General features: G+C 62.5%; 35 protein-coding genes and 2 pseudogenes. 20 read left to right on the top strand and 17 right to left on the bottom strand.

The features are described 5' to 3' along the window. The first annotated feature begins 798 nt into the window (after positions 1-798). Positions 799-1875 (top strand): methyltransferase, encoded by a 1077-nt coding sequence (locus C8D78_RS18505; protein WP_120955376.1) that lies wholly within the window; start codon positions 799-801, stop codon positions 1873-1875. Here C8D78_RS18505 and C8D78_RS20160 read toward each other — a convergent pair. After that, a complete protein-coding gene (locus C8D78_RS20160) occupies positions 1872-2663 on the bottom strand; it encodes a thiamine pyrophosphate-dependent enzyme (protein ID WP_244208491.1) in 792 nt (263 codons plus the stop codon). The genes C8D78_RS18505 and C8D78_RS20160 overlap by 4 nt on opposite strands. Before the next feature lie 425 nt (positions 2664-3088). Here C8D78_RS20160 and C8D78_RS18495 point away from each other — a divergent pair, with 425 nt between their 5' ends. Continuing rightward, entirely contained in the window at positions 3089-6112 is a 3024-nt protein-coding gene (locus tag C8D78_RS18495; protein ID WP_120955328.1) for a DUF4268 domain-containing protein, read from the top strand. A 305-nt stretch (positions 6113-6417) separates the two neighbouring features. Here C8D78_RS18495 and C8D78_RS18490 read toward each other — a convergent pair whose 3' ends face one another. The 3 genes and pseudogenes from C8D78_RS18490 to C8D78_RS18480 form a co-directional block, all read right to left on the bottom strand. Then, positions 6418-8088 (bottom strand): alpha-amylase family glycosyl hydrolase, encoded by a 1671-nt coding sequence (locus C8D78_RS18490; RefSeq protein ID WP_120955327.1) that lies wholly within the window; start codon positions 8086-8088, stop codon positions 6418-6420. Then, a pseudogene (locus tag C8D78_RS18485) lies at positions 8085-8225 on the bottom strand (carbohydrate ABC transporter permease); the annotation flags it as partial. The gene C8D78_RS18490 and the pseudogene C8D78_RS18485, both read right to left, overlap by 4 nt. 148 nt (positions 8226-8373) lie before the next feature. Beyond that, positions 8374-8956 (bottom strand): annotated as a pseudogene (locus tag C8D78_RS18480) (histidine phosphatase family protein). Positions 8957-9322: 366 nt separating this feature from the next. Between C8D78_RS18480 and C8D78_RS19600 the strand changes: the two are divergent. The 3 genes from C8D78_RS19600 to C8D78_RS18470 all read left to right on the top strand — a co-directional run bounded on the left by C8D78_RS19600 (position 9323) and on the right by C8D78_RS18470 (position 14789). Beyond that, on the top strand, positions 9323-10141 hold the full coding sequence (locus tag C8D78_RS19600; RefSeq protein WP_147429659.1) for a hypothetical protein: 819 nt from the start codon (positions 9323-9325) through the stop codon (positions 10139-10141). A 267-nt stretch (positions 10142-10408) separates the two neighbouring features. Then, positions 10409-11320 (top strand): reverse transcriptase family protein, encoded by a 912-nt coding sequence (locus tag C8D78_RS18475; protein ID WP_120955326.1) that lies wholly within the window; start codon positions 10409-10411, stop codon positions 11318-11320. Positions 11321-11669: 349 nt separating this feature from the next. Continuing rightward, positions 11670-14789: a DEAD/DEAH box helicase gene (locus C8D78_RS18470; RefSeq protein ID WP_425266720.1), complete on the top strand. Its 3120-nt coding sequence runs from the start codon at positions 11670-11672 to the stop codon at positions 14787-14789. Positions 14790-14900: 111 nt separating this feature from the next. Here the strand turns inward: C8D78_RS18470 and C8D78_RS18465 are convergent, their stop codons facing one another. Continuing rightward, positions 14901-15905 (bottom strand): restriction endonuclease, encoded by a 1005-nt coding sequence (locus tag C8D78_RS18465; protein WP_167467964.1) that lies wholly within the window; start codon positions 15903-15905, stop codon positions 14901-14903. Between the two features lie 69 nt (positions 15906-15974). After that, positions 15975-16616, bottom strand: a complete 642-nt coding sequence (locus tag C8D78_RS18460; protein WP_147429655.1) for a DUF6308 family protein — start codon at positions 16614-16616, stop codon at positions 15975-15977. Positions 16617-16766: 150 nt separating this feature from the next. On the opposite strand from C8D78_RS18460, the gene C8D78_RS18455 reads away from it, so the two are divergent. The 7 genes from C8D78_RS18455 (at position 16767) to C8D78_RS18425 (ending at position 41249) form a co-directional block, all read left to right on the top strand. Then, the gene (locus C8D78_RS18455; RefSeq protein ID WP_120955323.1) at positions 16767-21947 is read left to right on the top strand and encodes a DEAD/DEAH box helicase; all 5181 of its coding nucleotides are present in this window, start codon (positions 16767-16769) and stop codon (positions 21945-21947) included. Then, the gene (locus C8D78_RS18450; RefSeq protein WP_120955322.1) at positions 21944-24805 is read left to right on the top strand and encodes a helicase-related protein; all 2862 of its coding nucleotides are present in this window, start codon (positions 21944-21946) and stop codon (positions 24803-24805) included. Before C8D78_RS18455 ends, C8D78_RS18450 begins: the two co-directional genes overlap by 4 nt. Then, positions 24802-28848, top strand: a complete 4047-nt coding sequence (locus C8D78_RS18445; RefSeq protein WP_120955321.1) for an Eco57I restriction-modification methylase domain-containing protein — start codon at positions 24802-24804, stop codon at positions 28846-28848. Before C8D78_RS18450 ends, C8D78_RS18445 begins: the two co-directional genes overlap by 4 nt. Then, complete coding sequence (locus C8D78_RS18440; protein ID WP_120955320.1) at positions 28845-31859, top strand: McrB family protein; 3015 nt, start codon at positions 28845-28847, stop codon at positions 31857-31859. Before C8D78_RS18445 ends, C8D78_RS18440 begins: the two co-directional genes overlap by 4 nt. Beyond that, positions 31859-33097 (top strand): McrC family protein, encoded by a 1239-nt coding sequence (locus tag C8D78_RS18435; RefSeq protein ID WP_120955319.1) that lies wholly within the window; start codon positions 31859-31861, stop codon positions 33095-33097. Before C8D78_RS18440 ends, C8D78_RS18435 begins: the two co-directional genes overlap by 1 nt. A 99-nt stretch (positions 33098-33196) precedes the next feature. Further along, a complete protein-coding gene (locus tag C8D78_RS18430; protein ID WP_120955318.1) occupies positions 33197-35605 on the top strand; it encodes a HelD family protein in 2409 nt (802 codons plus the stop codon). Positions 35606-35792: 187 nt separating this feature from the next. Continuing rightward, the gene (locus tag C8D78_RS18425; RefSeq protein ID WP_147429654.1) at positions 35793-41249 is read left to right on the top strand and encodes a DUF3320 domain-containing protein; all 5457 of its coding nucleotides are present in this window, start codon (positions 35793-35795) and stop codon (positions 41247-41249) included. 60 nt (positions 41250-41309) lie between these two features. Here the strand turns inward: C8D78_RS18425 and C8D78_RS20155 are convergent, their stop codons facing one another. Both C8D78_RS20155 and C8D78_RS18415 read right to left on the bottom strand, forming a co-directional pair. Then, positions 41310-42962 carry a zinc-ribbon domain-containing protein gene (locus C8D78_RS20155; RefSeq protein ID WP_167467963.1) on the bottom strand — a complete coding sequence of 551 codons (1653 nt, stop codon included), beginning with the start codon at positions 42960-42962 and terminating at the stop codon, positions 41310-41312. After that, entirely contained in the window at positions 42959-43534 is a 576-nt protein-coding gene (locus tag C8D78_RS18415) for an HNH endonuclease signature motif containing protein (RefSeq protein ID WP_120955315.1), read from the bottom strand. The genes C8D78_RS20155 and C8D78_RS18415 overlap by 4 nt, the downstream gene beginning before the upstream one ends. Positions 43535-43550: 16 nt before the next feature. Here C8D78_RS18415 and C8D78_RS18410 point away from each other — a divergent pair, with 16 nt between their 5' ends. Together C8D78_RS18410 and C8D78_RS18405 are read left to right on the top strand one after the other, a co-directional pair. Then, a complete protein-coding gene (locus tag C8D78_RS18410; RefSeq protein ID WP_167467962.1) occupies positions 43551-44129 on the top strand; it encodes a DUF4230 domain-containing protein in 579 nt (192 codons plus the stop codon). Positions 44130-44917: 788 nt separating this feature from the next. Then, the gene (locus C8D78_RS18405) at positions 44918-45169 is read left to right on the top strand and encodes a hypothetical protein (RefSeq protein ID WP_120955313.1); all 252 of its coding nucleotides are present in this window, start codon (positions 44918-44920) and stop codon (positions 45167-45169) included. A gap of 22 nt (positions 45170-45191) precedes the next feature. Here C8D78_RS18405 and C8D78_RS18400 read toward each other — a convergent pair whose 3' ends face one another. Further along, positions 45192-46517, bottom strand: coding sequence for a flavin-containing monooxygenase (locus C8D78_RS18400; protein ID WP_244208489.1), 1326 nt, complete (start codon positions 46515-46517; stop codon positions 45192-45194). A gap of 222 nt (positions 46518-46739) precedes the next feature. Between C8D78_RS18400 and C8D78_RS18395 the strand changes: the two genes are divergently transcribed. Next, entirely contained in the window at positions 46740-47477 is a 738-nt protein-coding gene (locus C8D78_RS18395) for a hypothetical protein (protein ID WP_120955373.1), read from the top strand. Here the strand turns inward: C8D78_RS18395 and C8D78_RS18390 are convergent. Together C8D78_RS18390 and C8D78_RS20080 are read right to left on the bottom strand one after the other, a co-directional pair. After that, on the bottom strand, positions 47474-48157 hold the full coding sequence (locus C8D78_RS18390) for a tellurite resistance/C4-dicarboxylate transporter family protein (protein WP_279629536.1): 684 nt from the start codon (positions 48155-48157) through the stop codon (positions 47474-47476). The two genes, C8D78_RS18395 and C8D78_RS18390, sit on opposite strands and share 4 nt — an antisense overlap. Further along, complete coding sequence (locus C8D78_RS20080) at positions 48112-48495, bottom strand: SLAC1 family transporter (protein ID WP_279629535.1); 384 nt, start codon at positions 48493-48495, stop codon at positions 48112-48114. Before C8D78_RS20080 ends, C8D78_RS18390 begins: the two co-directional genes overlap by 46 nt. Positions 48496-48675: 180 nt before the next feature. Here C8D78_RS20080 and C8D78_RS18385 point away from each other — a divergent pair, with 180 nt between their 5' ends. Further along, a complete protein-coding gene (locus C8D78_RS18385; protein WP_244208488.1) occupies positions 48676-49362 on the top strand; it encodes a haloacid dehalogenase type II in 687 nt (228 codons plus the stop codon). A gap of 124 nt (positions 49363-49486) precedes the next feature. On the opposite strand, the gene C8D78_RS18380 is transcribed toward C8D78_RS18385, so the two are convergent. Next, a complete protein-coding gene (locus C8D78_RS18380) occupies positions 49487-49939 on the bottom strand; it encodes a DUF4383 domain-containing protein (protein WP_120955311.1) in 453 nt (150 codons plus the stop codon). Positions 49940-50369: 430 nt separating this feature from the next. On the opposite strand from C8D78_RS18380, the gene C8D78_RS18375 reads away from it, so the two are divergent. Continuing rightward, positions 50370-50573, top strand: a complete 204-nt coding sequence (locus C8D78_RS18375) for a cold-shock protein (RefSeq protein ID WP_011690916.1) — start codon at positions 50370-50372, stop codon at positions 50571-50573. A gap of 197 nt (positions 50574-50770) precedes the next feature. On the opposite strand, the gene C8D78_RS18370 is transcribed toward C8D78_RS18375, so the two are convergent. Together C8D78_RS18370 and C8D78_RS18365 are read right to left on the bottom strand one after the other, a co-directional pair. Beyond that, entirely contained in the window at positions 50771-52573 is a 1803-nt protein-coding gene (locus C8D78_RS18370) for an AfsR/SARP family transcriptional regulator (protein WP_120955310.1), read from the bottom strand. Between the two features lie 103 nt (positions 52574-52676). Continuing rightward, positions 52677-53153 carry a winged helix-turn-helix transcriptional regulator gene (locus C8D78_RS18365; RefSeq protein WP_120955309.1) on the bottom strand — a complete coding sequence of 159 codons (477 nt, stop codon included), beginning with the start codon at positions 53151-53153 and terminating at the stop codon, positions 52677-52679. Positions 53154-53262: 109 nt separating this feature from the next. On the opposite strand from C8D78_RS18365, the gene C8D78_RS18360 reads away from it, so the two are divergent. Further along, positions 53263-53793 (top strand): SRPBCC family protein, encoded by a 531-nt coding sequence (locus tag C8D78_RS18360; protein ID WP_120955308.1) that lies wholly within the window; start codon positions 53263-53265, stop codon positions 53791-53793. A gap of 245 nt (positions 53794-54038) precedes the next feature. On the opposite strand, the gene C8D78_RS18355 is transcribed toward C8D78_RS18360, so the two are convergent. Further along, complete coding sequence (locus C8D78_RS18355; RefSeq protein WP_147429651.1) at positions 54039-54515, bottom strand: hypothetical protein; 477 nt, start codon at positions 54513-54515, stop codon at positions 54039-54041. Between the two features lie 197 nt (positions 54516-54712). After that, positions 54713-54895: a PspC domain-containing protein gene (locus tag C8D78_RS18350; RefSeq protein ID WP_120955306.1), complete on the bottom strand. Its 183-nt coding sequence runs from the start codon at positions 54893-54895 to the stop codon at positions 54713-54715. 448 nt (positions 54896-55343) lie between these two features. Here C8D78_RS18350 and C8D78_RS19775 point away from each other — a divergent pair, with 448 nt between their 5' ends. Together C8D78_RS19775 and C8D78_RS18345 are read left to right on the top strand one after the other, a co-directional pair. Then, a complete protein-coding gene (locus tag C8D78_RS19775; protein WP_167467961.1) occupies positions 55344-55517 on the top strand; it encodes a hypothetical protein in 174 nt (57 codons plus the stop codon). A 480-nt stretch (positions 55518-55997) separates the two neighbouring features. After that, positions 55998-56465 (top strand): hypothetical protein, encoded by a 468-nt coding sequence (locus tag C8D78_RS18345; RefSeq protein ID WP_120955372.1) that lies wholly within the window; start codon positions 55998-56000, stop codon positions 56463-56465. A gap of 61 nt (positions 56466-56526) precedes the next feature. Here C8D78_RS18345 and C8D78_RS18340 read toward each other — a convergent pair whose 3' ends face one another. After that, positions 56527-56874: a hypothetical protein gene (locus C8D78_RS18340; protein ID WP_120955305.1), complete on the bottom strand. Its 348-nt coding sequence runs from the start codon at positions 56872-56874 to the stop codon at positions 56527-56529. Positions 56875-57671: the final 797 nt, after the last annotated feature.

Here is a 57671-nt window from a genome sequence, read left to right as displayed (position 1 = left end):
TGTCGGTGACGTTTGCCGTTGCGGTAGTGGCGATGCTTGCCAGCGGCTTCGGACTGGACCTGGGTTCCTGGTTCAAGGAGGGGCTTGCTGCTCGCGTTGGCGGTTCTGACGCTGCCCGTTTCGTTCGCGTATTTCGTCCATCGTGGGGCACTACCTTGGCCCACTAGACTCCGCTCTGCAGGGAATGGCCGGTGGGGTGAACGATTTCCTGGCATTCAAACAGGCACTTCCCGTAGCCCTGGACTTCCTCGCCGTGTCCGGCTGGCCCTGCAGCTCTCCTTCCCGCTCGTAATTCTCGCCGCAGTCATCGGCTTTGCCATGGCGAGGCGCCGCTCGGCGGACTTCGAGAAATACTTTGCCACCGTTGACCTGCTCCAAGACGAGCTTGAACAGGTCAATAGGCAGATCTCTGCAGGTCATTCCGTCGGCACGGAAATCCCTGCACGGAATGCCCCTGAGTACGCACCTGAGCGGTTGAACACCTAAAGCGTGTGGTCCCGCAGGGCGGCCGCGGCACCCCTGTATCCTGAGAATGTAGTTCAAGGGCCCCAGCGGCCATCGACCAAGCCCGGTGCGCAGCCGGATGAGGGGTCTGGAAGCTGGGCCGCAGCCTTGGACGTCGTCGAATCGCCACCGCAATCGTCAGTCTGCGATCGGCCCCCGAATGCTCGGAATGGATCCTCTATCAGCATTGACACACCAGCCCCCGTGGGAATCCCGACGCCGGTCCCGAATCCCGTGCGCGCAGCTGCGGGGGATGAGCCGGCTGTCGTGACCTGGGCCGAGGCCGGGATCAGCATGACCGCGCGATGGCGTTCGGCGAACGGCAGACCGGCGCCGACGCGCGTCGAAGTAGTCTCCGACTCCCTCACGGCCGATGAAGCGAACCGGATGGCGTCACAGGGGATCGCGATGCTCTGGCACGGTGACTTCCACAACGCACGGCAGATCCTCAACGCCCTGGACCGGCGGATAGGCGCCGGAAAGAAAGAAATCGCAGCAACTCCGGCCGACAAGTTCTATCGGCACCGCCAGTCCCGGTCCCACCGTGCACGGGTTCTCGGCCTGCTGCTGATTCCTCTTGATCCGGGCCCGGTGGTGCCGCTGCGCCGCGCACCGGACATCCGACAGGCCGCCGCTGAAGCGTACGGTGAGATCGGCGAATCTTCCATTGTGTCCCTGCATGAGCTTGTCGGGGCCATTGGCGCCCACGAGTGGCGACGTAATGGCGTCTACGTCGATGCCCTGCAGGGCCGCATCCACCCGCACTACGGCACGTTCTTCCCCACCCGCAGTGAGTATGTGGATCTCGTCGCCGCCGCTACGCTGCCCTCTGACACGCTGGCGTTCGACGTCGGAACCGGCACGGGTGTACTCGCTGCCGTCCTCGCGCGCCGTGGCGTCCACCGGGTGGTGGCGACGGACAATGAACCGCGTGCCATCGCCTGCGCCGCTGAGAATTTCCGGAACCTCGGTGTGCAGGACCGTGCTGAGGCCGTCCTGACCGACATGTTCCCGCCCGGGCGGGCACCCCTCATCGTTTGCAACCCGCCCTGGATTCCGGCCACGCCGCACTCCACTCTGGACAACGCCGTCTACGACCCCGGGAGCAGGATGCTGTTCCGCTTCCTGAACGGACTCTCCGACCATCTGGAGCCGGGCGGCGAGGGCTGGCTGGTCCTTTCCGACCTGGCCGAGCACCTTGGCCTGCGGACACGTGAGGATCTGCTGACCGCCATCACTGCGGCCGGGCTGAAGGTGGTGGAACGGCTCGACACCAAGCCAACGCATCCGAAGGCATCGGACCGCGACGATCCTCTGTTCGAGGCGCGCGCCGCCGAGGTCACGTCGCTGTGGCGGCTTGTTCGGCGTTAGCCCGCCACCGCAGCCTTCGCCGCCTGCGAGGCCGCCATCCATTCGCTCATCCACGGTGCCCGGACGCTCGACGTGATCCGGCAGTCGGCCACGAAGGTTCCCCTGGCGCCGGCGTCGATCCAGTCCCTGAGCGCCTCAAGGTCTGCGAGGGAGCGGATGATCGCCGACTCGGCACCGAGCGCGCGGGCGACGCCGCTGAAGTCTACTTCGGGAATCAGCATGGGCTTTTCAGTCAGGCCTTGGGAACCGTACTGGTGGATTTCGGCTCCGTAAGCGGCATCGTTGTAGATCACGACGACGGCGCTGTCCGCCGCCCCTATCAGCGATTCGAGGTCGGACAGGCCCATCAGGAAACCGCCGTCGCCGGAGGCCAGTACCAGGGTGCGGCCGTCCTCCACTGCGCGGGCGGCCCCGACGGCGCTGGCGAGCCCGAGCCCGATGGTCTGGTAGGCGGTCCCCACCATGACCAGGTCCTGGGGCCTGGGGATGTTCCAGTACATCCCGGCGCCGTATACAAAACCGTCCGTCAGACGGGGCAGGTATAGCAGAGCCCAGCCGATGGCCGCCAAGCCTGCCCAGGCACCAATGACAGCGGCCATCGCCAAGGGAGCTGCGATGAAGGAGCCCCGGCCCCGCAATTTTCTCGATACAAGCCAGAACCCGCGCATGATCGCCCGGCCCAGAGGACCGGAACCGTGCGGATAAAGGAGTGTACGAAAGACGTCAACGAGAATCAGCAGAACCAGTCCGGTCCCCAAAATCGTCCAGATCGTGTCCTCGAAGTGCACTCCTGGATCCTTCGCTGGCTGGATGCCGGTTGCTCGGGACCGGGTTTCTGTTCCCGATCCCGGACGTTCTCATTGAGCTCGTCAGACTTCTCCTGGAGGACAAGTTGCGCCTCCGCGAGGGTTTTCCGGAACTGCTCAGGGGATCAAGCTGAGGGTAGACGTTCTGGCCGACGGCGGCACCTCACCTAACTCGACCGGTGTCTCCAGCGCAATGACATCAACCACCGCCACAAGACCTCCCGCATCATCTCTTCACCCGGACACTCAGCAATACTTCCGAGGCCAAAGGTCGGCCATGACGCCACGACGGCAGTCGGGTGTGGGCAGATGGCCCCTGGGGTCCGCGGGGCCATGGCCGACGTCGGGGCTCACGAAGTCCTCTCCGTGTAGTCTCGTTCCATTAAGGTAATTCCAGGGAGGCACGTGTGGTTCGGGCGGAGAACGGGACACTCTCGGGTGTTCTTGAGGGAAAGAAGCAGTACCAGATTCCCCTCTACCAACGCGTGTACTCGTGGGGCAAGAAGCAACTCGACCAACTGTGGTCGGACGTTGTCGAGTTGGAGCGCACTCGTGGAGACGACCCGAAAGCTTCGCACTTCATCGGCTCCTTGGTACTGGCGAGCAGTCCTGATTTCGGCGCTATTGGCGTCAACAAATTCCTTGTCGTCGACGGCCAGCAGCGCCTGACCACGCTGACTCTCCTTTTAGCTGCGCTCCGCGATCACCTGCATGAGACCGGGGAGACTGAGCGGGCGAATGGCATCGACGCGCAGTACCTAATTAACCTTTTCGACCGCGGCAAGCCGCTTAAGGTCATGCCGACGCAGACAGATCGGCCCGCCTACATGGCGGTGCTCAATCGTGCTCCGCAGGCTGGCGGAGAGGATGCCGTCGGCAACGCGTACCGGTTCTTCCGCTCTAAGATCGCCGCAGCCGGCGATCCGGATAATCCGCACGACTTGGAGCTGCTCGAAGCCGCCGTGGTCCGCGGGCTCGCCCTCGTCGTCGTCACGGCGGAGCCGTCCGATAACGCACACCGCATTTTTGAGTCGCTGAATAACACTGGCCTCCGGCTGACGCAAAGTGACCTGCTCAAGAACTATTTGTTCATGCGGCTCGGCGACCGGGCAGAGATGGTCCATGAGAATATTTGGCTTCCGTTGGAGAGGAAGATCGACTCAGAGAATCTCGAGCTGTTGTTCTGGCTCGATCTCGCACAGCGCGACGAACGGGCGAAGCAGTCGGACACCTACGTCGGACAGCAACTTCGGCTCGAGAAACTAAAGAGCATCGATGACTTAGAAGCTGAGGTGATCCGTATCGCCAAGCTGGGTGACGTACTCGCGACGATCCTCAAGCCTGCGGAGGAGAATCACGCCGAGATTCGCCGTCGCCTCACCAGGATCAGAGCCTGGGGCTCGACGACCGCATATCCGGTGGTGATGCAGATCCTCGCCCGACGTGCTGCCGGCGCCGCGGCTGACGATGAAGTTGTGCGCGCGCTGACGTACCTGGAGTCGTACTTCGTGCGGCGCATCGTGATCGGCCGCGCCACCGCAAATCTGAACCGAACGCTGCTCCAGGCTGTAGGTGCGATCAGCGATGCGGCCCGCATCGACGTCGCGCTGCGTGAGTACCTGTCCCGCGGGCGCAAGCATTTTGCGACCGACCTCCAGGTTCGCGAAGCCGCCAACACGATCGCGTTCTACTGGCAGGGCCGCGGAGCGCAAAAAAAGCTCATCCTGCAGTGGCTCGAAGAGGCGTACCGCCCGAAGGAGATCATCGACCTGGACCCCAGGCATCTGACGATCGAACATGTCTTGCCCCAGACGATGACTGATTCTGTGCGCAAGAGGTTCGCAGCGGGCTTTGGCGCCGATGCGGACATCGATTACGAACACGAACGGGTCGTGCATACGCTCGGCAACCTCACTCTGAGTGGATACAACAGCGAGCTCAGCAACAAGCCGTTCGAAGAGAAGCGCCAGATGCTGGCCAAGAGCGGGGTATCGATGAACCAGGCCATCGCTGCGCACGCCACATGGGGCGTCGACGAGATCAACACCCGTAGCGCTGAATTAGCTGAGAAGATCATTGAGCTGTGGCCGGGCCCCGACGAGAGCATCATCGCAGTCGGCGACGAGCCGTCAGCGCTTCGCAGCCAAATTGCTGTGATCGTCGCCGAGGTCCCTGCCGGGCGCTGGACTTCGTACGGCGACGTCGCGATCGTGGCCGGCACCTGGGCGCAGCCGCTTGCTGGGATGATAGCGAACTACCCAATGGCCAACGCTTGGCGAGTCTTGCAGAGCGGTGGGACGATCTCAGCTGGGTTCCGTTGGACCGAGCCCGGCCGCAAAGATGATCCCCGCGTTGTGCTGGAGGCGGAGGGGCTCCGGTTCGACACGGACGGCCACGCGGATCCCGAGCAGTTCATTGGTGCTGAAGAACTCGCAGAAGCGGCTGGCCTCGATGTCGACGTGGACGCGGTTGCCGCACGCCGCAGGAAGATGAAGGCTCCAGCCCCGGCCGTGACCGGGGTATCGGTGAGGGACGCCCAGTTTGCATTCTTCGAGCGGGTACAGAGCCATGGCCTAGTGAACGCGACCAACATCGATACGTGGCGCAAGCCCTACCCGCAAAATTGGTACGAAGTCCGCATCGGGGATCCCCGTGGGCAGATCCTGTTGCTCGTCAACTCGCAGACAAAACTCGTTGCCACGCAATTCTGGATCGGCGACGACAAGGACCTCTACGCCAAGTTGCTGGCCCGGCGCGACGCCATCGAAACCGACCTCGGTTTCGTCCTCGAGTGGGACGACAGGCCCGACCGCAAGGCATCAAAGCTCACCATCAGCCGTCCCGGCGACTTCCAGGACGAAACTCAGTCACAAGAACTAGTCGAGTGGCTCGTGGCTACAGGGGACACGTTCGTGGGCGTCTTGTCGAATTACCTGGGGTCGGCCCCCAAGTCTGCGCCGGTAAGCCCGGGCCTAACTGTGTGGGATGAAGAAACTATCCGTTCCTGGATGCAAGAGCACGACCCGGATAATGTCGACCGGCTGGATTTTTTCTTGACGACCGCACGTTCGTCAGGATTGACGTTCTCTGGGTCCAGGACGATGGACCCCGCGGGGAGCCTGCCGATCTTTCACCGCGGAAACACGCGCCTGGGAACCGTGTCCCTCTTCTACTTCAGTGCCCAAGGAACATCGGTGGAGTTCAACTTCGGGAGAATGTCGAAGTTGCCTAAGGATCAATTGCCCGACGCCGCAGTGCTGGATTCGTTTCTCCGTCAACTGGCAGATACCCCCGGACTCCAGGATGTCGCGGCGAACCTCCTCTCCAGCCGGTTTGCTAGCCGAAAGCCGAATGTACCGCTGTCGGACCTCTCGATGGATTCCCTCGAGAAGGCCGTCGACGCCCTGGTCACACTTACCGACACACAGTAAGGGCCTTGATGCACTGAATCCCGTTGCGAGGCGGCTCCGGGGTCACCGCGTCCGACGACGGCGTCTCGGGACGCGGGGACTCGTGGTGGCCCTCTGCGCGAGGGTACTGGCTGGAGCTCAATGGATGCGTCCGTGGCAGGCGGTGCGTAACGCTTCTGCTTGCGAGTAAGCGCAGAGGTTATTCCGTGGCGGAACGTAGTCCCGTTGCGCTATTACTCGTGGTCGTTCTCACCCCTGAAAGCAGCTACAAGTGATAACGCAACGGGGGTGTGTCTGGAACGCGGGCGGTGCCGAACGGACTGGGCTCAGGCTCGCAACACCCACGCGGCGTTGTTCGGCTGCAGCCAGCCGTCTTCGGCCGGCGGCGCGGCGCTAAGAAGGACGGACCCGGCCGGCAATCGCACCGACTCGGAGCCCATTGCGACGGCGACGAAGAACTCTGGGCTGCGTTCGCAGATCAGCAGATTCCCGGCCTCGACCCGCCAGGTGCCGCCGTCGTTCCGGCCGAAGACCTCGTCGTTCCACAGGAGCCGCCGCATCTCCAGCGCCTTGGTCACCAACGCCAGCGAGGAGTCCGGGTCTTGCTGCTGACGCTCGATCGCGTTCGCACCCCAGCCAGCCGGCTGCGGGAGCCACGGATCGGCCGGCGGCCCGGTGAGCGAAAAGCCAAAATTCTGCGCGGCATCCTCGGTCCAGGGCAGCGGCACGCGGGCGCCGTCGCGGCAGACGCCGCCGCGGGCCCACATCGGATCCATCCGGGACTCCAGCGGGACGTCGACCTCGGGCAGGCCGAGTTCCTGGCCCTGATACAGATACGCCGGACCCGGCAGCCCCAGCATCGCCACGAGGGCCGCCCGGGCCCGGAGTGAACCCAGCTCGCCGCCGCCGAACCGGGTGACGGTCCGGACGATGTCGTGGTTTTCCAGCGCCCAGGTGGGGGAGGCTCCGTGCAGCTGCCGGGCGGCTTCGAGTTCGTTCCCGACGGCGGCCCACGCCTCCGGATCCCAGCCGAGCTTCACGAACGCGAACGCGAAGGCCTGCTGCATCTCATCGGCCCGGGTGTACCGGGCAGCGCGCGCCGGCTCGAGATTCACCTCGCCCACCAGGAGCCGGTGCGGCTCGTACTTCTCGGCCAGGGCGCGCCAGCGGCGGTAGACCTCGTGGACGTCCTCCTGGTCCGAGACCTGCGGATTGGACCGCAGCCCGTCCACCACCCCGCCCGTGGAGGGCGAGTCCGGCAGCCCGTCGGCCTTGAACAGCGCGTGCGCGACGTCGATGCGCAGCCCGTCCACGCCCTTGTCGAACCAGAACCGCAGCACGCCGTCGAAGTATTCGCCGACGGCGGGATTGCGCCAGTTCCAGTCCGGCTGCCCGGCCGAGAACAGGTGCAGGTACCAGTCCGTGTCCGTCGCCGAGCCGGGATTGGCGCGGCTCCACGCCCGGCCGCCGAAGACGCTCTGCCAGTTGTTCGGCGGAACGTCGCTGGCGCCAGACGCTGAACCGCCACCGCCGTCGTCGGACATGTCCAATGGACCAGGCACAAAGTGGAACATTTCCCGTTCCGGCGAGCCCGGGCCTGCCGCGAGGGCCGCCTGGAACAGCGGGTGCTCCGAGGAGCAGTGGTTGGGGACGACGTCGAGCAGGATCCGCAGGCCCAGCGCGTGCGCCAGTTCCAGCAAAGTATCGAACTGTTCCATGGTGCCGAACAGCGGGTCCATGCCGCAGTAGTCGGTGACGTCGTACCCCTGGTCCACCTGCGGGGAGGGCTGGAACGGGGTCATCCAGATGCCGTCGACGCCGAGCGCGGCGATGTACGGCAGCCGGGCGATCAGCCCGGCGAGGTCGCCCACGCCGTCGCCGTCGCCGTCGGCGAAGGAACGCGGGTAGACCTCATAGATGACGGCAGACTGCCACCACTCCGGCGCGGGCGCCAGCGCGGTTTCCTCCACAGGGCCCACCGGCGAGACAGGGCTCATTTGCTCGCGCCCGCGGTGAGGCCTTCGACGATCCGCCGCTGGAAGATCAGCACCATAATGACCAACGGTACGGTGACGATCACGCCGGCGGCCATCTGCTCGCCGAACGGCGCCTGGAATTCGGTGGCGCCGGTGAATCCCTCCCAAAATTGAAGCGGCATCAAACCTAGTACGGTTCACATTCCCTCGCGGCTGCATAACCAACCTGCCTGGGCAGTACATCTAGCCGGGAGGCGTTGAGGGTCGGCGTGCGCCGGGCGGCCCTGTTAATTTAGGCGGCGGCCCTTAGGCCACGGCGTCGGCGGTCAGCCGCTCGCCGTTGAGGTATTCGAGCTCCCAGCCGTCCACCGGATGGCGATGGACGAGGTTCAGCACGGCGTTGTCGATGCTCTGGATGGTGCGGCCAAGTGCGCGGCTCAGGCTCAGCCGGATGAGCGTGCCGTGCGCGATGACCAGGGCGCTGCGGTCGCTGAATTCCTCGGCCAGGGCTTCCAGCGCGCCCAGTCCGCGGTCCGCGGCGTCGTCTTCGCTTTCGGCGCCGCGGAACCGCCGGGGATGCGCAGGGCATCCAGCTCGGGACCGTCCTGCAAACCCTCGGCCGGGCCGAAGGAGCGCTCGGTGAGCTCCGGAACAAGCCGGGCCACGCTGAGCCCGAGCCCGGCCGCGATCAGCTCGGCGGTCTCCGCCGCAAGGCTCAGGGCGAGGAGACGACGAAGGCCCACTCGTAGCCGGCCAGGGCGGCGGCGGCGTCCTGCGCCTGGCCGCGGCCGACGTCGTTCAGCGGAATGTCGGTGGAACCCTGCAGCCGGCGCTGCGCGTTCCAGTTGGTCTGGCCATGGCGGATGAGCGCAAAAGTTGTCAGGGGCATTGTTCCATTGTGCCGTTGGTGGAGCCCGGGCCCGGAATCGTGTGCTTCACAGCGACGGCTGGTGGCCTATCGGTGCCCGCAATCCTCGCGATCAAGTCATCCTCAGCCGGCCGAGATCTTCAACGCTGAAGACGGTTGCCGCCGTAATGCCTATTGGTTACTTACAATGACCCGAATGTGTGCATCGCAACGTTGCCCCAGCAGCCGAAACCTGAAAGTCTCGACTTTTAGATTTGATCTCTGCAAGCCTTGCTGTCTTTTCGATCGATTTAAGAGCGAGGTGGTAGTAGATTATGAATCTGTTTAGAAGTGTCGGGACACGGCAAGTTGGCAGCGGGCAGCGCTTAGGTCTCTTGAGGAGTTGAAATGGCAGTCACGTTAAATTTGCCCCAAGTATATTCATTCGCAGATGAGTCAGAATACAAAATCCCCTGGAAAGAAGGGAAGGGCGACCGACGTATCAGGTACATCTATGCAGTGGGCGCGGTCGTGGTAGAGGGCGATGAATCACTCTCAGGTCTGCTCGAGAAGTTGAGTGATTTGCGGCAAGAGGCTATCCATGACCCTTCGATTAGAAACCATGAGGAGAGTGCCAGGTTGAAGTCGAGTGGATGGCATCTAACTGAAGATCAGATCTCGACGGCAGTTCCTCTATGGCAATTTATGGGGAGTTCAACCGGCTTTAAGTACCATTATCGTTTTGTCGAATCATTACAAAAGATAGATGGCGCCAAGCTTAGTCGAGTCTATGCTGTCTTGCATGCCACGATCGTGCGAGACCTAGTCCGGCGGTATCGATACAACCCGGCAATCGAATTTGCCTTCGAAGAATTTACAGACCTGAATTCCAAATTTAAGCGATTGGTAGAATTCTGTGCACAGCCCGTTGAGGAGTTGGAGGGGAAAATGCCCAGGACAAAAGTCGTTCGTAAGGGCGAATCGGATCTGTCGTCGGTGGCGGACTACATGATTCTTGGGATCTCTAGACTAATAGGTCAGAATGAGATCGAGTGTGAGAAATCAGTCGGCTGCGACGGACACTGTCGGACAAGTCTATTTGAGTGGTCCGGGCGTACTCTGGGCCATCTGGATTCCACCAACCTTCACTTCCGGAATTTTGAAAGTATACGCGACAGCATGTCTTCTTTATACAGAACAAGGCTCCACACTGGAGTACTGTCGTGAATGCGGTTCTTGAGACCCGTTGCAGCTGAGAAAGTTCATGTGTGTGGACACTGTCCGATTCTTAGGTTAGTATCGGGCTTTGCGGCTCCCCGCGACGTAGATAAGTTGTCGATTCGGCACATTGTTCACTTTATTGTGTAGTCGCTACCGACCGGGGGGCCGCGCTTGACGTAACGGCATGGATTGGCGCTGACTTTGGTTCACGAAAAACTTCGATGGAACGACCTGAAGTGGAAGCTTCAAGTTGGGGGACGTTCCGCCCGTGGCATGTTGCCGGCCTCGGCCTCGCTGTCGGAATGGGATAATTGGGCGGGTGAAAATTCTCGACCTGTACGCTTCCGTGGCCGTGATGGCTGGCGCTCCGTAGGCCCCTTAGATTCTCTTCTAAAGCGAATGGCGGGCACCCTTCAATCGGAATATTCGGCCCCGGACTCCGTTTTCGGTTTCGTGCCTGGTCGGTCAACTTTTTCTGCAGCGCAGGTTCACATCGGCGCTGAGTCGGCGTTGACTGTTGACTTGAAGGACTTCTTTGGGCAGATAACAGAGCAGCGCGTGAGGGCGGGGTTGGGCCATGTGCTCGACGCTGAGGCGATGGATGTTTTTTTGGGGTGCTGCCTTCGCTCGTCTACTTTGCCGCTCGGATTCCGAACTAGTCCAGTGATTTCTAATTTGGTTTTCGCAGAAACAGACTACAAAATTGAAGAGCTGTGCGCTCGTCTCTCAGTAAAATATACCCGTTGGGTCGATGACCTTGTCTTTTCTGGCCCTTCCGTAGATGACGCCTTTCTCGCTGAAGTTCTTGATATTTTAACATCGTTCGGCTGGGTATGTAATGAAAAAAAGACTAGATTCATGTCCACGCGACGCTTCGTTCTTGGACTTAATATTGCTAAGGGACTGGATCGGCCCCATGTTCCCCGAGGAATAAAACGAGAACTGCGCAAGCAGGTTTATTATTTACGAAAGTTTGGTGTAGCTCATTTTTCCAACGATCGCGCGTGGCCGCTCCCAAGGATCTTGGGCATGATCGCTTATGTCAAGTCAGTAGACCCAAATCTTGCACTGCGCTTGGAGCAGCAGTTAGTTCAACTGCCCAAAGATCCGTTGTTGGCGGCCTATTCCAGCGCCGTTGGTGGCGGAAAATGGCAATTGGCTATGCTCAGTGATATTGGGATGTGATCCAATGCCACCCGTGCTAGGTTCCGGGTGGGGGCGAAGTACATTTGCACGACTGTTCCGAACCGCTGGCGGCAGGGAATCGGTGGATGCGTCACTAAGTTCAAGACCGCCATTATCCGAACCGCGAGGTCGGGACCGTTGGGCGGGGCCGGTGCGCGCTTCGATGCCGACGGATGTGATTCCAAAGCACTGCGAAAATACTCGGGAGATCGAGTGAGCGGTGAAACGAGGACCGCCTTCGCCATCACTTCCAAAACGGTCGCGGCAAGCGATGGGTCGTTGCATTTCAAACTACAGCAAATACCCTGGCACAGTGACTAATTTAATTGGGGGAGGGGCCGCGGAGCAACTGCCTGAGGGCTTGTATGAACTTCTCAACACGGGTGCGCTGGGCAATTTCCTCAGCAGCGGGTCAGAACTGCATCCGGTCTTCGCGGACATTGAAGACGAAGACTCCCCGGACATTCTCTCCCGCCACGTCGCAGACGCCGTCCGGCGGGCCCTGGCCGCAGCCAAGCCAACGGAACGTGTGGCCCTCGCGAACAAGCTCCTCCAGGAACTGAACACCGGAGACCTCATCGCACCCGGCCCCACCCAACTCCAGTCGCTTCATCGCGCGGACACCCTCAAACGCCGCAGCCTTCGCCGCCCGACCACCAAACTGAGCGACTCCGCCCTCCTGACCAACAGCAAGGATGATCCCAACCTCGCCGCGGAACTCAGGGCGGAGATCGAATCCGCCAACAGCGTGGACCTGCTCTGCGCCTTTGTCCGCTGGACCGGGCTGAGGCTCCTCGAACCCGCGCTGCAACAACTCAAGGAGCGCGGCGCCAGGCTCCGGGTTATCACCACAACCTACATGGGCGCCACGGAGCGCCGCGCCATCGACGAACTCGTCCACCGCTACGGCGCCAAGGTAAAGATCAACTACGAAACCCAAGCCACCCGCCTGCACGCCAAAGCCTGGCTCTTCCGCCGCAACTCCGGCTTCGACACCGCCTACGTAGGCAGCTCCAACCTCAGCCAGGCGGCCCTCCTGGACGGCCTCGAATGGAACGTCCGGCTCAGCTCTGTCGGCACGCCGGCACTTCTGAACAAGTTCGAGGTCACCTTCGACAGCTACTGGGAACAACGCGCCTTCCAGAGCTACGATCCGGAACGTGACGGCGAAAAGCTCGACGCCGCCCTGGAACGCAACGGCGGCCGGCGTACGGCTGTCCCTGGGGCAGCCACTGGTCTCGAGCTTCAGCCCTTCCTCCACCAGGAGGAGATGCTCGAAGACCTGGAAGCCGAACGGCTCAAGGGCTTCAGCCACAACCTTCTGGTCGCCGCGACCGGCACCGGTAAGACTGTCATTGCCGGCCTGGACTACAAGCGCCTCCGCGACGCAGCGGGCAACGACCTCAAGCTGCTCTTCGTCGCGCACCGCCAGGAAATCCTCAAGCAGGCCATGCGCACCTACAGAGACGTCATGCAGGACGGCGCCTTCGGCGAACTCTACGTCGGTGAGCACAAACCGCAGCAATGGAAGCACCTTTTCGCCTCGGTCCAGTCGCTCTCGTCTCTCGGAATCGACAAGCTGGAACCAGACTTCTTCGACGTCGTGGTCATCGATGAATTTCATCACGCCATGGCGCCCACCTACCGCCGGCTGCTGGACCACCTGAAGCCGCAGCAGCTCCTCGGGCTGACCGCGACGCCGGAACGCGGCGACGGCGTCGACGTCGCCCAGCAGTTCTTCGACGGCCGCACCGCCAGCGAGCTCCGGCTCTGGGACGCGTTGGACGCCGATCTGCTGGTGCCGTTCCACTACTTCGGCGTTTCGGACGACGTCGACCTCAGCCAGCTGGAATGGAAGCGCGGCAACTACGACACCGCGCAGCTGAACAACCTCTACACAGGCAATGATGCCCGCGCAGCGAAGGTGATCCGCGAACTCCGCGACAAGGTCACCAGCACTGAGCAGATGCGGGCCATCGGCTTCTGCGTCTCGGTCCAGCACGCCCACTACATGGCTGAGGTCTTCAACCGCGCCGGAATCGCCTCCGTCGCCGTCGACGGCAGCACCTACGACGCTGACCGAGCGGCGGCGCTGAAACGACTCGCCGCACGCGAGATCAACTGCATCTTCGCCGTCGACCTCTTCAACGAGGGCCTGGACCTGCCACAGGTGGACACCATCCTGATGCTCCGGCCCACACAGAGCGCCACGATCTTCCTCCAGCAGCTGGGACGCGGGCTGCGCCGCGCCGAGGGCAAGGCGGTGCTGACGGTCATGGACTTCATCGGCCAGCAGCACCGGGAGTTCCGCTTCGATCTGCGCTACCGCGCGCTCACCGGCTACGGGCGTAAGGAGTTGGAAAAGGCTGTCGAGGACGAGTTCCCGTACCTGCCGTCGGGCTCGCAGATTATGCTGGACCGGGTGGCGCAGAAAGTCGTGCTGGACAACATCAAGGCGCAGCTGCGGTTCAACCGCGCCCAGCTGGTCCGGGACATCGCCTCGTACGCCGAGACTGAACTTGAGAAGTACCTGGAGCGGTCCGGGAGTGACGTGAAGTCGATCTACCGTTCCACCAAGGATTCGTGGACCGGCTACCTCCGCCAGGCCGGGCTGATCGAAGGGTTCTCGCCGCTGGAGATGGTTCTCAGCGGAAGGATCCAGGAGCTCTCCGACGCCGACGAAAAAAAGCTCCTCGGCCGGATGGCAGCCCTGATCCATGTGGATGATCGGGAGCGCGCCGAGGCGTATTCGATGCTCGTTGGCGTCGACGCGCCCCGCTACGCGGAGCTCGGCATGCGGGAGCAGACCTTTGCCCGGATGCTGTTTTACACGTTGTGGGACGACGGCGGAGGTTTCCCGTCGTACGACGCCGGCCTGGACTATCTGCGCGGCTACCAGTTTGTCTGCAGCGAGATCCGCCAGCTCGTGAAGCTCGGCGTGGCAGCGTCCAAGCATGCCGCCAAGGGCCTGGGAGCGGGACTACAGCATATTCCGCTGCTGTCGCACGCGACCTACCGGCGCGAGGAGATCCTGGCGGCGCTGCAATACGGTTCGCTGGAGCTCGGCAAGAACGTGCAGCACCGCGAGGGCGTGGCCTGGTGCTCGGCGACGTCCACTGACGCTTTCTTCGTCACACTGAACAAAGACGACAAGAAACACTCGGCGACCACGATGTACAAGGACTACGCGATCAGCCCGGAGCTGTTCCACTGGGAATCACAGAACGCGACGTCACCCGGAAGCCCGACAGGCAAGCGGTACCTGAACCGGGATGCGCACGGTTCAAAGATCCTGATCTTCACCCGGGATACGTCAGCGGATGAGACCGGGCTGACCGTTCCATACACCTGTCTGGGTCAGGTGGACTACGTGCAGCACACGGGGGAGAAGCCGATCGCTATCACCTGGAAGCTGCAACGTCCGATGCCAGCGGACGTCTACGCGACGGCTGCCGCGGTGGCGCAATAGCTTGTCGGAGCGACGTTTCCCTACCGTAACGAGATAAGCGCGATGAGTGCCTCTACGTAACTCGCAGCCTGCCATCATTGATGATCATGGCTTCCTTTTGGGGCTGGGGATCTAGATATTCTCAAAGAAGTCTTGGTCAACTTTCTTGACTGCGATATTACGCTCGACTTGCACTCCAACGCCGTACTGAACCATTAGCTCCGCCAACCGTAGTCCGTCGATGAGAAGCAGCGTTTTGCTCACTACTTCGCGGGGAACCTGAAGAGCATCCGGGGTAAAGGAAGACGTCGTAATGAAGATTCCCTTGGTGGCGCGGTGCTGGTCGAGTGCGCCGCTGAATCCTCTGACTTCGGGACCGCTAACTTTGTTGTCTTCTGAGTACCTTTTCGCCTGCAGGTAGACCCTGTCTAGGCCAAGTGCGTCTTGCCAGACTATGCCATCTATTCCTTTGTCGGCAGAGTGCAACTTTGCGGCCAGGCCGTCCATCTTATTCACGCCGTATCCCAATTGGACGATGAACTGTCTGATGAGGCGCTCGAAAGTTGCAGGCTCCAGAATCAGCAGTTGTTGGTAGATATCGTTAGCGAGGCTTTGATTTAGTTGCTGACTGGCGCGGTCGAGAATATCTGTAGGTGTTTCGCTGGAGATGGCTTCTTCCGTGGCCGCCGTCGAGATGGTTGGCCCGCTGGCTTCCGTTTTTTGGCTGGTACGTCCCAGGAACTGCTGGTACTTCGGATAGCGTTCAAGGGTCTTTGGCGTAACGGGCTGCGCCAGTTCGACCAGCCGCTTGCCCTCATCAGTCGTCTGGTAGGTCGCCCGTGCCGGTCGAAGCAGGATGCCGGCGTTGAAGGAGTGGGATAGTGCCCAGTTCATCCGGTTGTACCAACGCTCCTGTCCTGAGGGAATGAGTTCGGCAAGTTCATCATCGGTCATCGATACGCGGTTGAGGACGCCGTCTCGGATCTCCTTGATGGTTCTGACTTTGCCATCCTGCAACACATCGAGGATGGGCAGGATGAACTCGTGCCATTGAGGCAGGGGCATGACTGAAGGCTCCGTTTCGAACGACTTTTCTGCCGGATGCGACGGCAAGGTGGGGGTGAGGAGGCTAGCCATGCTGACCACGACTACGTTGCTTTACTTGTGAGCTTACCGACGTGGAGCGCCCCCGAACTCACGAACCTGCTAGTTCCGCCGCTTCCCCAGTTCCCAACCGATGATATCCAGCGCTCGAAGTGGGGTGATTTTCGGGCCCGGGGCAATCGCGGCAATCTCCTTCCAAAGGGGGAGCTGGGTCGCAAGATCCTCCTGCACGGCCTTGAGCCAAGCCAACCGGTAGGCGCTGTGGCTTCGGCCGTCTTCGTACGGCACCGGCGCGCCTTCACATTCGCTATAGCAATAGCGAATGTTGTCGTCGAACAATGGAAGGAGGTCCGGGCGCTTCCGGTGCAGGACTTTCGAGAGCGTGGTGAGCCGGACGTACCTTGCTGGAGTGGTTTCAAGCACTCCAAGGAGGCGGACGATCGCCTCCAGCGTTTCGGCGCCGGCACTCGCGAGGTCGCCGTCGATGGCAGGATCTTCCAGTCGCTCGTTGATCGGAGCCACGAGACTTTCAAGCCCGTAGTAAACGGGGATCGGATTGTTGGAGACGTTGAGGAGAGCAACGGCCAGTAGGTCCTGCGGCCCTACCGAATCGCCTAGTGAACCTGGATATCCGTCGTAGGCAGGGTACGCGGACGTTCGGGGCCTCTCGACTAAGTACGTACGCGCCCACCCCTTTGCCTCGTCGAGTTCAACAGATGCCCCGCCAACCTTCAGTGTCGTCATGATCGAAACACTAATCCGCGCGTGGCGTGCCAGAGACCAAGACGAATCGTGTCTTCTGAGGAAGTGCGAGCGCCGGGAAGGAAGTTGGGCCGGCCGCCCGGCTAAACTTCGCTGTAGCTATCAAAGGTCTTGTCAACAGGGGGAGCACGCGTGGATGCGTTCGGAATTCGTGAAAAGCTGATCGCCGGCTACCGGTCTTTCACGGAAGGCTTCGTTGACATCCAGGACCCGCGGATCAAGGATGCCGTCGTCGAGCTCGGAGACAAGGGACGGCAGTGGCCCGACCCTTGGCTGTCCCTGAATCCCTCGTTCAGCTCCGGCGGCCGCATAGACGAGCTCGTCCGACGTGGGCTCCTTCACCCCGATTGCGATGTCATTTTCAGGCCCAAGAGGGACGCCAGCGACCGGGGCTCGGCGCCTATCACGCTGCACAAGCATCAGCGCGATGCCATTGAAATCGCCGCCAAGAAGGATTCATACGTCCTTACAACCGGCACGGGCTCCGGCAAATCACTTGCGTACATAGTCCCGATTGTGGACCGTGTGCTCCGCGAAGGGACGGGCAAGGGAGTCAAAGCCATCATCGTTTACCCGATGAACGCCTTGGCCAACAGCCAGATGGAGGAGCTGGCGAAGTTCCTTGAGCATGGATTTGATGGAAAGCCGCCTGTCACGTTTGCTCGCTACACCGGCCAGGAACGTGGCGAGGCCCGCGAGAACATTCTGAAGAACCCACCGGACATCCTGCTGACGAATTACGTGATGCTCGAATACGTCCTGACGCGCCCGGAGGAGCGGCAGTCGCTCATCCGAGCGGCCTCCGGATTGCAGTTCCTGGTTCTGGACGAGCTACACACTTACCGTGGCCGGCAGGGCGCCGATGTTGCCATGCTCGTACGCCGCTTGCGGGACGCTTGTAACGCCCAGAGCACCCTGCAGTGCATTGGCACGTCCGCCACGATGTCGAGTGGTGGAACTGTGGCCCAGCAGCAGAGGGACGTTGCCGAGGTCGCTTCCCGGATTTTTGGAACCGTTGTTTCACCGGACCACGTGGTGACCGAGACCTTGGTCCAAGCGACCACTAACCAGCACCGATCGGATCAGGATCTGAAGGCCGCTGTGCGAGAACGCGGTGATGCTGAGTACAGCAGCCCGACGCTGGACGGCGGGTACACGCTGATGGCGTCCGATCCGCTGGCATCCTGGATTGAGGACACGTTTGGCCTCACAAAGGAGCCGGAATCCGGCAAGATCATCCGCGGACAACCACAGACCGTTACCCATGCCGCAAAGAAACTGGCTAAGCAGACCGGGGAAACAGCAGGCAGTTGCGCCACCGCTATCCGCGCGACTCTCCTTGCGGGTTCGAAGGCGAAGCACGCTGAGACCAACCGCCCGCTGTTCGCCTTCCGCCTTCATCAGTTTATTTCCAAGGCCGGGTCCCTCTATGCCACGGCGGAGTCTGAGGACACGAGGCTCATCGAGACCGACTTCCAGTTGACCGTCGGAGACGCGGAGAAGCGGCTTTATCCCCTCGCGTTTTGTCGCGAGTGCGGTCAGGAATACCTGATGGCACGGTTGACGGAGGCCGGGGGCGACTTCCGTTTCATCGCCCGGCACGAACTGAAAATGCAGGATACCGGCGGCCCGGACAATGGCCAGGACGGGTATCTGTACATCTCCACTGAGCAGGAATGGCCGGAACAGGCCATTGAGGCGGGCCGTATCCCCGCCTCCTGGCTCAACGAGGCGGTGTCTGGGAATCGAGTCATCGAGTCCAAACGCAAGCGGATTCCGTCGCGCTACCGCGTCCAGCCTGACGGCGCAGCTGCCCGAGATAACGAGTACACCCAGGACGATGGCCAGCTCGCCGCGTGGGTCCCGGGAAGCCTTGGTTTCTGCCTGAACTGCCAGGTCACCTATGAATCCGCCCGGAGCGGTGAATTCTCCAAGGTTGTGACGCTCGACCAAGAGGGCCGCAGCAGCGCGATGACCGTGATCGCAACGAAGCTCGTGCAGTTATTGAAGTCAGAGGTCGGCAGCGACTTGAGTCCGCGCGCTAAGAAACTGCTGACTTTCGTGGACAACAGACAGGACGCGTCCCTCCAGGCCGGCCACTTGAACGACTTCGTCCAAGTGGCTCAGCTTCGTTCTGCCCTCTACCGCGCAGTCGCTTCGGCCGGGGATGACGGAGTCGACGCGATGGAGCTGGGTGATGCGATCATCAAGACACTCAGCCTGGCATGGTCCGACTATGCGCGGACCGAAGACCCGCTGGACCCCAAACCGACCAAGCGGGCCCTGAACGAAGTCGTGACCTACCGTGCTCTGCGCGACCTGCAACGCGGGTGGCGGATCACCCTGCCCAACCTTGAACAGACAGGTCTCCTGGTAGTGGACTACCCCCTCGCCAAGAACCTGGCGGAACAAGAGCGCCGCTGGGAAAAAGCTCACTACGTGCTCCGGGACGCGGACCCCGGCAAGCGAGAGGAGATTATCCGGGTCCTGCTGGATGAGTTCCGCCGCGTTCTTGCCATCGACGCCGAGGAACTCACAGCGGACTGGCTGGACCGCGTCAAGAACCGCAGCCGCGAATTCCTGACGGGTATTTGGGCTTTGCCAGAGCAAGAATCTGCTGCCAGCGTCGGGCTCGTGACCACGGAGCCCAAGAAGTTGGCTTACCGGACGACTCTTCCCGTGACCTCTTACGGAACGTTTGGCCGATGGCTAGCCAAGACAGCTTCACCCAGCAACAAGCTCAAACGCGCCGAGGTGGACGAAGTCATCGCTTCGCTTTTCAAAATTCTGCTCGAGACGGGCTTTATTGCGGAGGTCGTCGAAGGCAAGGTCTCCGGCTACCGTCTCAAACTGTCCAGCATGGTTTTGAGGAAGGGCGACGGCGAATACGGCGCCCCCGATTTGCTCCGCCGCACATATCATGCAGACCAGAAGCCCCGCGTTATCCAGTTCTTCAAGGACCTGTACCTAGAGCAAGGAGAGGAGCTGGCCGGCCTCAAGGCGGCGGAGCACACTGCCCAGGTACGTGCAGAAGACCGGGAAGCCAGGGAACAGGCGTTCCGCGAAGCAGAACTTCCGCTGCTGTTCTGTTCTCCAACCATGGAGCTGGGCGTCGACATCGCCGACCTCAATGCGGTGGCGATGCGCAACGTTCCGCCGACGCCGGCAAACTACGCCCAGCGCAGCGGCCGTGCGGGGCGCTCGGGCCAGCCGGCCCTGGTCCTGACCTACTGCGCCACCGGCAGCCCTCACGACTCCTACTACTTCGAACGCTCGAACCTCATGGTTTCCGGTCAGGTCCAGCCGCCGCGGTTGGACTTCGCCAACGAAGACCTGATCAGGTCACACGTCCACGCCATCTGGCTCGCGGAAGCCCTCGCCGCAACCAGCTCGGGTCTGGGTAAGTCCATGAGCGGTCTCCTCAAGCTTGAAGACAAGAGCTACCCCCTTCAGCCCGGAATCAAATCTGTCCTAGCTGATGAACAGGCCGCGAAACGCGCCAAGGCATCGGCAGAGGTCCTCCTGCGGAGCATCGAAGGGGAATTGAAGGAAACATCGTGGTGGACTGAATCATGGTCCGATGCCGTCATTGACGCCGCTCTGGCCAACTTCGATCAGGCCTGTGAGAGATGGCGACAGCTCTACCGGAGCGCCATCACCGAGCAAGACGCTGCACACCGAGCCAGCCAGGACCACTCCACGGATTCCAAGCAACGGGAAATGGCGGCCAACCGGCACCGCGAAGCCGGGCAGCGCCTGGAAATCCTTCTCAACGACAGCGAATCAAAGGGCCAATCGGACTTCTACACCCTGCGTTACTTGGCGTCCGAGGGCTTCCTCCCGGGATACTCGTTCCCGCGGCTGCCATTGGCTGCCTTCATCCCTGGCATCAGAAGAGGCAAGGACAACAACAGCACGTGGCTGCAACGCTCGCGTTTCCTGGCGATCAGCGAGTTCGGACCGGACTCCCTGATTTACCACGAAGGCGCCCGCTACCAGGTCAAGCGCGTCAGCCTGCCGCGGGATTCTGACGGCGGGGGCGTGGGAGACGTTGTCCTCGGTGAGGCCCGTGTCTGCGTCGCCTGTGGTTACCTGCATCAGCGCGAGGCCGGGCTCGACATCTGCGAATCGTGCAACGAACCGCTGGCCGGCAGCTGGTCAAACCTGATGCAGTTGCAGTCCGTCATCACGCGCCGCCGCGAGCGGATCAGCGCGGACGAGGAGGAACGCAACCGCCAGGGATTCCAGCTGGTCACCAACTACCGCTTTGCACCGCACGGTAAGAAGCCCGGCCGCTCCGATGCGCAGATGCTGAACGGGGACGCCACCATCGGCGCAGTGCACTACGGCGACGGAGCCACCGTCCGGGTGACCAACCTGGGTCGACGGAACCGGGCCAAGCAGGATCGGCATGGCTTTTGGCTCGACCTCATCACGGGCGAATGGCTGTCGGAAAAGAAGGCCGCCGCGGATACCGGAAATGCCGGTGAGGCCACCGACGCTGATGACATGACCGTAGAACAGTCCAAGAAGAAGCAGATGGTGACGCCTTACGTTGAGGACCGCCGCAACATCGCCGTCGTCCGCTGGACGGAGAACGTGACGCCCGCAGAAGCAACCACCTTGCAGTTCGCCATGGAACGCGGCATCGAAGCGGTGTTCCAGCTGGAGGACTCAGAGCTCTCCAGCGAGCTTTTGGCTGACAGTGAGGATCGGGGACGTCTGCTGTTCATCGAGGCCGCGGAGGGCGGCGCCGGAGTGTTGCGCCGGCTGCAAAGCGAGCCGGACGCCATGGCCAGGGTCGCCGCCAAGGCGCTGGAAATTCTGCATGTCGATGCCGCTACGGGCAACGACATGGAAAACAGCTGCGTCCGTGGCTGCTACCGGTGCCTGTTGTCCTACGGCAATCAGCGTGATCACGAAATTATCGACCGGAGGCTCGTCATAGACCGGCTGATGCAGTTGGCCGGCGCTGTCACGGTGGCCGCAGCACCGAAGCCGAAACCCAAGCACGTTATGCCTCCCGGAACTGTGGTCAGCCCGCGGGCCCAAAGCCTGTTGGACTATCTGCTGCAGAACGGGCGAAATCTACCCGATGAAATCGGCCCCAGCATTGAGGGGAATGTGGTGGACTTCGTCTACACCGCTAAGTTGTCGGTAGGCATCGCTGTGATTGTGGAGGACGTGTCCAGACCTCCCGTCGATGACCTGGCACTGACGTACGGCAACTGGAACGTCATCAGGTGCCGTCAGGACGAAGACATTGAAGCATTTGTTAGTGGACACACGAACGTATTTGGAGTGGTGGAGTGACAAGTACGACAGCGGAGCACAGTTTTGCGGTTGGCTCGCTGGTAGCGGCCCGCGGCCGGGAATGGGTAGTTCTGCCCGAGAGCACCCCCGACTTCCTTGTCCTCCAGCCCCTGGGCGGCACTATGGACGACATCGCCGGAGTCATCCCCTCCATCGAGGAAGTGAACCCGGCGTCCTTCGGTCTGCCGCTGGCAACCGACCTAGGCGATGACCGCAGCGCCCGGCTGCTCCGCGACGCGCTCCGTATCGGGTTCCGATCCAGCGGTGGCCCGTTCCGTTCCCTGGCAGGGTTGAATGTGAGCCCGCGCCCGTATCAGCTCGTTCCACTGCTGCTGGCGCTCCGCCAGGATGTCGTGCGCCTCCTGGTCGCCGACGATGTGGGAATTGGCAAGACCATCGAGGCTGGACTGATCGCCTCGGAGCTCCTGGCTCAGGGCGACGCCAGCGGTCTCGCTGTCCTATGCCCGCCGAGCCTGGCCCAGCAGTGGAAGCAGGAACTTTCGGAGAAGTTTGGTATTGACGCCGAGCTGGTCCTGCCAGGGACAGTGAAGCGGCTGCAGAGGGAAGCCGGCTACGACAAGTCCATCTTTGAGTATTTCAAACACACGATCGTTTCCACTGACTTCATCAAGTCCGAGTCCAAGCGCCACGACTTCATGCGGACCGCACCAGACCTAGTGATTGTGGACGAGGCCCACGGCGTCACCGCCGATGACTCCGGTAAGGGCGGCGTCGGCCGCACGCAGCGGTACGAGCTGGTGCGGGGACTGGCCGATGACCCGGGCCGTCACCTCGTGCTGGTGACGGCAACGCCGCACAGCGGCAACGACGGTGCCTTCCGCAACCTGATCGGCCTGCTGGATAACAGCCTTAAGACCGTGGACCTCTCTACCGAGGCGGGCCGCCGCAAACTCGCGGACCATATGGTCCAGCGCCGCCGCGTGGACATCCGCAGCTACCTGAAGTCTGACACCAAGTTTCCCAGCGACCGGCAGACAGTCGAGGTCGCCTACAAGCTCTCGCCGGAGCACCGGGCATTCTTCGACGCCGTCCTGAACTACGTCCGCGGCCAGGTGCAGGACACCTCCGGCAGCAAACGCGACCAACGCATCCGCTGGTGGTCCGCGCTGTCCTTGCTGCGTGCCATGGCATCCTCGCCTGCGTCCGCTGCCGCTACCCTGAACACCCGTGCTGTCGCTGAAGGTGCTGAATCGGACGTCGCCGCCGAGAAGCGCGGCATGGCAGTGGTGATGGACCAGGTGGAGGACGACGGCGGCGAAGGCATCGACGTCGTGCCCGGCTCCCGGCCGGATGCCTTGGATGAAACATCGTGGGAAAGACGTCAGCTTAATTCGTTCCTCAAGACAGCGGGGGAGCTTCAGGCCAACCCCGGGCAGGACGCCAAGCTTCAGCTCTTGGTCAAGCGCATCCGAGCGCTCATTGCCGAGGGCTTCCAGCCCATCGTTTTTTGCCGCTTCATCCCAACCGCACACTACGTCTCGGAGTACCTGCGGGAAGTTGGGAAGAGGAAGTTCGACGTCGAGGTAGTCACCGGCGAGCTGCCCTCAGAGGAACGTGCCGCGCGCATCGCCGCGCAGGCGGAACGCGCCGGCGACACTCCGAAGGTGCTGGTGGCCACGGACTGCCTGTCCGAGGGCGTGAACCTGCAGGACGGGTTCCAAGCCGTAATTCACTATGACCTCGCCTGGAACCCCACCCGCCACGAACAGCGCGAAGGGCGGGTGGACCGATTCGGACAGCTCTCGGATACCGTCCGCGCCCTCACCATCTACGGCGATGACAACGGAATTGACGGCATCGTGCTGGATGTTCTGCTGCGCAAGCATGAGAGCATTCGACGGGACCTGGGCATCAGCGTACCCGTACCGCCGCGCAGCGATCAGATCCTGTCCGCGCTCCTGGAAGGCATCATGATGCGCGGCAAGAACGGCGATCAGCTGGAGCTGTTCAGCCTCACCCCAGAAGCTGAGGAACTGGATGCTGACTGGCGAAGCAGCGCGGAACAGGAGAAGCTCAGCCGCTCCCGCTTCGCGCAGAATGCCATACGCCCGGAAGAAGTTCAGAAAGTGGTAGACGCAGCCCGGCGCAGCCTGGGCGACCCCGACGATGTCGCGGCCTTTGTGAAAGCAGCCCTCGAAGAGACGGGCGCTCACGTCGATACCACCCCCGATGGGCTTGTGGCCGAGCTGACAGCGGCTGTGCCGGGCATCCGCAACGCCCTGGGCTCGGATTCCAAGATCCGCTTCGTCAACGACTTCCCGGCCCCGCACCACACCTCCGTGCTGGTACGGACGGACCCCGTCGTCGCTGCAGCGGCAAACTATGTCCTGAACTCCGCCCTGGACGCGCAACTCATGGGCAAGGAACGCCCGGCCCGCCGCTGCGGCTTCATCAAAACCAGTGCGGTGGACAAACTTACCGTGGCCCTCCTGGTCCGCTTCCGCACCAAGCTGGTGCTTCCCGTGCGGCTCGGCGACAAGACAGACATGGCAGAGGAGGCCCGTGTCCTGGCCTTCACCGGCATGCCGCAGAACCCCGTCTGGCTCCCGGAAGATGCCGTCGAAGCGCTGCTCCATGCCAGACCGGACGCGAATGCCGGCGATGTCACCAACATGATGGCCGCCATCCTCGGATCTCTGGACCAACTGAAGGACCAACTCGAGCAGAAAGCCCGAGACGTGGCCGAGCAGATCCGTGATGCCCACAGAGAGGTCAGGATCGCCGCTCGTGGCGATCGTGCCGGCCAGCTCGGCATCCGTGGCCTCACGGTCGAACCGAATCTTCCCGCAGACATCCTGGGCGTCTACGTCTACAGCCCGGCCGGAGGCACCAAATGAGCGCGGCATTCCAAGCCATCACCGTCGTCGGAGGAGTTGTTCCCCCCTCGTTGCTGGGGCGCATCCAGGCCGGGGAAGTCAATGATGCCAGGAGCATGGCTCCGGTCAGTTTCCACCTTGCCGGCACTGAAACGGTCCGTGACGCGGCCTCACGGACATGGATGTACCTTCAGGGTGCCTGGCGCGCCTGGCGCGAATCGGACGCCGCCAAACGCCCGGACGGGCAAGGTGCCGGCACTGGTGATGCCCGACAGAAGTGGCTTCTGGTGCTACTTCGCGAACTCGGCTATGGGCAGGTTCCGGCGACCCCCGGCGGCCTGACGATCGGCGGCGAGGCGTACCCCATCTCGCACCGTTGGGAGTCCGTGCCCATCCACTTGCTTGGCCCTGGCGTGGACCTGGACAAGCGCACCCCGAAGATTGAAGGTGCGGCCCGGCGCGCGCCCCAGGCGATGATGCAGGAATTCCTGAACCGTGAGGACACTTACCTCTGGGCCATTCTCAGCAACGGCCTCAGGCTCCGCCTCCTGCGGGACTCCACCGCGCTGGCAGGCTCCGCATACATCGAGTTCGATCTCGAGATCATCTTCGAGTCGGATCTCTATTCCGAATTCCAGCTGTTCTGGCAACTCTGCCACCAGTCCCGGCTGGACAAGCGCGGCGGATCCGAAGCGCCCCCGTCTGACTGCTGGCTGGAACTCTGGCGCGGTGAATCCGTCGAGGCCGGAGCTCGTGCCCTCGACAAGCTGGGCGCGGGCGTCGAGAAAGCTCTGGGCTTCCTGGGCTCGGGCTTTCTGCGTCACCCGGACAACCGCTGGCTCGTGGATGCCCTGCATTCCGGGGATCTAAGCCATCGCGACTTCCACAAGGCACTCCTTCGCACTGCCTACCGCCTGCTGTTCCTGTTCGTAGTGGAGGATCGCGGCGCTCTCCTCGATCCGGCGGCGACCACCGAGGCCCGCCACCGCTACGAGACCTATTTCTCGACACAGAGGCTGCGGAAGATGTCGCGCACCCGCGACGGAGGCCCGCACCCGGACCTGTGGCGTACCCAGAAACTCGTGTTGGGCGCCCTGGGCGGCGACGGTCTCGGTGTAGTCGGTCTGCCGGCACTGGGCGGACTTTTTGATCCCGATCCCCGCGCCGCTCGTCTGGCCGGGCAACCGCATGGGGACCTTTTGCTAGGTGCAGAGTTGGCAAACCAGGACTTCCTCAAGGCCATCCGCGGTCTGGGCTGGGTGGCTGGAAAGACCGGCCGTCTGCAGCCCGTGGACTACCGACATCTCGGGGCCGAGGAACTAGGCTCCGTTTACGAATCTTTGCTGGAATTGGTACCCCGCGTCGATACCGAGACGCGGTCCTTTGAACTTGCGCATCTGGCCGGGAACGAGCGCAAGACCACCGGCTCCTACTACACCCCCCCAAGTCTGGTGTCCGCGCTATTGGACACCGCCTTGGACCCGCTGCTGGACCAGGCCGTGAATGGTGCGACAGGACCAGACGACGCCGAGGCCCGGCTTCTTGCGCTGACCGTGTGCGATCCTGCCTCCGGCTCCGGCGGCTTTCTGGTGGCCGCCGCCCGCCGGATTGCCCGCCGCCTGGCCGAGGTGCGCGCCGGCGATAACGAGCCCACACCCGGCGAGGTGCAGAGCGCACTGCATGACGTGGTGGAACGCTGCATCTACGGCGTGGACATGAATGACCTCGCCGCCGAACTTGCCAAGGTGTCCCTGTGGCTGGAAGCCATGCAACCCGGGAAACCGCTGGGCTTCCTGGACGCCCGGATCAAAATCGGCAACAGCCTGTTGGGAACAACGCCTGCGCTGCTCGCCGGCGGCGTACCGGAGGGGGCCTTCACCGTTCTGGAAGGCGACGACAAGACGTTTGCGGCGGAGGCCAAAAAGCGGAACAAAGCCGAGAACACGAGGAAAGCGGACAGGCTCTTTGGTTCACTCGGGCAGGACGCCTTCAGCTTCGGCGGCACGCAGTCGGCTGTGGCGCAGATGATCAGCCAGCGCCGCGAACTGGTCAAACCCGTGGCGAGCGCCGAGGAGGCCCGGTCCCGAGCCAAGGCCTACGACGCCTTCGACCACTCCGCGGACATGGAGCAGAAGAGGCTCCACGCGGACGCCTGGTGCGCGGCGTTCGTGTGGCCCCTGAAAGCTGGCGAGGCCGAGCCACCCACCTCGTCCATCGTTCGGCAGCTGGGCGACTCCGGCATTTCCGCCGGGTACGCCGGGACGGTCGCGCGGATCCGCCAGCTGGCTGATGAGTACCGTTTCTTCCACTGGCACTTGGAATTCCCGGAAGTCTTCGGTGACCCTGAATTCGGAGAAGACGTCGGCGTCGAGGGCTGGCCCGGAGGTTTCTCCTGCATGCTCGGCAACCCGCCTTGGGAACACATTGAGCTAAAGGAACGGGAGTTCTTTGCCGCTCATAGCCCCAAGATTGCAGCGGCGGCAGGGGCCAAGCGTAAGAAGCTCATCGAGGAGTTATTTGAACTAGATCCGATTCTCGACCGAGAATTTCGAGCGCGTAAACGGGAGATTGATGGAGTCCGTCACTTCGCCTCAAATTCCGGGCGCTACCCTCTCTGTGGCCGGGGAAGAGTCAAGACAGACCCTCTCTTTGCCGAGCTCTTCCGATCGATGACACATCCGATGGGGCGAACCGGGATCATTGTACCGACAGGTATTGCTACGGACCACACCACTCAGTTCTTCTTCAAGGATCTTGTTGAGACCTCCACTATCGCGGCCCTATACGATTTCGAAAATCGGGCGCCGCTATTTGTCGGTGTCGATTCTCGCTATAAGTTTTGTCTTTTGACCATCGCTGGTCGAGTGGCTAAGGAAGAAGTGGCCTCCTTCGCATTCTTCTTGCACGATCCGGCCGATGTATCGGTATCCTCGTTCGAACTCAGTCCGGAAGAGATCAAGCTCCTCAACCCGAACACGGGGACGCTACCAATCTTCCGAACTCGCCGTGATGTAGAGATCACTCTCGCGATATACCGACGGGTTCCGGTCCTCATCGACGAGAACGACTCAGTTGGCGGGAATCCGTGGGGCGTTTCATTCATGCAGGGTCTGTTCAACATGACCTCCGACTCACATCTGTTTCACACGCGAGAACAGTTGGAGAGCGGAGGTTGGGTTCTTGATGGCAACACCTTTGAGCGCACTTCAAGTGGCCAGCTCGAGAAAATGCTGCCGCTCTATGAGGCAAAGATGATCCACCAATTCGATCACCGTTGGGCGACATACGAAAACGGAAAGACCCGAGAAGTTGATCCAGCACGGAAGCGTGACGCCAGATTTGATGTTCTCCCCAACAGCTGGGTGGCTGAGGCTGAAGTGGAAAAGGCCATCCAGACAGCCAGCGTGCCGGACACTGCAACCACCCTGGGTATTCGTGGCATAACAAATAGCACTAATGAGCGTACAATCATCTCGTCAATTGCTCCTCGCGTGGCTTTTGGCAACAGCTGCCCGAGGTTGACTGTTCGTAAGGGATCCGCAAGTATCCTCTCGGCTGTGCTGAATTCATTTGCCCTGGATTTTGCGGCTAGGCCAAAAGTCGGAGGATCGAACCTCAACTTCTTTATTGCTTATCAATTGCCGGTTCTTCCACCTTCGATTTTCGATGAGCTGTGTACTTGGGACGCTCGCGAGAGTGTCGGATCTTGGACGGCAGCAAGAGCGAACGAACTGATTTTCACGACCTGGAGCCTAGCGAACCCGGGCGAGGAGCCCTTCAAGTGGGACGAGCAGCGCAGGTCCCAATTGCGCGCCGAATTGGATGCCGGCTTCTTCGTTCTGTATGGGTTCGATCGTGACGAGATCGACTATGCCATGGAGAGATTCCCCATTAGCAAGAGGAATGACGAAGTTGAGTTCGGCGAGTACCGTACCAAACGCCTCATTCTCGACGCCTACGACGCCATGCAGGACGCCATCAAGACCGGTGTCGCCTTTGAATCGACGCTTACCCCGCCGCCCGGCCAAGGCCCCCGCCACCCCGCCAAGGAGATGTCCGCATGACACGGAACTTGAACTGGACTCAGTTCATCGAGTTTGCCGGCAAGTTCATCGAGACCGTTGACCTCGCGGCGGAAGAGAATGACTACAAGCGAGTACTGGCGGCGAAGCTTGCGGTAGTTCGGGACGAACTGCTGGCTGGGGATCCTGGATGGCACTCGCACTTCATTCGGGCCCTGCGGACGACGAACCTCGTCAATTACAGAACCATTGGTGCCATGGACAAGCTGGATGAGGTCTGGGCGCAGAACCTGCGCACACTGTTGACGCGGTTTTGGTCGGGTGAGCCCGAAACAGTGAAGCTGAATGCCTTGGTAGCCGGTCTGAAAGAGCTGAACTCTCGGGAGCTTTCAGACGGTATCGCCACCGGCGTGGGTTCTGTCCTGCTCATGGCTGTGGATCCGACCGAGTTCCCGCCGTACCGTCCCGAAGCGGTCCGACTGTTCTGGAACATCATCGGTTTTGACTACAAAGACGCCGTACGGACTCCGCAAGGACGCTATGACGCGTTCTTGGACGTCCTGGACCAGTTCCGGTCGGAGCTGGCCCTTGCGGGCCTCGGTAACTTTGACCGCTTGGAAGCCCAGGGCATCATGTGGACGGTTATGAACGCCGACCCGACGGACCATTGGGCCTCCCAGAACGCGGTGAACTTCCGTAAATGGCGCGGGGACAAGGTCGCGGCTGCCGAGATCGATCTCAGCACTCCCGCTGCCACGATAGCTCCCCAGCTCGAAGCTGCAGGGCGGCTGATCCTCGAGAGCGGATTTCGCAGCGCGCCTTCCGCCATCGACGGCGCAACGCCAACGTGGACCGTTGAGAACGCTCGCGAGCTGGTAAGAAGAAGCGAGCTCGACGTCGGCCCCGGAACTTTCATGGCGAAGTTCGAACGACAGCTGCAAGGTGCCAGCCGTGGCGTTGTCCTCTTGGCGGCGGAACTGGCGTACCTGCAGGTACTGCCTCTGTCGAACGTAGGCGCCAAAACAAAGATCGCCAGGATCGAGAAGATCCTTTCCTGGATCGAACACGACGAGGTGCCGCTACCTCCGGCGCTTCAAGAGGGCTTGGGCGCCGAAGGTGCGTTCCACGGTGGTGTCGGATTCAACATTCAAGTCGCAGAGCACATGAAATGGCTCTCTCGGCTTGTTGAGCATGTAGCGACACAACCAATGACTCTGATTGAAGCCGCACTTTCGGATCCTTGGGCGTTCCGCGACGTAACCCAGTCAGTCCCGGATGACCGCCCCATGATCCGTTACAGCGTGGACTACATCGCGTGGCCGGGATACTTGCCCCCTGTTGTAAAGCGGGACCACCGGACAGAGATTTGGCATGCATTTGCAGGCGTCATCGGCGGTGCAACGGGTCGAAACGACGACGAGGCCGCCGTTGCCAAAGACCTCCATGCCATTCGGCTCGTCCAACAGGGCAGCTCGAATGAATTCGTGGAATGGTACAGCGAGCCTTATCTAAGCCAGTGGCGGGCAGGCGCGGAGGACTCCGGACAGCGGGCGTGGCTGGTAAGGCAGAGCCAGGCGGGGACGGCCATGCTGCATCCGTGGCTTGAGGACGGGTTCGTGTCCACCCCCGCGCAACACCTTGGGTCACCCACGCCAGGATCGAACTTGGGCCAAATACAGGCGGCCGTCAATAAGGGCTACCAGCACATCGAATATTCGGAGCGCAAACTCCGTGCCATGGAATACCATCGCTTCCTCAGCATCATGAAAGTGGACGACTTCGTCCTCACCGCCTTCGAAGACGGTCTCTATCTAGGGGTCGTGACCGGGGAGGCCAACTACGTCGAGGACGCGACATCCCGCTTGCGACGCGCGGTCGCGTGGCAGAAGACGCCGATCAGCAATGAAGACACGCCCGCGCCCCTGCCGCGGCTGCTGGCCGAGCAAGGGTCAGTCGTGGACCTTACCGAAGCACTTTCCATCATCACAGCCTGGTTCGGTGTGGAAGCTGACCCCGACAACGAGACGGAAGTTGTGGCACCCGTGCCGCAAATCGCCGTCGTACCCCACCTGAAGAAAGCCACGCCAGAACTGGCACGAAAGCTGCACGTGGACCAGGAACACTTGCAGGAAGTGATCCGGCTCCTCCAGACCCGGCAGCAGATCGTATTTTACGGACCTCCCGGAACCGGCAAGACCTTTCTGGGAACGGCCATCGCCAAGTTCCTGGCGGGGGAGGAGCACTCCGACCACGTCAAGACGGTCCAGTTCCACCCTTCCTACGCCTACGAAGACTTTTTCGAGGGCTACCGGCCGGCGAAAAGCCAGGACGGAAACGTGGCATTCAGCCTCGAAGCGGGGCCGCTGCGACGTATCGCCGACGAGGCGGCATCTGAAGGCAACCGCGATAAGCCATATTTTCTGATCATCGATGAGATGAACCGCGGCAACCTCGCCAAGATCTTCGGCGAGCTGTATTACCTGCTGGAGTACCGCAACGAGGGCATCAATCTCCAGTACAACCCGGAGAAGGTCTTCGCCCTGCCGCCCAACCTGTTCATCATCGGCACGATGAACACCTCCGACAGGTCCATCGCGATGGTGGACGCGGCCATTCGGCGTCGATTTGCGTTCATTGAGTTGCACCCGCAGGAGGGCATGATTTCGGGGTTGCTGGAACGCTTCCTCAAGGCGAACGGAAAGCCTACTTTGCGGGCAGAACTGCTGAATGCCTTGAACGGCGAGATTGAGGAGACAAACCGTGATCTCATGATCGGGCCGTCCTACTTCATGAAGCCCCACGCTGAGACCGATGAGGGGCTCGAGGAAATCTGGAAGTACGAGCTGTTGCCGCTGCTCGAAGAGCAGTATTTTGGGCGCCTGAAACGGGGCCAGGTGAGGGAGAAGTTCGGGCTGGCGGCGATGAGGCGAAAGGCGGCGCGCGCGGTTGGGCCGGTGGACCTTTCTTTGGTGTCTGTCGAGCAGGTGCTGGATGGTGGGGGCGCCGAGGAACTCGAGCGGCTGTTGACGGATTCGGAAGACACGTCCTCCTGATGCTCAGCTCCATCGTCCTCGACGAGCTGCAAAGTTCGGCTGATGCAGTTGAGCTGGATCCGGAAGTCGCCGCGACGCTCCGGGACACCGGGCTGGTGACGGTACTGCCTGCTCACGGTGGATTGTGGACGGTGCTCCCCGCGGGAACTGTGGGGGCTGTCCAGGTGGGGAACCTTCTAGTCGAGGTCACGCCAAAACAGAAGGTCGGTCTCAGCCGGCTGCTGTTCCTGCTCGGCTACGCCGCGAACCCGGGCTTCCGTCCGGAAGACGTTGCGGGCATCGAAGACACCGACCTGTTCGCCGCCCTTGGCGAATCCCTGGCCCGCCAGGGGTTGCGGGCGCTGGAACGCGGTGCGCTCAGTGGATACGTCCACGTTGAGGATGCCCTCCGGACAGTCCGAGGGCGGATCCGTGTGGGTGACCAGATGACCCGCCGCCCCGGGATGCTCCTGCCCTTGGAGGTCGCCTACGACGACTTCACCGTGGATATCCCGGAAAACCGAATCCTGCGGGCTGCCGTACGGCTCATGATGCAGGTGCCTAGGCTCTCCAACGATGTGCGTTGGAGGTTGGCCCACTTGGATTCAAAGTTGGACGGAGTGTCAGAGCTACGCTTTGGCGCCGCATTGCCCGTCTGGGCCGAATCCCGGCTAAACGAGCGGTATGTCCCGGCTCTACGACTGGCCGAAATCATTCTCCGAAACATGTCGGCGGAAGCGGGGCTGGGTCGCCACTCCGTGGCCTCGTTCGTCGTGAACATGGCGACGGTGTTTGAGGACTTTCTGACGACGGCGTTGAAGGAGGCGCTGGACAGATATCAGGGGGAGACAGTCGGGCAATACCCGGCGTTCCTCGACGAGGCGGAGCCTGCAGGCCGGAGCGGCGACCGGGTGCGGATGTATGTAGACATCGTGCATTCCGTCGCTGGCACGCCGGCCATGGTGTTCGATGCGAAGTACAAGGCGGCTTCATCGTCCGGCGCTTATCCAAATGCTGATCATTATCAGATGTTGGCTTACTGCACGGCGCTGGGTGTTCAGACGGCCTGGCTGGTCTACGCCGGGCCGGGGCGGGCCCGAACCCGATGTATCAGAAACTCAGATGTTTCGGTTGTCGAGTACCCCATTGACCTTTCACAAACGCCGGAGGACTTGCTGGCACGAGTGCAGAAACTATCGATGACGGCATTCGAGGAATGGCGTAGCAGTCAGAGAAACTCTGCACTGAGCGCATCGTAGGACTTGGGCTGGTGCCGTTGCATGAAATGTCTGTGATGGCGGATACATTATTACCAGTTACATAGCGCGGCCCTGGGGGCCATACAACTGGGGGCAATAATGAGCGTGGACACCGGCGTCGGAAATGTCTCGAAGACGTCTGAACTGCAGCTTGAGCAGATGTTTTTTGACCAGGCGAAGCAGTATCGCGATGGTCAGAACTCTGCGTGGTCCATGGCAGGCGCCTCCGCAGGAACCGCAGTCGAGCGCCGGGCATACAAGAACGCCATGGAAAAGCGTAAAGTCGCCTCGCCGGATGACCCCGTGGCGCTGACCCGAATCGACTACGACGACGGTGACAAGCTCTACATCGGCAAGATCGCCATCTTCGATGAGAAAAAGAACCTGCTGGTTGTCAATTGGCAGGCCCCCGCGGCTGCGGTGGCCAATCAGGCGTCGGTGCACGATCCTCTGGGGCTGCGGCGGAAGCGAATCTTCGATGCGCCCGCCAACAAAATCATCAGCTTCGAAGACATTGTCTACAAAGCCCTGGCCGAGGCTGTCAGCGAACTCGACGACCACAGCTACGCCGGGGACGCTCTGCTCCAGTCCTTGAGCCGCAAACGCGGGTCGGAAATGACGGACATCGTCAAAACGATCCAAGCCGCGCAGGACAAGCTCGTGAGAGCCGATAAGGATCAACTGCTCATCATTCAAGGTGGCCCCGGAACAGGCAAGACCGCCGTCGCACTTCACCGCGTGTCGTGGCTGCTGTTCAACTTCCAGGACGAACTGCCGCCAGAAGATGTCTTGGTTGTGGGTCCAAACCCAACTTTCACACGGTACATCCGTCGGGTGTTGCCGGATCTCGGCGACGCAGACGTAGTTCAGCAGGCCCTACAAAATCTGCTGTCCAACGACGTCCGGATGACGGGTCAGGACAGCCCGGCCACGGCAACCGTGAAGGGCTCGGCCCGCATGAGCCAGGTCCTGGAGAAGGCCCTCAATCAGCGCATCCGGGTGCCGTCCGAAGACATCCGGATTCAGCGGCGGAATACTGTCCTGACGATTTCATTGCCCGCGAGCAGCATTGCGGAAGTCTTGAAGACCCTTCAGTTCGACTCATTTGCTGATGGCCGCCGCAGATTTCGGCAAAGGCTGGTTGAACTCTCCGCCCCGCAACTGGGCAACATCCGCCAAGTGTCTCCTGAACAGTTTCTGGATCTCAGAGCGCTCGATGCGGAAGTTGAGAAGATCTGGCCCCAAATCACGCCCCAGCAGTTCCTCAGGGAACTCCTTGGTTCGAAGGAAAGGATGAAGCGGGCCGCCGAGGGACACTTGGCACCCGGCGAGATGGAACTGCTCTATCGTCAGCAAGCTGAGAAGGTCGCTGATGAACCTTGGACCATGGCCGATTTGGCGCTGTTGGACGAGGCACAGGCTGCGATGAGAGAAGCGCCCCGCACGTATGGGCACATCGTCGTGGACGAGGCTCAAGATCTATCGAAAATGCAGCTCAGGGCCATTCGTCGTCGCTCTAAGAACGGGTCCATGACCGTGGTTGGCGATATTGCTCAGTCTACGGGCCCTTATTCGCGGGACTCGTGGGACGATATCGCCGCCATCCTTGGCGAGGGAACCCCCGCTCAGGTGGATTCGCGGATCGCAGAACTTGAGCACGGCTACCGCGTCCCGAAGCAAGTGTTTGACGTGGCGCTGCCGATCTTGCAGTCCGCGGCGCCGTCGATCACTCCGCCGCGGATTTTGCGGGATGTGGACTACGCCCCCCGCTTCGCGGGCGTTCCGGCCGGAGAGCTGGCGGAAGAAGTGGCCCGCACTGTGTTTACCCACAGCGGCCGTGGTCGCTTTGTGGGCGTGGTGGCACCCCTCCAGCTTTGGCCCGGACTCCGGGAAGCTTTCCAGGCCGATGATCTTCAATGGAGCGAGTCGACAGAGGGCGAACTCTCGACCGCCATCAACCTAGTCACCCCAGAGGACGCCAAGGGACTTGAGTTTGATGCCGTGATAGTGGTGGACCCGGCGTCTATCCTCCAAATGCCGCACGGTGAACGCATGCTTTACATCGCATTGACTCGGACCACTACGCATCTGGACGTCGTCTATCCGGAAGGGTCCCTGCCGGAGATTCTCGGCGGAGATGAAGCAGAAGGTTCGGACAGGCATGAATCCGGATTAGGGCTGGGGGCCGATGGGCCGGTTGCATCTACGTCCTCCGAAGGTGTAGACCCGGAGGTCGCGGATTCCGGTGAGATAGACCCAGGTGGTTCAACCAGCGCGGAGCCTGAATTCCCTGCACAGCCACCGACGAAAAGCTCCAGTGTTGCCGGGGGAAGCAGCGATAAGACCCAGGCGCGGAACGAAATGGCGGGTCTCGATGGCATGCAGCAGGCAATGGCAGTTCACTGGGCGAAGTTCTTCTCCACACAACTGACCGAAAACGTGCCTGCCAAGCTGATTCCTGCCGTCTTGGAAGAGTTGGCACGGATGAACCTGGATGACCAAGTCTGACGCAGGTGTTTGTATCGAGTCGCTAACCATTCAGGGTCACCGTGGACTCGACGGCCAAATAGAGCGGCGGCCCAGATATTCTGCAGTGGATGATCGAAGCCTGCCGGTTTCGACGGAGTACGTAGGGCAGTAGACGATTCGATCGGATCGGAAAGCAGGGAGAGTCGTGTCGACAGGCAAAGGCGTCTTGGACAAGAAACTCGCGTTGCAGATGCAACGGTGGCGCGACGACTTGTTGTCAATCGACAGGCGCCAGAGGCTGGTCTACTTTCAGCATCCTAAGAGTGGAACGTTCGAGATAGTTGAACCTGGTTGCTTGGACGCCGAAGCCATTGTCAACGACGGCGACGTGATCCTTGAAAGCAGGGAGCCCGTTGAACGAGCCGCAGACGATTCCGCCGCGGGGCTGGGTCTGCCAACACGGGGACCTCGAACTCTAAGGATTGCGGCCAAGACGCCTGCACAAGTCCTCAGTACGTCCAAGCGCCTTCACCAGCGCTCAGAACAGGAATACGCCGACCGAGGCGTTTGGACCCTGTATCTCGGCTACGGCATGCTCAACTGGGTTGATCCCGCCGACTCCAAGAAAATCTCAAGCCCTTTGCTTCTGGTGCCCGTCCGGCTCGTGAAGGAAGGCCAGCAGTATGTACTGCGCAGAACAGAAGACGAGCCTGCGCTGAATACGGCGCTCGGGCTCAAGCTCAGCCGGGACTTTGCCGTCGAATTGCCGGAATTTGACGTTGACGACCTAACTGTTTCCAAAGTCCTCTCCGGCGTTCGCCGGGCAGTCTCGCACGAACCGGAATGGACGGTCGATGACCGAGTCGTGATGTCCATCTTTAGTTTCCACAAGGAAGCCATGTACCGGGACCTCGAACAAAACGAAGCAAGTATCGTCTCCAACGGCATGATCCAGTTGATGGCTCTCGGCCCGGACGCCCCGCATTCGTCGGATTTCTCCTTTGACCCCGTGGCAGATGAGGACCTGGATTCCCACCTGGCGCCGGAGAAGTTGCACAGCATCCTCGACGCCGACGGTAGCCAGCGGAAATGTGTCTTGGCCGCACGCGAGGGTCGAAGCTTCATCATGGACGGGCCGCCCGGGACCGGCAAAAGCCAGACCATCGCCAACATCATTGCTGAGCTTATAGCGACTGGGAAAACAGTTCTCTTCGTCAGCGAGAAAGCTGCCGCTCTGGACGTCGTGCGCGACCGCTTGACGAACCGGCAACTAGATCCCTTCCTTCTGGAACTGCATAGCCACAAGGCCACGCGAAAGCAAGTAGTCCAAACGCTCCACGCAGAGCTGACTCGCCGGCCAATAGCGACGAGCTCGTTCACGGACACAGACCGCTCTCAGCTCGCGAAGAGCCGGAAGCGCCTAACCGATCACTCCAACGCCATGAACGAGATCCGCAGGCCCCTCGGGCGAAGCCTCCACGACATCCTAGGCAGGCTGGCCCAACTTGCAGACTTCAACGCTTATCCGACCGGCGACCCCAAAGTGCTCGGGTCTCTTTCGGCGGAAAATCTGGCTGAACTCCACATGGCGGCAACGTCCCTGTCCAAAGTCTGGCGTCCAGCTGAAGACGGGGAATCCTTCGCATGGCGGGGACTTGCGGGCGAAGGGCTAACGCAGGCCCAAATCAAAGACCTTGACAGCGCGGTAAGCTCCCTCTCCCAAGCCACGGAACGCCTGCTCCGAACCGTCCACCTCTTTGATGCCCAGATGCCGTTCTGGACAGTTGGACTGGACGCCGCCGGCGTCCACTCCAGGACACTTCTCACTTCCTTACTCCAGGACCGCCGCAAAGTGCCGCCTGCCTGGTTGTCGGCCGCCAATTTGGGGCCACTGCTGACCACGATGGAGAAGCTGGAAGCCGAGGAGCGCCACTTCAATGCAAGAGAAGCCCAGGTGCGCCAAGCGTGCGGTGACCGATGGACCAGGGCCGATAAAGATCTTCAAATTCCGCTTGACGAATTCGTCAAGCGAGATCCGAAGTTCTTCAGCCGCACGCTCGACGAGCTCACGTTCGCTCAGATAGATGGCGTTGAGCAAGGCGCCGCAGCGGCGGCGGACCAAATCGGTTTCTTGACGGAAAAGGCCCGAGCCCTGGGTCGTCTCTTTGACGTGGAACTCGAGGCTCTAACGCTGAACAAGTGCCGCGCCCTTTCCTCGTTGGCGGAGCTGAGCCAAGGTGGGAGTCTCCCCGAGCCCCAGTGGATCAATCCCAGCGTCCAAGGTGCGTTGGATGAGAGCGCACGGGTCTTGGCCGAGCTCTCCGCGATTGTGCGTGAGCGCCAGGCTGCGATGGAATCCACCTTCCGTCCCGACATACTGTCGCTCGACATTAACGGATTGAAAGTCCGCTTCGACACCCAGCACCGAGGACTCAAGCTGTGGAGCAAGCAAGCACGGCTGGATAAGAAGACTCTTCGCGAAGTCACCGTTGCAGGCGTCGTAAATAAAGAAGTCATAGCCTTGCTCGGCGATGCACTGGCCTGGCAGACGGCCCAGGAGAACCTCTCGGCACGCGAACCGGAATACGGTCCCCGTCTGGGCAGCTACTACCAGGGCGTGGCAACGGACTTCACCAGAATCGCCCAGGCCCTCGAAGTCGCCCGTTCCGCCATTAAATTGGCCGGCGACGATGTTGGCTCAAAGGCGCTGGCCCGTCAGCTTAGTCGATCAAGCACCCCTGATGCGGCGCTGATTCCGCTCGCTCGGGAGGTCGCGGCCATGGTTGAGCGCTTTGGCCACGAAACGCAAGCACTTTTCAGTGAAAAATTCCTCGAAACGATTAGCGACATCCCGTTAGGTACCCTTCACGGTAGGCTCGCTGGCGCGGCGGAGAATTTCTCGGCTGCAAGGCCGCTCCGGGCCCGACTCACGGAACTTGTCGGCGAGATCGCGACACCCGGTGCCGCAGGCACCGTACTGAGCCAAATCAACGACCTTGCCGGAATGGAGGATGCCACGGCGCAGGCCGCTGCCGGCCACTCGGAGGCGCTGGGACCGCGCTACCGGACGCGCGGTACAGATTGGGCGGGGCTGCGTGCTGATCACGAGTGGGCCTCCGCCGTGCGGAAGTTCGTCGGAGGTCCGATTGACGAAGACGCCATTCGTTTCGTCGAGGACTTCGAAGCCTCCGACGTCGACTTGGCGGAAAATCAGACGAAATGGCTCGAAGCCAGGGACAGCCTTGTCGCCTTCTTCGACCCTCAACGTTCCGCTGAGCTGAGGGCGGAGCTGAACCGAGATCTCGAAGATGCCGAAGTCCTCCTTGTCGACATGGGCGCCGACCCGGCCGCCGACGTCGATATTTGGTACGAGTACAAGAAGCTTTATGCTTCGCTGAGCGCTAACGGCCTCTCAGCGACATTGGCTTCTCTGCGGGACTCACACGCGCCCTCATCTCACGTCATTCCCGCCGTGGAACGCGCGGCGCTTGAGCCGTGGGCTGAGCATGTAATTGCAGAAGACGCCAGGCTCTCCGAACACCGAGCCTCTGGCCGGGAGGCCTTGCTCGAACAGTTCAAGGACCTGGATACACGGCTGATAAGCAACGCCCATAGCGCGATCGTGGAAGCCTGCGTCGCCAGGCGGCCACGCTCCAGCGCCGGGCCGGCCGCAGTGATTGCCCACGAGGCAAACAAGAAATCGCGTCACAAGCCGATCAGGCGGTTGCTCGAGGAAACCGGTTCCATCGTTCAGGCGCTCAAACCCTGTTTCATGATGAGCCCTCTGTCCGTCTCCCAGTACCTCCCGCCCACGCTGGAGTTCGACGTCGTGATCTTCGACGAAGCGTCGCAAGTGATGCCTGCTGACTCGGTCAACTGCATATACCGAGGCAAGCAGCTGATCGTTGCGGGGGATCAGAAGCAGCTTCCGCCGACGTCGTTCTTTTCTTCAGCAGATGTAGAGACAGACGATGAGGACGAGCCGGACAACTTCGACAGCGTTCTTGATCTCTGTAAGGCATCCGGTGCGATGGTTTCGCTGCCTCTCTCATGGCACTACAGGAGCCTGCACGAGGACCTCATCACCTATTCGAACTACCGGATTTACGAAGGGAAGCTCAACACCTTTCCCGGTGCCACGCATGAAGCCAATGACCTTGGCGTTCACCACGAGTACGTGGCTGGCGTTTACCAACGTGGTGCAGGCAGCCGGAATCCGATCGAGGCGGAGCGCGTCGTTGACCGCGTGCTCGAGCACAGGCGCCTTAACTCGGACCTGTCCCTTGGCGTCGTGACTTTCTCAAGTCAACAGGCCGAAGCCGTATCGGAGGCGATTGAACGCCGCGCCGAGCATGAACCGCTACTTGCGGGCCTCATGGAGGACCACGACCGACTGCACGGATTCTTCGTAAAGAACATCGAATCCGTTCAGGGCGACGAACGCGACATCATCATCTTTAGCGTTGGATACGGCCCGGACGAACTGGGAAAGCTGGCTATGAATTTTGGTCCGCTCACCCGCAAGGGTGGGGAACGGCGGCTCAACGTTGCGATTACCCGGGCCCGACGCCGAGTGGAGGTGGTCAGTTCCTTCCACGCCGGAGACATGACCGACGGTGCTTCAGAAGGCAACCGTCACCTCAAGAACTACCTTGACTTCGCAGCCCGAGGACGAGCAGCCCTCGCCTCGGACATCTCCGGAAACGAAGGCGAAGCTGACAGCCCGTTCGAGGAAGAGGTTCTACGTCTCATTCGTTCGTGGGGATTCGACGCTGTCTCGCAAGTCGGTGCCGCTGGCTACAGAATAGACATCGGCGTCCGCCACCCCGACAAGGCCGGAACATTCATGCTTGGCATTGAATGCGACGGGGCTGCCTATCATTCCGCGAAAAGCGCGCGCGACCGAGACCGGCTCCGGGAGTCAGTATTGCGTGGCCTGGGTTGGGAAATCCACCGCATCTGGGGCCTCAGTTGGTACCGGGACCGCGCCACCCAGGAGGCAGCGCTTAAAATGGCTCTCGATTCGGCGCTCCAAGGCGGAAATCTCATTCCCGCCATTTCCGGCCCAGCTGACGAGCCGGAGCCGATGGAGTACGAGGAAATTGATTTGGCCGCGCCCCCTGCGTGGACTGTTCCGTACACGCTGGCTGCGCAGCCTCCGCGCCGGTATCGCTACCAACCTGGAGACGCCGATGCTCTGACTGACCTCATCCAGTACGTGGCCCATGTTGTCAGTGTCGAAGCGCCACTGCACGTCGACACCTTGCATACCCGCTTGCGAGACCACTGGGGGACAGGGGCAATCGGATCCCGTGCCCGGCTGAATGTTGAGCGCGCCCTGTCATTGGCGAAAGTCAGCGGAATGAAGGTCAAGCTAGATAGGGAAGGATTCATTCGCGTGGACGGTGCTATTTCTGTAAATGTTCGCCGCCCTGACGAGTCTGGTGAAACCCGCAAAGCGGCGGCCATTCCACCGGAAGAGTTTGATGAAGCTGTTCGGCTTGTAGTGGCAGACGCGATTGTTATCACTGAAGAGGAACTTCTAGTCGCGGTTCGGAACGTTTTCGGTTGGGGAAGGCGCGGTGTGGACATCCAGGCTGCCCTTCAGCGCAGCTTGCTGCGAGCTGTTAAGAAGGGGTACTGCGTCCGGAGGCGGGATGGATCTTACGAAACGACGCAGTGACCCGAATGTCTGCGCCCAAGAAGGTGCAACTGCGGAGGCTTAGCCGCAGTTGCACCCACACTACGGAGCGGCAGTCGACGCTGAACTCAGACGCGGTTCCGCACCGTCTGCGGATCCGTAGCGCGACCGCTTTCTAGAAAGTCGCTCCACGGTAGCCAACTCCGACTGCCGTCGCTTTCGTGCAGCCTTGGCACTCAAGGGGACGAAGCGTTCCGACTCGGGAAGGGATTCGTAGATTTGTGCAGCCACTTCGTCGGCCCACGCGTAAGGTGACTCAAGGTAGGGTGCGACAACTTCCGGAGCGACCCAACTAAGACTCACCAAATGACGCAAAACTTTGTTTGTTATGGCTTTCGCATCCGGAGCACGGGTTTGTTCGACTGAGACGTCGCATTCAGGATCGAGCAGTGGCAATGGCTCCTCACGGATTCGAACTACTCTGTACCCGGCCTCGCGAAGCAATCTTGTTTTCACGGAGTCGCGCGCTTCGTGGGCTTCGCCCTTATGTGAGTACGAGCCATCAAACTCGATGGCGATCCGCAAGGATTTGATCAGGATGTCGACGCTGTGTGGCCTGTTATGGCCAAGATCCAGGCGCTCTTGCCTCTTCGGATCAACGTCCTGAGGGAACACCGCTGCGAACTCGCACGCAAGGGCAATATCGACACTGGATCGGATGGTCGGAGCACACCATTTGCAGCCATCGTGATCCAGGGCGCGTGCACGAACCGTGGTTGCCCAGACGTGGCCAGCGTCTTGAGGGCATAACCACCAAACGCGGCGGTTGCTTCCAGCGGTTACATCCGCAGGCGTCAGCGCTCGATTCTTGGTCGGGTGCCATTGCAGGGCAAGCGCGGGCAGGATTACGTCAACGCGGGTGGCTTCCGTGGGTCGCCTGCCACTGCAGAACGGACATCCGGCACCGTTGGCAGGTCTGGAGCTTACGGCGGCCATCCACCTATGAGCGTCATCCTTTCGGCATATCCAAGCGGCCCGGAAGTCGCTGCCGATGGACACCTCATCGGGACGTTTGGTGTTTGCCGGATCCCACTCGGCGGCTAGGGCTGGTCTTGTTGCGCCCACGCTGTTGGACGCATCAACCCTTTTCCCAACGCAATAGGGACACCCTCGCCCGCGGAAACGTTCGGCAGGGGAGGCAACATACGTGTGCCGTTCGTCGTTCTGACAGGTCCACCAAACGTCCTTGTTGGATTGTGGCAATACGTCTGTGGGTGCAATGCCCAGTTCGGACTTGTTGCGTTCGTGATTCCAGGTGGAGAGCAAGTCTGGCCTAGCCAAAGCGAAGTTGTTGGAACCTGTCGCCTTCATGCCCTTACAAGCGGCGCAGCCATGTCCCTTCGTCCGCACATAGGGCGCGGTTAGCCAAGAGTGGCCATTTTCGCAGAGCCACCATATCTTGCGGTTGCTTCCTGGCCGAACGTGACTGGGAGGGAACGGATTCTTGGCTCGATCCCATTCCGCAGCAATGCTGGGAAATAGGTGCGCTAGTGACCGGAGCCCCTCGTCCTTGGTGGGTAGTTGTCGACTTCGGCGGCCGCTGGGAGGTTTCTCAGTCGCTGATTCCTGGGTGCACGGTCCAAGTTCCAGTGGGGCAACGGCCGAGCCGGTGTCGGGGGCAACGGTATCCAGAGGGATCTCTGATGCACGGCATGAGGTCAGGGGGGCGCTCCCTTCCCGACCCGGGACGCTCAAGATAGCGGCTGACGTGCGCCGACGCTGACGGAACCGGACGACGTAACGTACTCCCGCCGCCGTTTTTCCATCCGTGCCTGTTGACTGGGCGAGGGAATCCTCGCGCCCTTGGCCCGGTTGCACTTCGCGCAGGCCGCGATGAAGTTCTGCAGGTTGGTGGAGCCGCCTTTGGACCACGGGAAGAAGTGGTCACCATGCTCAGCAGGCTGGGAGCACCGTCGCCGGAGTCCGGCCTCCATCTCGCACTGGGCACCAGCCCGTGCCATGCCCTCCCTGCGCTGCTGGCGACTGAAACGCCGGACCGGGTCGCGCCGTCCGACATCGCGGGCGTGGACGATCGCCGCGACAATGAAAAGAACGACGAGGAACAGCCCCGGGAGAGCAACCGCGGTCAGAACGCTGTCAGCAAAGCCGCGAAGGACCCCGTTGACGCTTGATGCGCTGTTCCCTGCGTTCGCTTTCCCTTTCGGCATGAGCGCCAGGACAACTGAGACGGCCAACCACACAATCACAGCCGAGTAAGCGAGACGCAGAGCCTGTCGGCCCCAATAGATGCGCTTCAGTTCCACCATCGGTCCATTCCCCCAGATGAGTTTCAGCCGTGCTGCTGTGCCGGCACTGCAACAGATCGTACCGCTCCCGGATACGGAAAAGTGTCCTGATTTCAATCGAAGCCTGCGGAAGCCGCCCTTGTCGTTCAGGGGCTGTTGTCCCTACCGAACCAACGCACTTGGTGGGAGGATCAGCGAGCGTGACCGGGCATCGCGCGGGCCCCGGGCCCGCCATCATCGCCGGACGGCGGACGCTGTTTGTCGCAGCGGGCACGGTCAACACTTACGTGGACCTGGCCGGCCTGCCGACAAGGACCTGAAGCTGTCCGCAGAAGGCAAGTCGGTCACGGTGCGGCTGCCCGAGCCGCAGCTCGATAAGCCCAACCTCGACCATGACCGGTCCTATGTGTTCATGCAGGACCGTGGCGTGCTTGACCGGATCGCCGACGCGATCGAGTCGCCCCAGCAGGCGCAGTTCTTTAAGCTCGCCGAGACGAAGCTGGCCGCCGCCGCGGAAGCGTCGGAGCTTCGGACGCAGGCTGCCGAAAACACTAAGGCCATGCTGACCGGTGTGTTCGTCTCGCTCGGAATCCATGTCACCTTTCTCGACAGTTAGTCGGCTAGACCCTGTTGATCGAGTCGGGTTGATCCACACCCAGCCCTGCATGAAGCGGCGGCGCGTCGCGGCGTAGCCGTCCCACCCGTCTATGGAGAGGACGTCGATCTCCGGGGCCGGGTTCCGAGCCGAGGCTAGCGCCGAAGGTCCGGTTCCCCGAAAGTGCGGGAAACTGGAAGTACCGACCACGAAAGCGGGCCACGTTAATGAGTCCCCAGCACGATGCCGACGGCTTCACCCGGCTGAGCCCATGGGACTGAGCGGGTCCGGCGGCGCCGGCCGGCTCGATCCTCTGCTGTATCCGTGGGACCCGCCCGGGGCGTCGGGGGTCATGGACGGCAATGAATTCCGGCCCCTCGAGCTTTCAGCCGGACTGGATGAAGCCCTCTCGCAGGCCGGCGCGGCACCGCTGGAAGCCCGCTCCCTGGTGGTCTCCATCGGCTCGAATTCAAGCGCCGACGTGATGCGGCGGAAATTCGCCAACTACCACCAGCCTGTCAGCGCGGTCCTGCCGCTGGTCCGGGCGCAGTTGCACAACATAGCCGTTGGCCACTCCGCCCACGTGAGCAAGGCCGGCTACATCGCCGCAGCCCCCTATCCGCTGCTGGGAGCGTGCACATCGGTCTGGCTGTCGTGGCTGGACGATGTCCAACTGATGGTCCTCGACGAAACGGAGCCCAACTTTCGGCAGATCCGGCTCGACGGCGGAGCTTGCCCGCTCGTCGTGGAACACAGGGAACGTCCGGAGGAGTTTTCGCTGTTCACCTCGCGCTGGGGCGTGCTGACCGATGGCGACGGCGGGAAGCTTCCCTTCCTCGACCAGTCTGCCCTCTTCCCTCGACCAGTCTGCCCTCTTCGGGCTCCTCGCCGGCAGCGGTACCGGGGACCTCTTGGACGAGGGGAAGTCCGTGTTCGGCGGGCCGCCGGAGCTTGTTGCCGAGCAACTCGCGATCCCCTCGGTACAGGCCTGGGCCAGGGAATGGTTCAGCTCCGCCGGCCTCGCCGCGCCAGTGGACTTCGACGGGCCTGGCGCGGGGTAGCCGCCCCTCTTGAACGTCGCCTTCACCGGGCGGCGATGTTCTGTGCCTGGTTCTCAGAGATGTGCTGGGCAATGTATTCGGCATCGCGGCCCACGCCCGCCACGATGGACGAGCCGTGGCCGGTCAGCCACGGCAACCCGACGGCGTACAGACCCGGGTGTTCGGTGACGCCGCGGTGGTGCCGGGGGTAGTTCCACTCGTCCAGCACCGGGATGTCCAGGATGCTGAAGTCCAGCCGGTAGCCCGTGGCCCACAGGACCGACGTGACGTTGGCGGCTTCGAGGTTGAGCCGCGCGGGCTCCGAAGGAAGCCAGTCGTCCCTGCGCGGCGGTTCCGGCTCCGGTGCGGACATGCCGGTGGCGGCAATATAGCTGTCGAACATCGGCTTCAGCCGCTGGTAGAACGCCGTCTCCACTAGGGCCAGGCGTTCCGGAAGGTCATCACTGAAGACGAGGTCGCCGTCGTCCGCTGCTTCCAAATGGCCGTGCAGCCGGACCCCGCGGCGTCCGAGATTCCGCAGGTGGATGTCGTGGCCGCCGTCGGCGCCGGACACCAGCGGGTTGCAGGCGAACCTCGCCGCGGGGGAGGGCAGCTGCCCCACGGTGAGGCCGTTCAGCCCGTAGCCGGGGCCGAATTGTGCAAGCTGCATCATCCAATAGAGGAGGTCCTGGCCGCGGTACCGGCGCGGTGCTTCCGGGCACGTGGACACCGCTAGGTGGATTTCGCGGCCGGCGGCGAGCAGTTCCTCGGCGATCTGGCCCCCGGACTGGCCGGTGCCAACGATGAGCACGGCTCCCACGGGCAGTTGGCCCGGGTTGCGGTAGCTGTGGGTGTGAAGTTGCAGGATGGGGCTGGGCAGTTGCGCCGACAGTGCGGGGATTTTCGGCTTCTGGTAGCCGCCGGTAGCGAGCACCACGTTCCGGGCTCGCCAGCTGCCCCTGGTTGTGGCCACCTCGAAGCCGCCGCCCACCGCGGGCGCGATACGCGTGACATCCGCACCCGTCCGGACAGGAGCGCCGATGCTCTCCGCATAGTGCCGGAAATAGCTGATGGGGTCATCTCGCAGCATGAATGCTTCCGGGGCGGGGCCGTCATACGGCATGCCGGGCAGCGCGAGCGAGAAGTTCGGCGTGTTCAGGCAAAACGCGTCCCACCGGTCCTGCCACGCCCCGCCGAGCGTTTCGCGCCGTTCCAGCAACTGATGTTCGACGCCGGCCCGGCTTAGCCAGTAGCTCGTGGCCAGGCCCGCCTGCCCGGCCCCGACAATCAGGGTGTTGACGCTTTGCGGAGCCGCATGTCGGGCGGCTGCTTCGGGGGACGGCACGTCGCTCGCCGTCGGGGTCTCCATGGTTCTTCTCCCGGGGCCAAGGTGCAAGGCTGGCTTTGTTGGCAGGATATGCCCGCAACGCCGCTACGTACAGGTGTCCGACGACGGCGTGGGGCTCAAGCGTGGAGTTCGCCAAGGGTGTTGTGGATCAGCGCGGACCGCTACCTTTTTCCTATGGCCATGGGCAAGCAACGGTGCTCTGACCACCTACAGGAATTTCTGCTCAGAAGGAGTGGGAAGGTCATGAATCAGCGAACCAAAATCTTCCTTGGCGTGATCGTCCTGTTGCTGGTTGTTGCTGGGGCGACATTATTTATCCTCGACAACACAACCAGGAGCAGGGCCGCGGAGTACAACCCGCAGATCAACCCTGCAGATTTCACCACCGAAATCACCAACAAATACTTCGCGCTCCCTGTCGGTAAGAAACTGACTTACGAGACCACGCAGCAAGGAAGAGTCACCGAGCGGATCGAGATCGAAATCCTGCCGGAGACCATGACCATAGCGGGCGTAGAGACGGTGGTCTATCTGGATAAGGAGTACAAAAACGGGCAGCTGGTAGAGGAAACCCGGGATTACCTGGCGCAACACAAAAACGGAGACGTCTGGTACTTCGGCGAGGACGTGAACAACTACGTGAATGGGATCTTGCTGCACCACGGGGGCAGCTTTCTCCATGGAAAAGACGGGGCGAAAGCCGGGATCTGGATGAAGGCCGAGCAGCGCGTTGGCGACTCGTACAGGCAGGAATTTTACGTTGGTCATGCGGAGGACATGCGGGACACCGTGGCTACCGGCGAGACCGTCACCACCAAATCAGGCACGTACACCGACTGCGTCAAGGTCTACGACTGGACGCCGCTTGAAAAGAATTCACGGGAGTATAAGTACCACTGCCCCCAGATAGGTGCGCTGGCCCTTACTGAGGACCTGGAAACCGGCAGCCGGTCTGAACTCGTGAAGGTTGTCCAGCCCTAGCCTTTCTTTGGGCCACGGCGCACGAGCGTTGCCCACCGGTGCCACAGCATCGCGGCGAGGGTGGCGAGGAATGCCGCGACAGCCAGCCACAGCTCCGTGCGGCCGATCAGCGCCACGAGGGGAAGATGGTCGGGGCGCGCCAGGTAAATCCCGGCCAAGGCGTACATGCCCAGGGGGAAGATGACGCTCCAGAGGCCCGGTTTGTAGGACAGGGGCACGCGGTGGATCACGTGCCTCCACCATCCGGCCGCGAGGAGGACAGGAAAGAGCCACGAGGCGAAGGCCCAGAACACCACGGAGGAACCGGCCACCAGCCCGCGCGTCGCATCCACCATCGGCGCGCCGGCCATTTCGACGATCCGCGCGCCGGCAGGGACACTGATCGCCACGGCGCCCATGGCCACGAAGTACGGCGGGCGCAGGTCCTCGGCCCGGACGGGGTAAGTCATGAGCCGCAGCGAAACGAAGATCCCCACGGCGGCGTAAAGGATGAGCCCCACCGACCAGGAGACGACGGGGACCAGTGCCAGGGCCGCGCGCTGGTCCGGGCCGGCGAGGGGTTCCAGCGAGGCCGCCGCGACCGCCACGGACTGACTGGCCACGCACCAGATGAACCAGCTGCCGTTGGCGTCCTTCAGCAGCGGGCGCTCGTCCCGGCCCAGCACGGCGGTCCACGGCACAACGTAGCCAAGCGCCACCCAGGCGAGGACCGTGCGGCGAAAAGCGCCGCCGTCGTCCCCGGCCACCCCTCCATTCCCAGGCGCACGCCGAGCACATTCGTTCCGGCGATGAAGGTGAAGAATCCGAACGCCCGGCCGGGGTCCAGGAAGTCGCGGCGCATGTCGGCGCGGAACCTGGCGAGGCGCACCAGGCTGAGCACCAGGATCACGGCGTAGGAGTCCGCGCAGACCACAAGGAGCGCGGCCGAGAGTGTGTCGAAGCCTTGGAGCTCGAGACCCACCGAGATGATCCCGCTGGCCATCGTGAGGGCGAAATACCCCGGCGTGAGGGTCTGCACCGCCTGTGAGACGCGGGAGCCGAGGGGGCTGCGTTCACCGGGACGGTGGTCATGGCACCCAGCTTAGGACTTGCCGATTTGCGCTCAGGGAGATCGTCAGGCGGTGAAGGTGCTGGCGCATGCTTAAGGCATGGCTCTTACGTCCGCCGTGACCGAAGATGTGTCGATGAAGGAGAACCCGTGAACAGCGCACCGGCAGTCATTGTTTTTGACGTCAACGAAACGCTCTCGGACATGTCACCGATGGCAGAGCGCTTCACCGAGGTCGGAGCCCCCGCGAACCTGGCGAAACTCTGGTTCGCCACGCTGCTGCGGGACGGCTTCGCCCTGGCCGCCGCCGGCAGCAAGGCAACCTTTGCCGAGATCGGCGCGGAGGTGCTGCGCGGGGTCCTCGCCGACGCGGGCACCCAGGCAGATGTGGAGCCGGCGGTGAAGCGGATTCTGGCGGGAATGGGCGAACTGCGCCCTCACCCTGACGTTGTCCCCGGTGTCCGATCGCTGCGGGCGGCCGGATACCGGCTGGTCACGCTGACGAACGGCTCCGCCGAGGTCGCGGAGAAACTCTTGGCACCGGCCGGAATCCTGCACCAGTTTGAACGGCTGCTGTCCGTGGAAGACGCCCCGGCGTGGAAGCCGGACCGGTCCGCGTACCGGTACGCCGCCGATGCCTGCGCCACGGATCCGGGGGAGATGATGCTCGTTGCCGTCCACCCCTGGGACATCCACGGCGCGGCACAGGCCGGGCTCAGGACAGCGTGGATCAACCGGACCGGGGCCAAGTACCCGACCTACTTCGCCGCGCCCGACGTCACTGTTGCGTCCTTGACGGAGCTGCCGGAAGCCTTGGGAGCCCCGGCGGATCGTTAAACGGTTCGTTCGCCGGCGCCCCGGATACCCCCACGGGGCACCCTTGGACGCTCCGACGACGGCGCCCACCGGATTCCGGTGGGCGCCGTCGTCGTCGTAAGCGGTACTCCAAACGGAGTCTGGCTTAGGCGCGTGCCTTGGCGCGGCCCTTGGTGAGGATCAGGGCCAGGGCGATCATGCCGGCGCCCAGCACCAGGTGCAGGAGGTTGTCCAGGCTGTTCAGCGGCACGAAGTCGGCGGCCGAATCTTCGGGGACCACCAGGCCGTAGACGAACAGCACCAGGTAGATGATGCCGCCGTAGAGCAGGAAGGAACGTGCACCGGTGGCCGACCTGGCCAGCAGGAGGCCCGCGGCACCGAAGAGCAGGTGCACGATGTTGTGCAGGGCCGAGACCTGGAAGAGGCCTAGCAGCATGGCCTCGGAGTGGTGGCCGGCGAAGGTCAGCTGGTCGTAGTTGCTGGTGATGCCCGGAACGAAGCCCAGGATGCCGACCAGCAGGAAGACGGCGCCGACGGCGAGGCTTGCCTTCTGGACGTTGGTGCGGGTTGCCGTGCGGGCGTGGCTCGTGGTTGTCATGGTTGTCTCCTATGAAGTACTTGCGGTGATGGTGCGGCCGGTTGTTCGGCCGGAGCCGTGGTCATGCAAGCCATTCGGAGGACCCGGCGCGGCGGATTGCCATGCGCCAATTCTTTTATGTGACCGCGGCCGTTCCCTGTGCCCCGGGCAGTCGACCCCGACGCCCTCGGAGTGGCTCAGTTCCTGCATGGTGTTGATGCCGGACGGGACCCGACCAGGCCGCCGTCGTCGTCGTCCATAGTTACGGGTGGTAATTCACCCTGCAAATCTCCTGTATGGTTGATCATGTTGTTGTGTTTATGCAGTTCGTAGTTCAGGCAGTACGCGCGGTCGAAAGTCCGCGTTCTTCTGAAGCAGCGGTTTTGAGCACCCCAAACAGGAGGACCCGAAAGTCGGGACAGTTCCTCCACCTTCACGAAGGACAAAAATAATGGCTACTGGTACCGTCAAATGGTTTAACGCTGAAAAGGGCTTCGGCTTCATTTCCCCCGATGACTCCTCACAGGACGTTTTCGCACACTACTCTGCGATCAACTCCTCCGGCTTCCGCTCCCTCGAAGAGAACCAGAAGGTCTCCTTCGAAACCGAGCAGGGCCCCAAGGGTCCCCAGGCCACCAACATCCAGGCTATCTAATTTCCTTTTAGATACCCGGGACCGTTAGGTTTCGAGCAGGGCCCGTCTTCGGACGGGCCCTGCTTTTGTTTAACCCACCCGTGCTGTCTCGGGGTTCCGCCGCCGGGCACGGGTAAGAAGTACGACGTCGGCCCCGCTTCCGGCGCGGAGGCCCGCCGCCATTCCGGGCGGCCCTATTGATAAGCCGGCCTATTGAGTCACAGCGAGACGCCGTGGCGCCGGTCCAGGAACGCGGCCAGCGCAGGGTTGTCGATCTCCCGGGCCAGCCACGGCACAGTCTGGGCCGCGGCCTCGTCGCCCAGGACCGCGCGGTGGGACTGCGCCCGGACCACGAACTCCCGCATCCCGCTCCGGCTGGCCAGCGCGGCCAGCCGCTCCACGAACTCGGCGGCCCGCGGCGACCCGGTGACGATGGCGACTTCCGCCGCGGCATCGAGCAGCCGGGCCGAGTACCAGAGGTACCACGGCGTGGGTTCCAGGCCCCGGTCGATCCAGTGTTCCGCCGCGGCGAGGTCCCCGTGCGCCAGGAACAGCCGGGCTTCGGCGCCAGCCGCTAGGGCCATGTAGCAGTGGTCGCCGGCCAGCTCGGCCATGACCCAGGCCCGGTCAATCAGGTCCGCCGCCGCGTCTAGCTGGCCCGCGGCGAGGTAGATTTCGCCCCGGACGCCGGCGACAAACGGCTCGAACGCCGTCCAGTGTTCCCCCGCGACCCAGTCCAGGGCCCGGTCCAGGCAGGCGGCCGCCAGCTCGAGGTCGCCGCGCAGCAGGTGCACGCGGCCCAGCAGGGCCTCGCTGAACGCCTGCTGCCGCCGGTTCCCGGCCTCCGCCGCCAGCCGCCCGGATTCGGTGAGGGCCATAATCGCGTCCTCATAATGCGCGGTGTCCGAGGCCAGCATGCCCTGAATCGCCAGGATCCTGGCCTGCTCGTCCGGGATCCCCCGGGCCGCACGCATCGCCCGGTCCAGCCAGCCTGCCGCCCGGTCCGGAACGCCGCGCTGCACGGACAGGTAGCCCAGCTCGCGGAAAGCCGTCGCGGCAGTCCGGGAGCCGCCGTCGGGCCCCTCCGCGGACAGCGCACGGTGCAGCAGATCCGCCACCTCGGCGCCGCGGCCGCCGGCCTGATGGATCATGGCCCCGGACAGGGTCACCAGGGATTCGGCGAGCAGGTGCTGGTCATCGGTCCGTTGGGCGAGTCCGACGGCCAGCCGCAGCTGCTCCAGCCCGCGGTCCACCGAGCCGGCCGAGAGCGACGCCCCTGCAGCGTCGAGGTAGGACCGCACCGTGGCCGTACTGGCCGGCATCCCCGGTTCGGCCGCGGGGTCCGCGTCCACCAGGGCCCGGCGCACCTCCGCGGGCAGGCCCAGCCCGAGCTCCCGGCGGTAGAGGTCCCGGCACTTGTCGGCCTGCTCCCGTGCCCGTCGGTACTCGCCCAGGGAGAGCAGGGCCTTGACCAGGACGGCGTGGCAGTCGGCGTTGAAGGGGTCCAGGCGCAGCGCGCGCGTGGCGAGATCGACGGCGTCGTCCGCCCTTCCCGCCGACAGCGCGGCGAGCGACGCCTCGTACAGCAGCGCCAGCACGCAGTTCTCGAGCCGGTGCCGCTGGTCCTCCAGCCACGATTCGAACACGGGACAGTCCGCGAAGGACAGGCCCTCCAGGAGCTGGCCGTCGAAGGCGCGGGGGTCGGCGACGGCCTCGGGGTGCAGGGCCTCGACCACGTCGCAGTGCCAGCCGTCCGGCAGCACCAGCAGGAGCGGGTCGCCGCCGACCGATCCCACGCCGAGGGTCCGCCGCAGCTCCGAGAGGTTCCAGCGCAGGGCGCCGAGGGGGTCCTCAGCGTCGGGGAACAGGAGGGCGGCCGTCCGGGCCCGGCCGGTGCCGTCCGGTTGCAGCGCGAGGTAGGCCAGCACAGCCCAGGCCTTGCGGCCGCGGGGCTGCCGGAGTGGGGTGCCAGCGGACTCGATCCTGGGCGGACCGAGGAGCCGAATCCAAGTCTCGGCCATACCAGTCATGCTACGCCGGGGGAGTGGGGGCGGCGGAGGGGCTTCGCGGGCACCGTGCGAGAGCGGGTTCTCCGGGACGAGTCCCGTTCGCGTCGAGACTCGATCAGCTCGCGCGGGTTCCGCCGCGTCGCCCGGCGGGATACTCGGCAGGCATGCCGGGGCCTATGCGGATAGCGATCTCCTCCGCGGGCACAACGCCGCACGCCTCGCACGTTGCGACCGCGTGCACCGCGCCGTCACCGCAGGCGGCGTGCCGGTACAGGATCGGCGGTTCGATGGGGGACGCCCAGGCGTCGCCCCACTCGGTGAGCGCGACGAGCGCGACCGCGAGTGCGCGGCCCTTGGCCGTGAGGATGTAGTCGGCGGAACCTGCGCGCTCCATGATGCCATTGGTGACGAACGAATCCAGCCGCGATGTGAGCACGTTGGTCGCGATCCCGAGGTTGTGCTGGAAGTCGCCGAAGCGCGTCACCTGAGCGAACAGGGCGTCGCGGATGATGAGCAGACTCCACCGCTCGCCGACGAGCTCGAGTGATCGCGCGATGGAGCACACCTGCGTGTCATAAGACTTCCCTAACATGGCTCGACTCTACCACTTGCGTGATGCAAGTCACCGGGCCTACACTCACTTGCATCACGCAAGTTCAGGAGCCCTCTCCTCCGGGGGAGGCAGGCAAAGGAGCAGCGAAATGACCGCGAATTTCACCACCACGATCACCGTGGATGCCACCCCGCAAAAGGCGTTCGATGCGATCAACGACGTCCCCGCGTGGTGGGGGCGGATCACCGGCTCGACCACCGCCGTCGGCGACGAGTTCGTCTACGTCGTCCCCGGGCTGCACTACAGCGGATTCCGGGTCACCGATATCGAACCGGCACGACGCATCGCGTGGCTCGTCACGGGCAGCTACCTCGATTTCACCGCCGACAAGCAGGAGTGGAACGGCACGACCGTTCGGTTCGACATCCAGGAGGCCGACGGCGGAACGCGGGTCACCTTCACCCACGAGGACCTCAAGCCCGACGACGAATGCTACGACGTCTGCTCGAACGCGTGGGGCATGTTCGTGAACGGTAGCCTCAAGGCACTCATCGAAACCGGCGTGGGCCAGCCGTATTCATTCGACGGCGACGAGGCACTTACCGCAGCCGATCACGCAGAGCTGCACCACCAGGTGGCTGCGGCAGCCAAGGCCGCGAACAACAACAACGGAAGCTGACGCGAGCGAGAGGCTCGGCGGGATCGTTCGGCGTCGAGCCTGCTCCTTGAGCGGACAGCCCAGCCCGGCTCGGCCGAGGCGAGGAACACGTACGCCGGGGCCAGCTCATCGCGCCCTTGGCGGGGGCGTAGTCCAGGCATGGGATTCATGCCCGCCGGGGTCGGCCCTTGGTGAGGCTGCCTCTGGCCTACATCTACGAAGCCTTGACCCGCGGGGCGGCGCTGTTTGGGTGTCGCCCTGTACGTTCAAGGGGCCTGCGCAGCCCCGGTTTGCGGAGGCCTGTCCTTCAAAAGGACTGTCGCGGCGATTGCGGTCCCACATGCGAAGAGGACCAACGGAGTTTGGAATACCGCGCCCAGAACGGCAAGCCCGGCGTCGGCTATTGGCTTCGACGCCGAAAACAGGCATGCCACGTCGATGGCCAATGCGGCTGCATAGCCGACGAAGAAGCAGAGGAGCAGCGCAGGAGTCCTGTAGGTCTTGGTAAACGCCCTCACCGCGACGTCGTAGGCCAGGTATTTGAGCCCGATGATGGTGGGAGCGAAGGTCAGAACGAAGAAAACGTCCACATCCCCCGGAAATTCGGCAAGCGGAACGTTCGCGGAGCCCTGGTAAATGCCGGCTGAGTGGAACCACAAGCCCGCCAGCTGGGCAGCGACCAGCAGGACAGCCGCGGCACCGTAGCGTAGCGCCGCTCCACCCCGCGTCATTCCGATTGCCATGGGGTCAGTATGCCAGTGCCCGTCAAGGGCTCCCGCCACGAAGACTGGGCCACGGGCCGCCGTCGTGATCGCAGGAAACCTGAGCAAACCAAGAAGGGAACTGCTCGTAGTCCTGCACGACGGCGGGAGGCCGGCAACGCTGCCGGACGCCCGCCGTCGTGCCGGTGTCCGAAGCGGGCTGTCCTGACAAGTGGCCGTTATTTTGCCTTGGGGATGAGGATCCACAACGCGATGTAGACCAGCTCGCCGACGCCGAAAAAGCCGAAGAACACGAAGCCGAGGCGGACCAGGGTTACGGAGATGCCGAAGCGTTGGGCAATGGCTGCGCAGACTCCCGCGAGGATCTTGCGGTTCCTTGGCCGCATCAGAGATCGTTCCATCCCGCCAAGGTAGCAGTGTGGCCACGCCAGCGGAACTGCACAGTGGAACGGCACAGCGGAACGGCACAGCGGAACGGCACAGCGGAACGGCACAGCGGAACGGCACAGCGGAACGGCACAGCGGAACGGCACAGCGGAAGAGCACAGCGGAACGGCACAGCGGAACGGCACAGCGGAAGAGCCCAGCGGAACGGTCCAGCGGGACTGCAGAGCCGAGCGTCGGCCTCGGCGTCGAACCGTTGACGTCGAAGGTCTCACCGCTCACACGCTGGCTCACACGGTGACCGCGGAAACTGGACATGTCCCCGCAAAGGGACCGGAATGAGGGACCGGAAACCGAACCTCAACCGAAGCTTTCACAGCACCGGCTACCCCGGAATCCGGCCCTCGCAACTTCATCACTCGCCCCAACAACCCCGCTTCATCAATCGCCCGAGGTGTTTCTCCCATGGAATTTGCTGCCATCCTGCTCGTAGCCCTCATGGTCTACGCAGCCGTCGCCACCGTCGTCGCGGTCATCCGCGACGGCCGGGGCCATACGCCGCTCGAGCGGTCCACCCGCGCCTGGTCGGCGGGTAACCTCCCCAGCGAACCGTATGCGTCGTTGCGGTCCCTGCGCTGACCGCATCCCGGCAGCCCTACCCGCAGTAACCGCGCGGGCCTGACACCAGCTTCCAGCGTTGGAGGCGGGGGTCAGGCCCGGCGTCGTGCGGTGCCTGGGATGCCAAGCGGCGGTTGTTGCCGCGCATTCCCACGAGGGGCGCCGGCAAATAGCGGCCACAACCTGGTTTCCGCAGCGTTTCCGGACATCCGCCACGTGGATCCACGCAGCGGATGTCCGTTTTCGCCGCGATATTCCGGGAGCGGTGCGGAAACCCGGGTGCAGGCCGGAACTCCCGGCGGTGCAGCCAGATGGCGTGCCTAGACACCCGCGGCGGCGCGGGAGCATTCTAAACGTGTGCGCGTTTCGGGAGGGATGCGGCAACCGGACGGGGATTGCTGCCCGGGCTGGCGGAGACCGGGAATCCGGCAGGCCGCGGGCGCGGGGTCTCACCTTCCGGGCGTGCGGACACGATCGGCGATGGGAAGCTGGTACCAGGTCATGGACGAATCATCCGATACGCGGCAAAGGCTGTCCTCCCGCATCGACGAGAAGCAGCAAGCCATCCGCTCCTATCTCGGCAGGGAAAGGCCCAGGCGCACGCGGCTGGCCAACATAAGCATCGTGGGCAGCGCGCTGGCCGCTGCGCTCACTGCCGGCCCCGCCTTCGGGGGCACAGGGTTCACCGAATCGGTGGCAGCCATCTTCAACCTCAGCGACGACTCTCTGGTGTGGCGCGTGCTGTGTCTGCTGGCGGTGATCTTTTCCGTTGCCGCGGCCCTGGCCACAAATTTCGCCACGTCCCGTTCGCTGGCGGATCGGGTAAGCGCGGCCGAGACAGCCAGCGCCCAGCTGGAGGGGCTGCAGGTCGCGCTGAATTTCGGCCGCATCGAGATCGACGAAGCGGTCAAGCTCTATCAGCAGTACGCGACCCAGGTGCCCTTCATTGAGGCCCTTCCGACGGGGTGATGCTGATGCCCGACGTCGAGAACTCAGCGTGAGGGCGCCCGGAGCCTGGACAGCCGTCCGTTCAGCCGGCCTTGTAGTCGAACGTCAGCTGGGCCGGGGGAGGGCCCTGCAGCATCTCTGGCGTCAGGCCGTGGAGTTCCACGAGCTGCTCGCGGAACCAGACGTCAAAAGGATCATCCGACGTCGCGATGGACCGGTACGCCTGGGCCAGGTCCTCGGCCTCGTGAAACAGGCAGACAAAGTCCCCCTGCGGCGTCTGCATGAGGCTGGCGACCTCCCGGGTCATGCCGATGCGCTCGCGCGAGCGCTTGTAATCTGCAGCGCGGGCTCCGCTCATCTCCGCGTCCACTGCCTTCCACGCCTCCAGCTTCCCGGGCAGGATCGGCGCAAACCACGTTATGCATTCCATGACAGATGTCCTTCCACGCAACGGTTTCCGCACGGTGGCAATCCCATCGGTGCAGCAGGAAGCATAGTCCTGTAACCGACGCCGGGACAGGGGCTGCGGCAAGCTACCAATCCGAGGTCTGGTCTGCGGATAACTTGTAGGCCGCTCCGGTGCATCCTGAGGACTGGCCCTCCGTCGACGCAACTCAGGAGACGGTCCGAAGCAAGGCGCCGGGGCCTTGCCGGCCAGGTCATGCGAGGTATGACGGCGGGAGTGTTGCGGACTGTGACGCGGTGCACAAAACCCGTTTTGCGAGTGAGCGCCCCTGTTGGGGTGCGTCCGGGCCGGTAATCCGCGCCAATGCAGGGTTTTTGTCCCATGGCACCACCTCCGCAGCCGGATTTGTGCCGGGTCCTCCCGCCGTGTAAAGTAATTCGAGTCGCCGCCGCTGATGCGGAAAGAAAGCGACCGACCCCCTTCTAAACAGCCTGAAAATGGTTCGCGAATTAGCGTGCCGAATAAAGGTGGGGACCTTCTTGGAAGAATGTATGTCGCAGAAATGCGAATTTGCAAAGTCTTCCGAGATCGGGTAAGTTTGAAAAGTTGCTCCGGAGCGATCCTCGACTGTTTGGTTGTGGTGGTGCCGGGTGTGTCTGTTGTTTGAGAACTCAATAGTGTGCCAAGTTTGTTGATACCAATTTATTGTATTGAATTGGTTGAATTTGCCGGGCCCGCCACCCCGTGGTGTGGTCTGGTGTTTTTAGCTGGTTTCAAATTTTGTGCAGCCGTTTTCTCCCGTTTTCCCGGGGGTGGCGGTT

The organism is Arthrobacter oryzae (assembly GCF_003634095.1).
Classification (GTDB): Bacteria; Actinomycetota; Actinomycetes; order Actinomycetales; family Micrococcaceae; genus Arthrobacter; species Arthrobacter oryzae.
The sequence above is the reverse complement of the archived record's forward strand: the minus strand, read 5'-3'. Positions and strand labels throughout refer to the sequence as shown.

Coding starts and splice junctions, on each gene's coding strand:
- C8D78_RS19775 (WP_167467961.1), top strand. CDS start 55,344: ATGGAATTTGCTGCCATCCTGCTCGTAGCCCTCATGGTCTACGCAGCC.
- C8D78_RS18370 (WP_120955310.1), bottom strand. CDS start 52,573: ATGGCCGAGACTTGGATTCGGCTCCTCGGTCCGCCCAGGATCGAGTCC.
- C8D78_RS18350 (WP_120955306.1), bottom strand. CDS start 54,895: ATGGAACGATCTCTGATGCGGCCAAGGAACCGCAAGATCCTCGCGGGA.
- C8D78_RS18505 (WP_120955376.1), top strand. CDS start 799: ATGACCGCGCGATGGCGTTCGGCGAACGGCAGACCGGCGCCGACGCGC.
- C8D78_RS18365 (WP_120955309.1), bottom strand. CDS start 53,153: ATGTTAGGGAAGTCTTATGACACGCAGGTGTGCTCCATCGCGCGATCA.
- C8D78_RS18465 (WP_167467964.1), bottom strand. CDS start 15,905: ATGGCTAGCCTCCTCACCCCCACCTTGCCGTCGCATCCGGCAGAAAAG.
- C8D78_RS18490 (WP_120955327.1), bottom strand. CDS start 8,088: ATGAGCCCTGTCTCGCCGGTGGGCCCTGTGGAGGAAACCGCGCTGGCG.
- C8D78_RS18375 (WP_011690916.1), top strand. CDS start 50,370: ATGGCTACTGGTACCGTCAAATGGTTTAACGCTGAAAAGGGCTTCGGC.
- C8D78_RS18430 (WP_120955318.1), top strand. CDS start 33,197: ATGAGCGTGGACACCGGCGTCGGAAATGTCTCGAAGACGTCTGAACTG.
- C8D78_RS18400 (WP_244208489.1), bottom strand. CDS start 46,517: ATGGAGACCCCGACGGCGAGCGACGTGCCGTCCCCCGAAGCAGCCGCC.
- C8D78_RS19600 (WP_147429659.1), top strand. CDS start 9,323: ATGGCAGTCACGTTAAATTTGCCCCAAGTATATTCATTCGCAGATGAG.
- C8D78_RS18380 (WP_120955311.1), bottom strand. CDS start 49,939: ATGACAACCACGAGCCACGCCCGCACGGCAACCCGCACCAACGTCCAG.
- C8D78_RS18355 (WP_147429651.1), bottom strand. CDS start 54,515: ATGGCAATCGGAATGACGCGGGGTGGAGCGGCGCTACGCTACGGTGCC.
- C8D78_RS18445 (WP_120955321.1), top strand. CDS start 24,802: ATGAGCGCGGCATTCCAAGCCATCACCGTCGTCGGAGGAGTTGTTCCC.
- C8D78_RS18405 (WP_120955313.1), top strand. CDS start 44,918: ATGGCGACGGCGGGAAGCTTCCCTTCCTCGACCAGTCTGCCCTCTTCC.
- C8D78_RS18410 (WP_167467962.1), top strand. CDS start 43,551: ATGAGTTTCAGCCGTGCTGCTGTGCCGGCACTGCAACAGATCGTACCG.
- C8D78_RS18395 (WP_120955373.1), top strand. CDS start 46,740: ATGAATCAGCGAACCAAAATCTTCCTTGGCGTGATCGTCCTGTTGCTG.
- C8D78_RS18340 (WP_120955305.1), bottom strand. CDS start 56,874: ATGGAATGCATAACGTGGTTTGCGCCGATCCTGCCCGGGAAGCTGGAG.
- C8D78_RS18415 (WP_120955315.1), bottom strand. CDS start 43,534: ATGGTGGAACTGAAGCGCATCTATTGGGGCCGACAGGCTCTGCGTCTC.
- C8D78_RS18460 (WP_147429655.1), bottom strand. CDS start 16,616: ATGACGACACTGAAGGTTGGCGGGGCATCTGTTGAACTCGACGAGGCA.
- C8D78_RS18475 (WP_120955326.1), top strand. CDS start 10,409: ATGTTGCCGGCCTCGGCCTCGCTGTCGGAATGGGATAATTGGGCGGGT.
- C8D78_RS18435 (WP_120955319.1), top strand. CDS start 31,859: ATGCTCAGCTCCATCGTCCTCGACGAGCTGCAAAGTTCGGCTGATGCA.
- C8D78_RS18345 (WP_120955372.1), top strand. CDS start 55,998: ATGGACGAATCATCCGATACGCGGCAAAGGCTGTCCTCCCGCATCGAC.
- C8D78_RS18440 (WP_120955320.1), top strand. CDS start 28,845: ATGACACGGAACTTGAACTGGACTCAGTTCATCGAGTTTGCCGGCAAG.
- C8D78_RS18360 (WP_120955308.1), top strand. CDS start 53,263: ATGACCGCGAATTTCACCACCACGATCACCGTGGATGCCACCCCGCAA.